Consider the following 52,599-nt stretch of genomic DNA (forward strand, 5'->3'; position numbering starts at 1 on the left):
ATCGACCCGGTTGCGCCGGTTCTCGGCGGACTCATAGGCGGTGGTGCCGCCGAAGGTCCGGATGTCGCCTTCCTCACGGCGGCTGAACGACAGGTCGAAACGCTGGCGGTCGTCTGGGGTGAAGGTCAGCTTGCCGAAATAGAAGTCGCTGCGGAACGGACTCGTGAACGAACCCTCGAGATCGCCGATCCGCCGGCCAGAAGAGGCCTCGACCGCCGCGCGCTGCGCCGGGGTTCCGCCCGCAACCACATTCTGCGCGCGGTCCTGGTCATTGCCTTCATAGGCGGCGAAGAAGAACAGCTGGTCCCTGACGATCGGCCCGCCGAGCGCGGCGCCATATTGCCGCCGCTGGAATGCGGGCTCGGGCTGGTTCCGAAGCTTGTCGAGATAGGATGTCTCGGCGAATTCCCGGCCGGTATATTGGCCGAAGGCCTCGGCCCGGAATTCGTTGCCGCCCGATTTGGTGACCGCGGTGACGATCGCGGCGCCCGCCTCGCCATATTCGGCCTTGTAGTTCTGCGTCAGGACCCGGAATTGCTGCACGGCGATCTGGCCGAAGGGGCTGCCGCGACTGCCCTGCTGCCCGGCGATGCCGCCGTCGCGCAGCTGGTTCTTGAAGCTCATGCCGTCGATCAGGAGATTGACCTGGCTCGCGGTCGAGGCGCCCGAGGTGATGCCCCGGTCGGTGTCGCTGTCGCTGAAGCGCACCCCCGGGGCGAGCGCCGCGAAAGACAGGAAATTGCGGTCGGTCTGCGGCAGGCGCTGGATCTGGTCGGGGCCGACATCGGTCGCGACTTCGCTGGTGCGCATCTCGTCGAGGACGGTCTCGTCCTGCGTCGGGGCGGTCACCTGTGCCGATGCCGATCCCGGCAAGAACACGGCACCGCCCGCGAGCATCGTCGCGGCCGCGAATGAGACTTTCCACGCCATGGCTTTGCGCCCCCTTGTTCCCCACAGCGCCGTAAGCGGCTTCGCGTTGACAAACTGTGCATCGCGATCGCCCGTTCGAAGCATTGGTGCGGAGTGAAATTCCTTGATCGGGATTAACCCGTCGCACCGCAAACTACCATGCCGGATGCGGAACGACTCCATTCTTTCGCGTGCACCCACCATAGACAGCGGCTTTGCAGCCCGCCCCAAAGACCACGGGGCCGGCCACGAAGGAGAGTGGCCGGCCCCGCTTAGAGGCGTTCGCAAAAGGGGCAGATGTGAACGCCTCCCCCACTCGGGGAAGGACGATCAGTCGTCCTTCTGGTCCTGCTGCAGCTCGCGGATCGCGTCGTCGATGCTCCTGAGCGCTTTGGCCTTCTCGTCGGCCGAGAGCGTGGTGTCGGCCTCGACCGCGATACGGGCATGGCGCAGACCCGCCATCGCCGATTGCATCCCCATGTGGCGGGCATGGCCGGCCTGGGCCTCGATGCGGTTGACGCAGATGCGGATCACCTGGCGCTTGCCGGGCTCGGGCGGGGTCTGGACGGTCATCGCGTTGGGGTCGCCATCCTTGCAGTGACCCGACTGGATGTCCGGCACCATCGCCATGATCTCGGCATCGTCGGGAATGTCGATGCGCTCGCCATTGACGATCACCACGCGCTGGCGCTTGTCATGGTCGCCATGATGGCCGCCATGGTCGCCGTCGCCGTCGGTGGTGATGACGCGGACCACGCGGTGCTCGCGCTTCGGCGCATCGGGAGCGGCCGGCGCTTCGGGCGCGGCCGGGGCGCCAGGCACTGGGGTCGGCGTCGCGGCGGGCGCGGGCGGCGCCGGCGGATCGGTCAGGTCGATGCCGGTCGCGGCCTCGACGTTCGACTTGATCCGCTCGGCCGCCTGGCTTCCCGAGGCGGTGAGCCCCAGTGCGACGAGCGACAGCGCGCTTACCCCGATCATCCCGCCTGCCAGGTGGATGGGGGAATTCTTCCGGGTCTTTGAAAGCATTCTGAGCCTCCCTTTCAACTCATTGATTGTGTGCAGGTGACAGGCCGCCGAGACCGCACCCCCATGCGCGGACTTGACGATTGCGCGACCATAAGCATGGCGCAGCGCGGCTTCGCGGCCGGCGAGCACCAGGGCATCGCAGGCCATTTCCTGATCGGCACGAAAGGCGCGGAAAGCCTTCCAGGCGACCGGATTGAACCAATGGATTGCGAGCACGAACAGCGCCACCCAATTGGCGATCAGGTCGCCGCGGACATGGTGGCCCAGCTCATGGGCGAGCGCGAGCGCCCGCTCCTGCTCGTCGTAGCGCTCGGCGAAATCGCGCGGGAAGGCGACATATTTGCGCCAGATCCCGAAGGCGAGCGGCCCGTGCGCGGCGTCGGTCTCGATCACCCGCACCTTGCCCTCGGCGACGGTGCGGTCCACCCGCGCCTTGCGGAGCAGCTTCGCGCAGAAGCGGCTGTGCGAGACGAGATGGAAGCCCAGGAAACCCGCCGCGCCCACCGCCCAGAGCAGGAAGATCGCCATCGGCAGTCCGAAACTGCCCTGCGCCGCCGCCTCGGGCGCCGCACCGAGCGGCTCGACCACATAATAGACGATCACGTCGCTCGCCGCGGTGACGGGCGCCGCCGCCTGCTCGCGCCAGCTTTCGGGTAGCGGCGGCATCAGCAACCGGAACACCGGCAGCAGCCACAGCGCATAGGCGATGCCCGGCCCGAACACCTTGCGCACCGGGCTGCGGAGGCCAAGCACCAGCAGCATCAGCAGCGTGGTCGCGACGAAGGTCTCTACTGCCCAGCCGATCATGATTTGAGATCCTTCAGCAGCGCCTCGATCTCGGCGATGTCCTGGTCGGTGATCTGGTCGCGCTCCGCGAGATGGGCGACCAGCGGGGTCAGACGCCCGCCGAACAGCCGGTCCATCAGCTTGCGCGATTCGCCCGCGACATAATCGGCGCGCGCGACCAGCGGGCGATAGCGGTAGCGCCGCCCCTCTTCCTCATGCGCGATGATGTTCTTGGCGAGCAGCCGCCCGAGCAGGGTCTTGACCGTGTTGGCGCTCCATTCGCGCTCGGCGGGAACGCGCTCGGCGACCTCCTGTGCGGTGAGCGGCGACTTGTCCCACAGCACTTCCATCACGGCATGCTCGGCGTCGCTGATTCTCTCGGTCATGGATCCCTCTTTGACTACGTGTGTAATCGTCACGATTACGTCTGTAGTCAATAGGGCTGAACCGTGGATGAACGAATCTGAACGGGGTAGCCCGAGGCGAAGGGGATGGGTTTCGCCACACACTCCTCCGTTCGCCCTGAGCTTGTCGAAGGGCTGCCCTCCTTCTGCCCCGCGCTAGAGGAGGAAGGCAGTGCTTCGACAGGCTCAGCACGAACGGGGTTAGGGCAGTCGACGTTTCCCGGGCTGCACGCTTCTGCTAGGCTCCCCGCCCGAGGAGAATCACCATCGTCGGAATCATCGCGCATGCCCCGGTAGACGTCGTCGCCGAGGACACGGACGAACTGCTTGCCCGCTTCGACCTGCGCAAACTCGAATGCACCACCATGCCGCTCGACCGCAGTTTCGCGCTGCGCGAGACGCTCGAGTCGGTGCATGCCCCCGCTTTCCTGCCCGGCGGCTGCGGGGCGAACATGGCGGCGGGGCTGCGCACCCTCGGCAGCGCGGTCTCGGTGGTCGCGCCGTTCGGCAACGATAGCTATGCCGATTATGCCCGGCGCGATCTGGAGGCGCGCGGGGTGGCGATCCGCGGGTTTGACTATGGCGGGCCCCATTCGCTGATCTACACCCTGATCACCGCCGACCGCGAGCGCACCTTCGCGGACTATTGCCACGGCGTGCCCTATGATCTGCTCGCGCCCGCGCGGCTGCTCGACGACGAGCATATCGTCGCGATCGACGGCTATCTTCTGCTGCGGCAGGGCGTCGCGGAGGGGATGCGCGCCTGGCTGACCGAGCCGCGGCCCGCGAACCAGCGGCTCGTCTTCTGCCCGGGCGATGTCAGTGTCCTGCTCGACGCCAAGCCCATCGCCGATCTCGCCATCGAACGCTGCGATCATCTCGTGATGAACCGCAACGAGGCGCATACGCTCTTCCCCGGCCTCTCCGATGAGGCGATCGTCGCAGCGCTGCGCGCCCGCGGGATTTCCGGCGCGGTCACCAAGGGCGAGGAAGGCGCATTGCTCTTCAACGCGCACGAGATGATCCATGTGCCCAAGGCCCGGCTCGACCGGCCGATCGTCAACACCAACGGTGCGGGGGACGCTTTCACCGCGGGCTATCTGCGCGGCATCGACATGGATCTGCCGCTCGCCGAAATCGCCCGCATCGCCACCGCCTGCGCGGCGCAGATCCTAGTGATCGAGGGCGCCCGCCCGCCGCTGGCGGTGATGGCCGAGCTGGCGGATTGAGCCCCATTCTGTCGGCATTTTTGACAGCCGCCGGAACAGGTTAAACCCCGTTCACCATCGTCACCCGCACAAAACCGCCACTGGCACACTCTGGCACGCGCACTGCATCATGAAAGGCACCCCGAGCGTTCAACGCTTCATTTCAGGGCGGGTCGACCAGCTTTTACCGGTCGCGTCGACCCGCCCGACCCGGGCTCCCTGCCGACAAACCGCCCCTAACGCGCCAGCGACGTCTCGCTGAGCTTCCACGGGCAGCGATCCGTCAGCCGCCGGTTCCGCCGCACCATCGCGGCGGGGTAGATCTCGTGGAACAGCCGGTCGAAGCTATTTTCCCAGTCGAACCGCTCGGCGTGCGCGCGTGCCCTCGCACCAATGACGGCCGGCCCTTCGCGCCAGACCCGCAGCACGTTCGCCGCCATCGCATCGGCGTCGCCGGCCGGACCCAGATAGCCGAGCCCTGCGGGGACGCGCTCGGGCATCGCCCCGCTCGCCACGCCGACCACGGGCAGCCCCGCCGCCTGCGCCTCGATCACCGAGATGCCGAAGGTCTCGTCGGCCATGCCCGAGACATAGATGTCGCTCGAGGCCAGCGCCCGGGCCAGCCCCGCGCGGTCCTTCTCGAAGCCCGGAAAGGCGACCGGCAGCCCCTGCATCTCCCCGGCGAGCTGCTCGCGCAGCTTGCCGTCGCCGATCATCACCATCGCCGCGCCCAGTTCGGGCGGCAGCTTGCGGAACATCGCTGCGAGCATATCCGCGCGCTTCTCGTTGTCGAGCCGGCCCGCATAGACGAGCAAAGGCCCCTCGCCCGGCAGTCCGAGCGCGGCACGATAGCCGGGATCGCGCCTGTCCGGGGTGAACAGCGCCAGATCGGTCCCGAGCGGCATCACCCGCGTATGGGTGATGCCCAGCCGGGCAAGCTGCGCGCGCTGCGGCTGGCCGAGCGTGTAGACCCAGTCGAACTCGCGATAGAGCTTGCGGGCATAGCCATGGGCAGCGTCGCGCAGCATCCGCGCGGCCCCCTCGCCGAACAACGACCGGCCGACCCGGTGGATATGCGCGTTGGGGAAATCGGTCCGGTATCCCGCGACCAGCGCCGTCTCGGGAAAGGCGCGGCGATGCTTCACCGCCGCCCAGGGCAGCAGCCAGGGACAAAGCGATTCGATCACGTCGGGCCGGTAGCGCGCCAGCACCTCGCTCACCGCGCCCATCCGCAGGATGAAGCGGTAATGCGGGCTGCCCGGCACCCGCGGCGCGCCCACCTCGATCAGCGTATGGCGGCCCTTCTCGGTCACCCGGTCCTCGGCGCCCGGAACGATCTGGATCAGCCGGTGGGGCGTGCGATCGAGCACATAGGCCGCCTTGCGGCGCAGATAGGTGCTGATCCCGCCGCCCGCGGTGGAAGACCAGCTCTGGGTGAGATCGCAGACCAGAAGTTCATGGCCGCCATAGGCACAGGTTCCCGCCGACGCGGCGGAAACATTGGACACAAACATCACGCACTCCGGAAATTGTTATTCCGGTGCGGAACTCCCTTCGTGGGAGGATTGGATGCAATCATGATGCACTCCGGACATCGTTACTCGGCGTTTGAAACGCCCTTGTCCGCGAAAAGCTGCGCCAACTCGCCCGACTCGTACATCTCCATCATGATGTCCGATCCGCCGACAAATTCGCCGCCGACATAGAGCTGGGGGATGGTCGGCCAGTCCGAAAAGGCCTTGATCCCCTGGCGGACGTCCTGGTCCTGGAGCACGTCGACGCTCTCGAATTCGACCCCCAGATGGTTGAGGATCGCCACCGCACGGCTCGAAAAGCCGCATTGCGGGAAGAGCGGGCTGCCCTTCATGAACAGCAGCACGTCGTTCGAATCGACCAGGCCCTGCAGGCGGGCGTTCACATCCTCGGTCACGTCACTCACTCCTCTGCGGGGGCCTCGGTGGTGAGCTGCAGCGCGTGCAGTACCCCACCCATCCGGCCGCCCAATGCGGCATAGACCGCCTGGTGCTGGCGCACCCGCGGCAGCCCCCTGAAGCTGGGGCTCACCACGCGCGCGGCATAATGATCGCCGTCGCCGGCCAGGTCGGTGATCTCGACCCGGGCATCGGGGATGCCGGACTTGATCAGCGCCTCGATCTCGTCGGCGGCCATCGGCATGTTATTGCGATTCCATCAGCTGGCGGCGCGCCTCGACCGTCTTGGCCTCGAGCGCCTGGCGCACCGTGCCCTCGTCGGTCTCGACTCCCGCGGCGAGCAGGTCGCCCAGGAGCTTGCGGATTACGTCGTCATCGCCCGAGTCCTCGAAATCGGCCTGGACGACCGCCTTGGCATAGGCGTCGGTCTCTTCGGGAGTCAGGCCCATCTGCAGCGCGGCCCATTGCCCGAGCAGCCGGTTGCGCCGCGCGGTCACGCGGAACGCCATTTCCTCGTCGCGGACGAACTTCGCCTCGAATGCCTTCTCGCGATCGTCGAAACTGGTCATGCGCTACCCCTGGGCTATCGTTTCGTCCGAGATAGGAAGGGGGAGTGGCTGTGGCAACCTGCCAATCCTCCCCGGAACGGGGAGTTGGCGCGCGCAGCGCGACGGAGGGGGCTTGCCACAAGCGGTACGCTCCCGGACAGCCCCTCCACCACCGCTTCGCGGCGGTACCCCCTCCCCGTGCCGGGGGAGGAATTAGATCCGCACCACCAGCTTCCCGATCGCATCCCTCGCGGCCATCTTGGCGATCGCCTTGCCGCCATCGGCGAAGTCGAACGTCTCGGTCACCCGCGGGGCGATCTTGCCCTCTTCCCACAGCCGGAAGAGATGCTCGACATGGCGCTGGTTCGCGGCCGGATCGCGCATCGCGAAGGCGCCCCAGAAGACGCCGCACACGTCGCAGCTCTTGAGCAGGGTCAGGTTGAGCGGCAGCCTGGGGATGCCCGCCGGGAAGCCCACCACCAGATAGCGCCCCTCCCACGCGATCGATCGCAGCGCCGGCTCGGCATAGTCGCCGCCGACCGGATCGTAGATCACATCCGCGCCTGCGGGGCCGCACGCAGCCTTGAACTGGTCGGCAAGCGCCTTGCTCGCATCCTTGTCGAACGGCGCACGGCCATAGACCAACGTCACGTCCGCGCCCGCCGCCTTGGCCGCCTCGGCCTTGGCCTCGCTCGACACGGCGGCGACCACGCGCGCCCCGAACGCCTTGCCCAGTTCGATCGCCGCCAGCCCTACCCCGCCCGCGGCACCCAGCACCAGCAAGGTCTGCCCCGCCTTCAAATGCCCGCGATCGACCAAGGCATGGATCGTCGTCGCATAGGTCAGCAGCAGCGCCGAACCGTCCTCGAAACTACGCTCTTCGGGCAGGCGGAACAGCCGGTCGGCGCCCACCAGGATCTTCTCGACCAGCCCGCCATAGCCGGTGGTCGCGACCACCCGGTCGCCCGGCGCCCAGCCGGTGACGCCCTCGCCCACCGCCTCGACCACGCCCGCGACTTCGCTGCCCGGCGCAAAGGGGCGCTCGGGGCGAAGCTGATATTTGTCCTCGATGATCAGCACGTCGGGGAAGTTGATCGAACAGGCCTTGACTGCGACCAGCACCTGCCCCCTGCCGGGCACCGGATCGGGCAGCTCCTCCAGACTTAGGGTTTCAGGTCCGCCCGGCGCCTTCGACAGCAAAGCCTTCATGTCCGCTCCCTACCGCGATCCACGGACGATCTTGAGCGACGCCCGATTCATATTTCGAAATCGCGGTATCCCTTGCCAGTGTCAGGCCGACCTCGTCCAGCCCCTGCATCAGGCAATCGCGGCGGAACGAGTCCAACTCGAACGGGAAGCGGTCCTGGAAGGGGGTGGTAACGGTCATCGTCTCGAGATCGACGGTCACCTCGCTGTCCTGCGCGACCTCAACCAGCCGGTCGATCGCCTCCTGCGGCAGCACCACCGGCACGATCCCGTTCTTGAACGCATTGCCCGAGAAGATGTCCGAAAAGCTCGGCGCGATCACCGCCTTCACGCCCATGTCCGCCAGCGCCCAGGCGGCGTGCTCGCGGCTCGACCCGCAGCCGAAATTGTCGCCGGCGATCAGGATCGGCGAACCGGCATAGCGCGGATCGTCGAAGATATTCCCCTCGACCGCGCGCACCGTCTCGAACGCGCCCTTCGCCAGGCCCGTGCGCGTGATCGTCTTGAGCCAATGCGCGGGAATGATGATGTCGGTGTCGATATTCTTCGCGCCCCAGGGATAGGCGCGGCCTTCGACGATGCGGACGGGATCCATCAACGGGTTACTCCGGGAAGCTTGGCGGTCACCTTAGCCACCTCCGTTCGTCCTGAGTAGCCATTGAGTAGCGGCGAAGCCGCGTATCGAAATGGCGTATCGAAGGACAGTTTTGGCGGGTCCAACGGCGCTTCGATACGCGCCTTCGACAAGCTCAGTCGCTACTCAGCACGAACGGGCCTGAAATAGGGGGCGGTCAATCGGTCGCGGCGAGCTTGGACGGCTTGGCCTTGGCGGGGGCGGGCTGGCTGGGCTGGGCTTCGTCGCTGCTGGCGAGATGGGGAACCGTCGCGGCATAGGCAGCGGCGAGGCCGCTCAATACCGTACCCGCAACCAACGCGATCAATGCCCGCTTCATCACGCATCCCCCGATACTCACGCCCGCCGCGTCATTTATCGGGAGTCATCAGCTCCCTGACGTCGGTCAGCCGCCCTGTTACAGCAGCCGCTGCCGCCATGGCCGGCGACACCAGGTGCGTCCGTGCTCCCGGACCCTGTCTTCCTACAAAATTCCGGTTCGAGGTGGAAGCACAACGTTCGCCTGACGGTACTTTATCGGGATTCATTGCCAGGCACATCGAGCAACCGGGCTCACGCCATTGGAATCCCGCCTGAATGAAAATGCGGTCGAGCCCTTCGGCCTCGGCCTGGCGCTTGACCAGTCCCGATCCGGGCACGATCAGCGCCTGGCGGATTCCGTCGGCGACGTGCCGCCCCTCGACCACCGCGGCGGCGGCGCGCAGGTCTTCGATCCGCGAGTTGGTGCACGATCCGATGAAGACATGCTCGATCGCGACATCCCGCATCGCGGTGCCCGGCGTCAGCCCCATATAATCGAGCGACTTCTGCGCCGCGACGCGCTTGGAGGGGTCGGCGAAGCTCTCCGGATCGGGCACGACGCCCGTGATCGGCACGACATCCTCGGGGCTCGTCCCCCAGGTGAGCGAGGGGGCGATATCGCCGGCGTCGAGCGTGACGACCCGATCGTACACGGCGCCGGCATCGGTCGGCAGCGTGCGCCAATAGGCGACCGCGCGCTCCCAATCCTCACCGCTCGGCGCCATCGGGCGGCGCTCGAGATAGTCGAACGTCTTCTCGTCAGGCGCGATCAGGCCGGCACGCGCGCCGCCCTCGATCGACATGTTCGAGACGGTCAGTCGCCCCTCGATCGACATCGCCCGGATCACTTCGCCTGTATATTCGATGACATAGCCGGTGCCGCCCGCCGCGCCGATCTTGCCGATGATCGCGAGGACGACGTCCTTCGGTCCCACGCCGAAGCCCAGCGTTCCGTCGACGCGGACCTCCATCGTCTTCGAGGGGCTCAGCAACAGCGTCTGCGTCGCAAGGACATGCTCGACCTCGCTGGTGCCGATCCCGAACGCCAGCGCCCCCAGCGCGCCATGCGCCGAGGTATGGCTGTCGCCGCAGACGAGCGTGGTGCCGGGGAGCGTGAAGCCCTGCTCCGGCCCCACGACATGGACGATTCCCTGACGCGCATCGAGCGCGTCGATATAGGGCACGCCGAATTCAACCACGTTCGCGCGTAGCGTCGAAAGCTGGTTGGCGCTCTCGGGGTCCGCTATCGGCAGCATCGCACCCAGGGCATCGACGCGCGCGGTGGTCGGCAGGTTGTGGTCGGGCACCGCCAGCGTCAGATCGGGCCGGCGCACCTTGCGCCCCGCGACGCGCAGCCCCTCGAACGCCTGGGGGCTGGTCACCTCATGGACAAGGTGGCGGTCGATATAGATCAGGCAGGTGCCGTCGTCGCGGCGCTCGACGACATGATCGGCCCAGATCTTTTCATACAGGGTCAGCGGCTTTGCCATCAGCGCGCTCTACCCCAATCGCGCGCCGGGGCAAGCCGACGTGCGATTGGGCCGTATCAAGCGCAGCTATTTCTGCTTCGCCGCCTCGCCGCGCAGATAGTCGTGCGTCGCGGCGATCTCCGCATCGGACATGGCGTGCGTTGCTTCCTTGGGCACTTCGGTCATCAGCCCGAGGTCGCCCGGCTTCAGCCCCACGCCGGTGCGCAGCAGCTTGCGGAACGCCTCGGGGCTATAGCCTGCCGCCATCGGCGCGAGCGCCGGCGCGACCTGACCGCTCTCGGTCGTGTTTGGCGTGCCGAGCTTGTGGCATTCGGAGCAGACCGCGTCGAAATAATATTGGCCGATCGCGGTGGGGCGCGTGCGTGGCGCGACGGTGTCGGCCTGGAAGCTCGGCTTGACCCCGCCGGTCAGCAACGCGAACCGGCCGAGCGGGCCGTAGCGCATCGGCTGGGTCACATCGTTCGGTCCGGGCTTGAGCGTACGCAGCCAGGCGATCAGCCTGCCGGCGTCGTCATCGGCGATGAAGCGGTGCGACACGGTGGGCATCACGAACAGGCTGGTGCCGTCGCGCTTCACGCCGTGGCGGATCAGCCGGAGCAGTTCGGCGTCCGAATAGTCGGCGATCCTGCGCGCGATCCCCGGCGGCGCGATCGAGGCGACGAACCAGGGCGGGTTATCCCAGACCCGGCCTTCCGAATTGGGGCCATGGCAGCCGCGGCACCCGAAGATCGTGGCGAGCCGGCCGCCTTCCTCGATCGAGGCGGCGTCCTTGGGGACGGCGATGGAGGTGAGCGCGACGTCATGCTTCGCGCGGATCATCCATTCGGAGGCGCCGTAGAGGACCACGACCCCCAAGACTAAAATCCCCGCGACCGCGAGCGCTATCCGTTTGAACATGGCGCGATTCTCCCCGATTTTTGCGGGCTTATGCCAGACTCGTTACGCGCCCGCCACTTCCTTGGGACTCACATAGCTGGCGTCATGCGCGAACGGCATCGGGGCGCCGGAACGGAGTGCCGCCAGCACCTCGGCGAAGCCCGTCTCGCAGCGAAATCCCATCATCTGCTCGGCGAGCCCCGGATCATAGACCCGCCCGATGCTCTTCGGCAGCTCCCATCCCCGCCGCGCATAGAGCTCCGCGGCATCGGGGAAATGGCGGGCGATCACCGCGCGGGCATCGGCCTTGAGTTCTACGCATTCCTCCGGCGCAAAGGGCGTCGGCGCGGAGAGGATGAAGGTGGCGAAACCGATCTCCGGCGCCCTTTCCAGCGCGGCCAGGTGCGCGCGCGCGGCGTCCTCGACGGTCAGCCGCCGGTTGAGGAACTCATTGGCCTTCATGTTGGTGCCCGAAAGGCTGCGGTGCGTATCGTCCTCCTCGGGAAAGAAGCGCGCGGTCCGCAGCACCATGCACGCCAGCCCCGCATCCTGATGCGCGAGGCTGCAGAGCTTCTCCGCCGCGAGCTTGGTGACGCCATAGATGTTGCGCGGCCGCAGCGGCCCCGATTCCTCGGTCAGCCACACCGCCGCCGCGCCCTTCTCCTCGCGGATCGCCGACGAGATCATCAGCGAGGTGGTCGAGGTGAAGACGAACCGGTCATGCCCCGCGGCCTGCGCCGCCTCGAGCAGATTGAGCGTGCCCGAGACATTGACGTCGATGAACGCCTGGGGCCGATAGCGGACGATATCGGGCTTGTGCAGCGCCCCGCCATGGATCACCGCCTCGATGCCCTTCTCGCCGAACACCCGCTCGATCAGCGCGCGATCCGCGACCGATCCGATCACCTGCGTATCCGCCCCCGGCGCGACGTCGAGCCCCGTCACCTCATGCCCCGCCCCGCGCAGCATCGGCGCGAGAAAGCGGCCCAGCCAGCCCGACGATCCTGTCAGCAACACCCGCATACGTAGTTCGACTCACGTAGTTCGACTCGTCCGTACGATGACTCATCGTAGTTCGACTCAATTGCCCGAAACCGGATGCCGGGGCACATAGCGGCCACGGTCCGAGTTGAACATGCTGAGGCAAGCGGGGCGCGCGCCGAGCATGATGGAGCTGAGGACATTGGAGGCCGGGCCCCGGGTCGAGACCTGGGGCCCGGCCTTCTTGCTATGCGGCGGCCGGGATCGGCGAGGCCAGCGTCTCGGCCGGATCGTGCGCGTCCGCCCAGTCCACCCGGCGCTTGACCCATGGGTTGAGGAACAGCACCGGCAGCTTGAGGAACAGCAGTTCCGAATGGATGAAGGTGTCGATCGCCCGCTCCCACCATCTGGGCTCGCGCTTGCCGTTCGCCCTCAGCCAGCCGTCATAGGGCGCCCAATGGCTGGGCTCGTCCTTGTGAATGACCTGGAAGATCTTCATCATCACCTTGTCGTCGCGCACCAGCGGGTGCTTGAGCAATATCTCGACCTGCTTGAACCCGCGCTGCTCGGTCAGCGAGATCACCCGGCAGAGCTTCTCGAACTGGGCGTCCTCGGCGATCACGCGCTTCGTGTCGAGATTGTCGATGGTGGTGCGAAAGATGATCTCGACGAAGCGGTCGATATGGCCGCAGGTCCGGTCGACGTGCAGCGGCATCACGCCCTTCAGCTCGAACCAGCGCTTGAACATCACATAATGCTTGCGCTCGTCGGCGCGGTGCCGCTCGATATCGGCGATCAGCTGGTGATTGTCCGGTTCGCGCGCACGTACCGCCTCGAGCACCCGGTCGATGCTCGTATAGCCGCGATGCTCGTTATAAATGTAGATCGACGCCAGCAGGTCCAGATAGCGGCGGCGGAAAGCGGCGAACATGCGCGTTGAGTTACCCCTCGGGCGACCCAGCGTCAAACACGCAGATCAGTCATCCGGTGCCGCCGGTGGGGTCAGCCGGCGGCGCGACGGGTGGCTGGGCCGGGCCCGCGGGAGCGGCGCCGCCGCTGCCCGATCCGGGGCCGCGAGTCGGCGCGGCGCCGCCCTTTTGTCCCGCGCCCTTGTCGTCGGATTTTCCCTCGTCCTTGCCCCCCTTCGCTTCCGCATCGCCCTTGCCGCCCCCACCCGGCGGTGAACTGGTCGGCGTGTCCTTGCCCGCCGGTTCCGGGGTCCCGATATTGGTGTCGTTGAGCAGCTGCGGCACCAGCCGCTCGATGAACCCGGCGAGGAAGCCGGTCATGAACACGTTGAAATCGCTATAGGGCGGCCTGTGGTCCCCGGGCGTGAGGGTGTTCACGTCGATGAGCTTGACCGACACGAAGCCGCTCCGCAGCAGCGCATAGAAGACGCCGCCCGCAACCGCGCCGATCAGGATGCGGAGCGTGATATCGACCAGATTCTCGCGCCACTGCAGGTCGATCGCCAGCGTCCGCCCCTTCAGCGCGACCGCCGCCGAGAAAAAGGCGCCGAGCGATCCGCCGGCAATCGCGGTCCAGACCGGCCAGATGCTCGGCGGAAAGGCATGGACGAAGCGGACCACGGGACCGGCGAGCAGGGTCGTCGTCAGGATCATCCCGCCCACCAGCATCAGCGCCCAGCGCACATAGTTGATCCGCGCGATCGCGGTCCGCTCGGCGAGGATATCGTTCTTGACCTGGGCGAGCAGCGTCTGCGCGGTTTCCAGCGCCTTGGCATCGCCATCGTCACAATCGAGCACGGTGATCAGCGCGTCGGCCACCCGTCGGTCATATTCGCACGCGCGCTTGAAGCCGTTGGCGTCCGATTGCGCCGCGCCGCGCCAGCGCAGCACCCAACCGCCATTGACCGGGTCCTCGAGGAACTTCGCCTCGTCCCGCTCGGCCTTGGTCTCCGCCTCGGCCTTGGCCAGCCCCGCCTTGCGCCATCCGTCGATCAGCGCGTTGACCTGCCCCCGCATCGGCGCGAGCGGACTGATCCGCTGCCGCTGCTTCTGCGCCTCGGCGGCATCGTCGGAAAACTGCACGATCAGCCGCTCGCTGGTGCGATAGATCGCATAGACGGGCGGGTTGTACGAATAGACGCTGACGATCCGGTATCCCGCCGAATCGAGCGCGCCGCGCCTGATATCCTCGACCTTCTTCGCCGTCGGTTCGCCGTCCGCCATGTCGCGCTCCGCACTTTGGTGCCGGCACGGGCCGCGCCGGCGTGTTGCGGATGGATAGGCCGGGAACGGCGCGCCGCGCGTGACGGCCGTCACGCCCCTCGGATCAGGCGCTCGCCAGCGCCTCGTATTTCGCCGTGGTCTTGGCCGCGACCTCTTCCTCGGTCACCCCCGGCGCCAGCTCGATCAGCCGGAAGGGCGACTGGTGGTCGGGCCGCTGGAACACGGCGAGATCGGTGATGATCATGTCGACCACATTCTTGCCGGTGAGCGGCAGGGTGCAGGCGGGCACGAACTTGGGGTCGCCGTTCTTCGAATTATGCTCCATCACCACGATGATCTTCTTGACGCCCGCGACCAGATCCATCGCGCCGCCCATGCCCTTGATCATCTTGCCCGGGATCATCCAGTTGGCGATGTCGCCGCCCTCGCTGATCTCCATCGCGCCGAGCACGGTCAGGTCGATATGCCCGCCGCGGATCATCGCGAAGCTCTGCTCCGAACCGAAATAGACCGAACTGGGCAGCTCGCTGATCGTCTGCTTGCCCGCGTTGATCAGGTCCGGATCGATCTCGTCCTCGTACGGGAAGGGCCCGATGCCCAGCATCCCGTTCTCCGACTGGAGCGTCACCTCGACGCCCGGCGGGATATGGTTCGCAACCAGCGTGGGGATGCCGATCCCCAGATTGACATAATAGCCGTCCTCCAGCTCGCGCGCAGCGCGCGCCGCCATTTCGTCGCGGGTCCAGGCCATCAGTTCTGCTCTCCGGTCATTGCGGGGTCGCGGTCGGTACAGGTGCGGGCGACGGCGCTTCGCCCGGATCGGTCCAGCGCTTGTCCTGCGGGAAGACGTCGTCGAGATCGCCGTGGAGCCCGGTGCCGTAGACCGGGTTGGGCAGCATGAACCATCCATTGCCCCACATCGCCGCGATCATCGTCTGGCTCGCCATGTTGCGGCGGATCGGCACGGGCACGCCGCCCGGATTGAACAGGTCGGTGAAGTCGCCCAGCTGATCGCCGACCAGCGCCACGACGCAATATTTGGCGCCGATCTCCCAGCGGCGGGCGTCCTTGCCGCTCGAATTGGGCCCGTCGCCGCGCAGCCAGAGCGTCTCGCCGAGCTTGGGCGTGCCCAGCCCGGCATGTTCGAGCGCCGCGATCGTCTGCGCCGCATTGGCCTCGGACCGGTTCGAGTTGAACACCACCACGATCCCGGCGCGCCGCGCCCCCTCGATCGTCTCGACCGCGCCGGGGACGGGCGCGACCTTCTCGGCGCCAGTGGATTCCCAGCGCTTCCAGCGGCGGTCGTCATAGGGACCGGTGCGCTGCGCGTCGTCGGCCTCATAGCCGAGATTGAGGATCACCGTCTCGTCGATGTCGAAGACCACCGCGAGCGGCTTCTTCCCGCACGGCATGAAGCGCGGCACCTCGAGCGAGCCTTCCTTCGAGAGCACCGCGCCGCGGATCTCGAGCTGTGCCTTGCGGTCCTGCGCGCGCGCCGAGAGGAAGCTCCACAGCTGCTGATAGGCCTGGAGGCTGAGCGCGGCGGCCTCGCCCGAGCCATAGAGATATTGCATGCCTGCGGGCGGGTTGCGCGGCGCTTCCTCGCCGGGCGCGGGGGGCAGCGGAGCGCCCGGGGTCGGCATCGGCCCGTTGACCACGCCGACGATGCGGAACGGCTCGACCCCGGCGACCGGGGTCGGCGTCGCCTGTGGCCCCGGCTGACCGGCCGGACGCTGCCGCTCGGAAGCGCGCTCGTCGCTGCCGCTCAGCCGCTTGCGCGCGACCGCCCCACCCGCCGCGAGCGGCACCGCGACCGCCGCAGCGATGCAGCCCGACAGCATCGGCATCGCGCCCAGCATCATCGCGGCAAGGGCCGCCTTGCGCCGCATCACGCGGTTTCCCGCGCGCGCGTCATGCGGAACTCGATCTTCTTGTCATAGGGGGACCCCACGATCATCCGCTTCACATAGATGCCCGGCAAATGGATCGCGTCGGGATCGAGCGCGCCAACGGGCACCACTTCCTCCACTTCGGCGACACAGATCCGCCCCGCCGTCGCCATGGGCTGGTTGAAATTGCGCGCGGTCTTGCGGAAAATCAGGTTGCCGCTCTCGTCCGCCTTCCAGCCCTTGATGATCGCCAGGTCGGCGCGGATGCCGCGTTCGAGGATATATTCCTCGCCATCGAAGAGCTTCGATTCCTTGCCCTCGGCCACCTGGGTGCCGACGCCGGTCTTGGTATAGAAGCCCGGGATCCCCGCCCCGCCCGCACGGCAGCGCTCGGCGAGCGTGCCCTGGGGGCAGAATTCGACCTCGAGTTCTCCGCTGAGATATTGCCGCTCGAACTCCTTGTTCTCACCGACATAGGACGAGATCATCTTCTTCACCTGCCGCGTGCGCAGCAGCTTGCCGAGCCCCTCGCCGTCGATGCCCGCATTGTTGCTGGCGATGGTCAGGTCCTTGACGCCCGAGGCCTCGATCGCGTCGATCAGCCGCTCGGGGATGCCGCACAGGCCGAAGCCGCCCGCGCACAAGGTCATGCCGTCGAACAGCAGCCCTTCCAGCGCTGCCGCGGCGTTCGGGTACAGCTTTTTCATAGGTCGCCGAGTCTCCTGATTGCCCACGCGATAGTCGGGCGCGCAGGGGGCGGTCAAGCGAACCTGAATGGCGGTTCAACTTTGTGGCAGCTGCCCCGGATGGGGCGAACCTTGGCGGCAAATGGGCCCGCACCTCCGTAGAAACCCTTATTCCCTCATGGTTCCGCCGCATAGCCCGCCGAAACGGTCCCCGGGCCGAAACGCCCGCGTTACGACAACAGCCAAGGAATTGATTCACATGCGCATTCTGACAGCGGCGGCCTTCGCGATGGCGATGGCCGCAACCCCCGCGCTCGCCCAGGAAACCGGCGGCAATGCCGAGAAGACGTTCGAAGGCCCCTATGTTGCGGTGATCGGCGGCATGGAGGAGGCCGGCACCACCAGCGCCGGCATGAAGGCGCGTTCGCGGGCGGGGTGATCGGTTACGGTCACCAGGCCGGCAATCTCGTCTTCGGCCTCGAGGGCGAAGCCGCGGCATCGACCACCGAGCGCTGCGCCGGCAATGTCTGCCATGGCTCGGGCCGCGATCTCTATGCCGGCGGACGTATCGGCTATGTCGTCGGCGGCAACACGATGCTCTACGCCAAGGGCGGCTACACCAACGCGCGTGTTCCCCTGGCGGTCGGCACGGAAACGCTCGACGGCTTCCGCGTCGGCGGCGGCGTCGAGACCAATGTCAGCGGCCGGGCCTTTGTCCGCGCCGAATATCGCTACTCGGAATATGAGGCCAACGCGCACAAGCATCAGGGCACGGTCGGGGTGGGCTTGCGCTTCTGATCGTGGAAGCCGCGCGGCCCCCGGCGCCGCGCGGCAACCCCCGCACCTTCTGGTGATGCATATCGGCAACACGCGCACTGAATCCACCGGTCCGGATCAAATCGTGCATCGGCTGACGGCGTCCCAAAGTAACGGCGTCGCGGACATCGGATCCGCACAACCAGGCCTTTGGCCGGCAACATAAAACGCTGTGGGGAATGAACGATGCGTATTTTGGCACTTACCGCTCTGGCGCTCGCAACGATGGCGACGCCCGCCTTCGCGCAGGAGCAGGGCGACTTCACCGGCGGCCATGTCGAACTGGTCGGGGGCCTCGATCAGGTCAGCGACGGTGACGAGGACGAAAGCGGCGCGATCTACGGCGTTGCCGCGGGCTTTGATTTCGATCTCGGCGGCGTCATCGTGGGCGCCGAGGGTGAGGCCGATCTGACGTCGACCAAGGAGTGCATCGGCACCTCCTGCGCCGAAGGCGGGCGCGACTTCTATGCCGGTGGCCGGATCGGCATGCCGGTCGGCGGCCGCACGCTGCTGTACGTCAAGGGCGGCTACACCAACGCCCGCATCAAGGGCACGGTCGCCGGCACCGTCGTCACCTCCGACGATTTCGACGGCGTCCGCGTCGGCGTCGGCGCGCAAACCGTCGTGGGCGAGCATTTCTACGCCAAGATCGAGTATCGCTACTCGAACTATGAGCAGGGCTTCGATCGCCACCAGGGCGTGGTCGGCGTCGGCTACTGGTTCTAAGTCTGCCCTGACGACAGGACCGCGCGGTGCCCCGGCGCCGCGCGGTTCTTCGTTTCAGCCCAGCATGATGCTCGCGCGGGGTGCCGCCTCGCCATAGGTCTTTTCGGACAGTTTCGCTCCTGCCGCGATCAGCGCCTCGCGGCGCTCGGCCATGGGCGAGCTCACGATCGCGGTCTCGAACCGGATCGTATCGGCAAAGGCTGGCACCGCCTCCACCCGCGCGATCCACGCCGCGGTCCTGGGCCAGCGCGCCGCGTCGATCGTCCAGCCCGCGAGCAGGGCGTTGCGGAAGAAACAGGCATAGCTGATGTCGGCGATGCAGAGATGGCCGAACAGAAAGCCCTCGGCCGGCGCGCGCTCCTCGATCCAGTCCATCGCGGCCGGCAGCTCGACATCGGTAACCTTGGCGATTTCCGCTTCGTCGGGCGCGAGCTTGTAGACCCGCGGCGCCACGATCCGGCGGTAGAAGAGCCGCCAGATGATCAGGTCGCCCAGCCGGCTGTCGGCGAATTCCTCCATCCACCGCGCGCGGGCACGGTCAGCCGGGCTCGCCGGCATCAGCAGCGGCTGCGGATAGGCCTCGTCGAGATATTCGCAGATCACCGTCGAATCGTTGAGCACCAGATCGCCATCGATCAGCACGGGTATGCGCCTGAGCGGGCTCAGCTTCGAGAACTCGTCATTGCCGAAAAAGGGCGTGATCGGATCGACCTCATGGATGAGCCCCTTGATCGCCAGCGCGACCAGGACCTTGCGGACATAGGGCGAGACGTGACTGCCGATGATGAGCATGGTTTCCTCCGTGCCCCGGGGTTAGCCAAGCGCCGATGAGCGGTCTAGAGACACGCGCCATGACTCAGAAACGCACCGGCGGCCGCATCCTCGTCGACAATCTCGTCGCCCAGGGCTGCGACCGTATCTTCCACGTCCCCGGCGAGAGCTTCCTCGCGGTGCTCGACGCGCTCCACGATACGCCGATGATCGATCTCGTCACCTGCCGCCAGGAAGGCGGCGTGGGTTTCATGGCCTGCGCCGACGGCGCGATGACGCAGCGGCCGGGCGTCGCCTTCGTGACGCGCGGGCCCGGCGCGACCAACGCGAGCATCGGCGTCCATGTCGCGATGCAGGATTCGCAGCCGATGATCCTGTTCATCGGCGATGTCGACCGCGGCATGCGCGACCGCGAGGGGTTCCAGGAAGTCGATTTCCCGGCCTTTTTCGGGCCGATCGCAAAGTGGGCAACGCGGATCGAAGATGCGCGGCGGATCCCCGAATATGTCGCGCGGGCGTGGAATGTGGCGATGAGCGGGCGGCCGGGACCGGTGGTGATCGCGCTCCCCGAGGATATGCTGTGCGATGTTGTCGAGGCGGTCGACCGGCCCGAGCTCGCCCCGGCGCTGCAGAGCCCCAATGCCTATGATCTCGACCAGATGTTCGAGATGCTCGCCGCCGCCAAGCGCCCGATCGCGATCGTCGGAGGCGCGGGCTGGGATGCGGAGACGGGGCAGGATTTCGCCCGCTTCGCAGAGCGGATCGGCCTGCCCGTCACGGGCGCCTTCCGGCGGCAGGATGCGATCCTCAACAGCTCGCCGGTCTGGGCCGGCAATCTCGGCTATGGGCCGAACCCCAAGCTCGTTCAGCGGATCAAGGATGCCGATCTGCTCCTCGTGGTCGGGGCGAGGCTCGGCGAGGCGACGACCGATGGCTATACGCTCGTCACGCTCGACCATCCCGGCCAGACGCTGATCCATGTCCACCCGGACCCCAACGAACTCAACCGCGCCTATCGGGTCGATCTGCCGATCTGCGCGCGGCCGTTCGAGTTCGCGGTATCGGCCGCGGCCGAAGAGGAAGTCGACCTCCCGGCGTTCGACGGCGCCGCCGCCCATGCCGAATGGCTCGACTGGTCCACCCCCAAGCCTCGCGACGGCGTCAAGCTCGACCTCGGCCTCTGCGTCGCCGCGATGCGCGAACGCCTTCCCGCCGACAGCATCATCTGCAACGGCGCGGGCAATTTCTCGGGCTGGTGGCACCGCTACTGGCATTATGGCCCCCAGCCGAGCCAGCTCGCCCCCACCGCCGGCGCGATGGGCTATGGCGTCCCCGCCGCGGTCGCCGCGGCGCTGCGCGCGCCCGAGCGGACCGTGGTCGCGCTCGCGGGCGATGGCGATTTCATGATGAACGGGCAGGAACTCGCCACCGCGATCCAGCATGGTGCCGACATCCTCGTCCTCATCATCGACAATTCGGCCTATGGCACGATCCGCATGCACCAGGAGCGCGAATATCCCGCGCGCCTCAGCGGCACGACGCTCCATAACCCCGATTTCGCGGCACTCGGCCGCGCCTATGGCGCCTGGGCGAAAACGGTAGAGACCACCGCCGAGTTCGCCCCCGCGCTCGAACGGGCGATGGCTGAGAAGGGCGTCCGGCTGCTCCACCTCAAGACCGATGTCGAGTTCATCACCGCCGGCACCACCATCTCGGCGATCCGCAACAAATAGGGGACAGTCCCCTATTTGATCGCGCTCCCGAAGGCGATGATATAGCCGTCGGGATCGGTCACCTCGAACTCGCGATTATTGTAGAAGGTATCGCACGGGTCGCTGACCGTCGCCCCGCGCGCCTTCATATCGGCATGGAGCGCATCGGCGTCATCGACCCAGACATGCGCGTCCCAGATCCCCGCCATATAGCCGCGATTGGTGCCGGGGATCGGATTGCTGCCATTGCCCTGCAGCATGAACTGCACGCCCGCCCGCGCAACGAACGCCATCACCGGCGGGTCCTTGAAGGTGCCGACCACCTCGAAGCCCATCTTGTCGCGCCAATAGGCGATGCTCGCCGTGACGTTGCGCACCACCAGCACCGGGGCGACGCTCCAGGTCTCAGACATTGTCCCGTTCTCCCGCCATCCGGACCTTGTGATAGCGTGTCCGCTTGATCATGCCAGTGATCGCCAATCCCCAGCCGATTGCCAGCCCCGCCACGGTGGCAAGTCCCAGCGGGCTGCCGAACAGCGGCAGATCGAGCCGCGCAGTCTGGACGAAGCCGAATGCCGCCAGCGTGACGATAGCCAGCCCGGTCCAGCGCCAGGCACGCGCGACGCGGCTCAGCTCGGCGCGATAGGCGCTGATGCCCTCGGGCGTCTTGAGATCGGGCGCCGCCATGCCCCGCTTGTAAAGCGGCCTTCGCGCACGAAAAAGGGCCGCCCCGCCTTCGCGGAACGGCCCTCCATCGCGGCCCCGCGGGGCTCAGATATCGTCGCCCAGCGCGCCCTTGAGCTTGCCGATCGTCTGTTCGGCCTTGCCTTTGATCTCCTGCGCCACGCCCTCGTCGCGCGTATCGGGATCGTCGCTACGCTGTTTGGCCTTGCCGACCAGTTCGTTGACATTGCCTTTGATCTTGTCCGTCAGTTCACCCATGCTATCCTCCTGGATGCGGAGCAATTTCCGTCTGTGTTTCAAACGGATGGACCGGGGAAGGGGTTCCCGGAAAGGGGCCTTCGCGGGGGAGGAAGCGATGCCGGACCGGATCGCTGAACATTATGAACGCCACGCGCACGCTTTTGACGAGGCGCGTCGGCGGAACTTCGTCGAACAGCATTGGCTCGATCGTTTCCTGCTCGCGGTGCCCAAGGGCGGGCATATCCTCGATCTCGGCTGCGGCGGCGGTGAGCCGATCGACCGCTACCTGATCGATACGGGCCACCAGCTCACCGGGGTCGACGTGTCGGAGCGGATGATCTCGCTCGCGCGCACGCGCTTCGGCCGCCACACCTGGCTGCGCGCGGACATGCGGCGAGCGGCGATGGGTCGGAAATTCCACGGCGTGCTCGCCTGGGACAGCCTGTTCCACCTGGCGCACCAGGATCAGGCCGACATGCTCTACAAGATCGGCGGCTGGCTCGAGCATGGCGGCGCGCTGCTGTTCAACTCGGGCCCCACGCGCGGCGAAGTGGTGGGCGAACAATTCGGCGACCCGCTCTACCATGCCAGCCTCGAACCCTATGAATATCGAGAATTGTTCCGCCTCTTCGGCCTGACCGAGGTGGCGCACGCCCCTGACGATCAGGCGACCGGCGGGCGGACAGTGTGGCTGGCGCGCAAGACGGGTTAGCGCCTTCTCCCCTCGCCCCCTGCAAGGGGTAGAGGGTTGCGCAGACTTAGTCCGCGCTTCTTCAGCGCGGGCTTAGTCGGGGCTGGGTGAGGGGGTGCGCTTGCACTTGCAAGCGCGCGAGGCTTCGCCTCGCTCTACCCCTCTCCAAGCTACGCTATCAATGGGAGGAAGCTAAGGGCGCGGTACCACCCCATCGAGGAACGCCAGCACCGCCGACCACGCATCCTCCGCCCCGCCGGGGTTCTTCTCGCGGATCAGGATCGAGGAACCGTGCACCCCGCCCTTCACCGGCGCGAACTGGCGCTTGTTGGCCGCGGGGACCACATCGATCAGCGCTTTCGCCGCCGCGATCTCGCCCTGGTCCTGCGCCGAGGTGACGAACACCGGCGCCGCCACCCGGGAAGCCGCCGGTCCGACCGCAGGCTTGCCGTCGAAATATTCGCCCGGGGAAAAGGCGAGCAGCGCCTTCACCTCGGGATGCTCGGCCGCGATCAGGAAGACGAGCGAGGCCGAATAGCTGCTGCCCCACAGGATCACCGGCAGCTTTTTCGTGCTCGCCCAGGCGAGCGCCGCCTCCAGATCCTGGCGCGCCTCGAGATACGATCCCTCATGCCCCAGCTTCTTCACCGTCCAGTTGCCGCCGAACAGGCCGCCGCCCGCGCGCGCGTCGATCGTCAGCGTCGCGAAGCCCTCGGCGTTCAGCCGCGGCGCGATGGTGAGATATTCGCCCTGCCCCGACCCCGCCTGGTGGAAGAGCAGGATGATCGCGCGCGGGTTGGCGGGCTGCGACCAGGTGCCGAACACCTCGACGCCGTCCGCCGCCTTGAACTGCACCTGTTCGGTCCGCGTGCTCACATCGGTCTTGGGAGCAACCGGCCGGTTGCACGCCGAAAGCGCCAGCACCGCAAGCAGCAGCGCCGCCCAGCGCATCAGATCAGCCCCGCCAGCGGGCTGGAGGGATCGGCGTAGCGCCTTTTGCCCATCCGCCCGGCGCGATAGGAGAGCCGCCCGGCCTCGACCGCCGCCTTCATCGCCGCCGCCATCATCACCGGGTCCTTTGCCTCGGCGATCGCGGTGTTCATCAGCACGCCGTCGCAGCCAAGCTCCATCGCCACCGCCGCGTCGCTCGCGCTGCCCACCCCCGCATCGACCAGCACCGGCACCTTGGCGCCCTCGACGATCAGCCGGATCGTCACCTGGTTCTGGATGCCCAGCCCCGATCCGATCGGTGCGCCCAGCGGCATGATCGCCACCGCGCCGACATCCTCGAGCCGCTTGGCGGCAATCGGATCATCGACGCAATAGACCATCGGCAGGAACCCCTCCTTGGCCAATATCTCGGTTGCACGCAGCGTCTCGACCATGTCGGGATAGAGCGTCCGCGCCTCGCCCAGCACTTCGAGCTTCACCAGCTCCCAGCCCCCCGCCTCGCGCGCCAGCCTGAGCGTTCGGATCGCCGATTCGGCGTCGAAACAGCCCGCGGTGTTGGGCAGATAGGTGATCTTCTTGGGGTCGATATAGTCGGTGAGCATCGGCGCCTTGGGGTCGCTGACATTCACCCGCCGCACCGCAACGGTGACGATCTCCGCGCCGCTTGCGGCCACCGCCGCTGCGTTCTGCTCGAAATCCTTATACTTGCCGGTGCCGACGATCAGCCGCGACCGGAAGGTCTTGCCCGCGACGGTCCATATGTCCTCGTCCACCGGCCGGGCATGATCCCCGCCGCCCCCCGCGACCGGATGGTCGCCACCACCAACAAAATGGACGATCTCCAGATCGTCGCCATCCTCGACGATCACCTCGCCCAGCGTCGAGCGCGGCACCACTTCGAGGTTGCGCTCGACCGCGAGCTTTTCGGGACTCAGCCCCAGCTCCACGGCAAGCTGCAAGAGATTGAGTCCGGCGGCCACGCGCTTGTGTTCGCCGTTGACGGTGATGGAAACGGTGCCGTCGCTGTGCACGAAAATGTCCGATTTGATCGCTGACGAGCGGTCATATAGGAGGGCCCGCACGCAAGCCGCAACTTAGATCGGTAATTTGGCGCGAAGGGGCAACATGGCCGGCATCGTCTTCGTCTTGAACGGTCCCAACCTCAACCTGCTGGGGACGCGCGAGCCCGAAATCTATGGCACCGACACGCTCGACGACATCGCCGGGCGGATGGAAGACCGCGCGCGCCAGCTCGATCTCACCGTCGATCTGCGCCAGTCGAATCACGAGGGGCATCTGCTCGACTGGATGCACGAGGCGCAGGCGGTGGGCGCAAAAGCGATCATCCTCAATGCCGGGGCGCTCACCCACACCTCCCAGGCGCTGTACGATGCCTCGCAGGCGATCCGCGTGCCCGTGATCGAGGTGCATCTCTCCAATCCCCATGCCCGCGAGTCGTTCCGCCATCACAGCTGGGTCGGGCGCGGCGCAAAGGGAACCATCGCCGGTTTCGGCGCGCTATCGTACATGCTTGCGCTTGAAGCCGCCGCGCTACTCTGACAGAGGGCGCGGTTTCATCGGAAGACGCACACAAATGACCGACAAGAACAATGACGGGGCGATGAAGGTCGATATCGACATCGTGCGCCAGCTCGCCGCAGTGCTCGACGAGACCCAGCTGACCGAGATCGAGGTCGAGGACGGCGCCCGCCGCATCCGCGTCGCGCGCAAGGCCGCGCAGCAGGTGGTGGCGGCCGCGGCCCCCGCGCCCGTGGCGCCCGCTGCTGCTCCCGCCGCTCCGGTTGCGGCCGCTCCCGCCGAGGCCCCTGCCCCCGCGCCCAGCGCCGCCAACGCGGTCAAGTCGCCGATGGTCGGCACCGCCTATCTCTCGCCCAATCCCGAATCGCCGCCCTTCGTCGCGGTCGGGCAGAAGGTGAGCGCGGGCGAAACGCTGCTGATCATCGAGGCGATGAAGACGATGAACCCGATCGCCGCGCCCGCGGGCGGCACCGTCACCGCGGTGCTGGTCGATAATGGCCAACCGGTCGAGTTCGATCAGCCGCTCGTCGTGGTCGAGTAGGTCACACGTGAAGAAAATCGAAAAGCTGCTGATCGCCAATCGCGGCGAGATTGCCCTGCGCATCCACCGCGCCTGCCACGAGATGGGGATCAAGACGGTCGCGGTGCATTCCACCGCCGATTCGGAGGCGATGCATGTCCGCCTCGCCGACGAGGCGATCTGCATCGGGCCGCCGCCCGCCGCGCAAAGCTATCTCAACATCCCCGCGATCATCTCCGCCGCCGAAATCTCGGGCGCCGATGCGATCCATCCGGGCTACGGTTTCCTCTCCGAAAACGCCAAGTTCGCCGAGATCATCGAGGCGCACGGCATCATCTTCGTCGGGCCCAAGCCCGAGCATATCCGGACTATGGGCGACAAGATCGAGGCCAAGCGCACCGCGGGCGCGCTCGGCCTCCCCCTCGTCCCCGGCTCGGACGGCGCGATCAGCGATGTCGGCGAAGCCAAGAAGATCGCCGAAAAGGCCGGCTACCCCGTCATCATCAAGGCCGCCTCGGGCGGCGGCGGGCGCGGGATGAAGGTCGTCACCAACCCCGCCGATCTCGAGACCCAGATGCTGCAGGCGGGCAGCGAGGCCAAGGCGGCGTTCGGCGATGCCACCGTCTATCTCGAAAAATATCTCGGCAATCCGCGCCATATCGAAATCCAGGTGTTCGGCGACGGTGAGGGCAACGCGATCCATCTGGGCGAGCGCGACTGCTCGCTCCAGCGCCGCCACCAGAAGGTGCTCGAAGAGGCCCCCTCCCCGGTCCTCTCGACCGAGGAGCGCAACCGCATCGGCACGATCTGCGCCAAGGCGATGGCCGACATGGCCTATCGCGGCGCAGGCACGATCGAGTTCCTGTGGGAAGCCGGCGAGTTCTACTTCATCGAGATGAACACGCGCCTCCAGGTCGAGCATCCGGTGACCGAGGCGATCACCGGGCTCGACCTCGTCCGCGAACAGATCCGCATCGCGGAAGGCCATGGCCTGACGCTGCGGCAGGAAGACGTCCAGTTCCGCGGCCATGCGATCGAATGCCGCATCAATGCCGAGGACCCGCGCACCTTCGCCCCCTCGCCCGGGCTTGTGAAGCAGTATCACGCCCCCGGGGGCATGAATGTCCGCGTCGATTCCGGCCTCTACGCCGGCTACAAGGTGCCGCCCTATTACGACTCGATGATCGCCAAGCTGATCGTCTACGGCACCACCCGCCAGGGAGCGCTTCGCCGCCTGCGCCGCGCACTCGAGGAGTTCGTGATCGAAGGGATGAAGACCACCATCCCCCTCCACCAGGCGCTGCTCGACGATCCGCAGTTCCAGGAAGGCGACTACACGATCAAATGGCTGGAGGAGTGGCTGGCGAGGCAGGAGCCGTGAAGGCGACGATCTGGCATAACCCGCGCTGTTCCAAGTCGCGCGAGACGCTGGCGATCCTGCAGGGCACGCCCGGCGTCGAGGTCGAGATCATCGACTATCTCAAGCATCCGCCCAGCCGCGCGCGCCTCGCCGATCTCTACGCCCGCGCGGGGATCTCGCCCCGCGACGGACTGCGTTGGGGCGAGGACCCGGCCAAGGCGCTCCCCAGGGACGCCGGCGATGCGATGATCCTCGACGCGATGGTCGCCAACCCGATCCTGATCGAACGCCCGCTGGTGGAGACCGGCAAAGGCGTCCGCCTCAGCCGCCCGCCCGAGAAGGTGCGCGAGATCCTCTAGGCTTCAGGCGAGGCCATCTCGCCGGTGATATCCTGCTTCATGCCATAGAGATGCGTTGCCCGGCCGTTCTTGACCTCGACATCGGCGGTCACGCGCATCCAGCGCATCTCGCCGTCGCGCCGGTGGATTCGCGCCTCGAAGGTGAAGCTGCCGCAAGTGGCGATGGCTTCGGCGCGCAGCCGGTCGAGCAATTCGCGCGATTCCTCGCAATACATGCCGACGATCTCGCGCCGGTCGACTCGCTCGCCTTGCGGAATGCCGAACAGGTCGAACACGCCGGCGGTCCAGCTGAGGCTGTCGTCGGAGAGATCGCAGCGCCAGGCGGCGGCGAGTGCCGGGGGCAGGTCCGCATCCATTGCCGCGCGTTCGGCGAGTCGGCAGCTGACGAGGTGCTGGGGCGGAATATGCAGCGATCCCATGCGATTAATCTAGGCTGCCGGGCTTAACGGCGGGTTATCCGCCCGCCCCGGGGTGACGAACCGCCAAGCCCCCGCTAAGGGCACCGGGCATGACCCAGATCACCTCCCAAGAAATAACGGGCGAGATCGTCGCCGAGCACGGCCTGTCCCCCGAGGAATATGAGCGCGTCCTGCACGCGATGGGGCGCGAGCCGAACCTCACCGAGCTCGGCATCTTCTCGGTCATGTGGTCCGAGCATTGCAGCTACAAATCGAGCCGCATCCATCTGAAAAAGCTCCCGACCACCGGCCCCCAGGTCATCTGCGGACCCGGCGAGAATGCCGGCGTGGTCGATATCGGCCCAGATGAGAACGGGCGTCCCCAGGCCGCGATCTTCAAGATGGAGAGCCACAACCACCCCTCGTACATCGAACCCTATCAGGGCGCGGCGACCGGCGTGGGCGGTATCCTGCGCGACGTCTTCACCATGGGCGCGCGGCCGATCGCGAACATGAACGCGCTGCGCTTCGGGCGCCCCGATCATCCCAAGATGCGGCACCTGATCGCCGGGGTCGTCCACGGCATTGGCGGTTACGGAAATTGTGTTGGGGTGCCGACCGTGGGTGGAGAGACAAATTTCCACCCGGCGTACGATGGCAACATATTGGTCAACGCCATGACCGTTGGTGTGGCCCCCGCCGACAAGATCTTCTACTCCGCCGCTGCCGGAATCGGTAATCCGGTCGTGTACGTAGGGTCGAAGACCGGAAGGGACGGCATCCATGGCGCGACCATGGCCTCGGCCGATTTCGGCGAGGATTCGGACGAAAAACGCCCCACCGTGCAGGTCGGCGATCCCTTCACCGAGAAGCTTTTGATCGAGGCCTGCCTTGAGCTGATGGCCTCCGATGCGATCGTCGCGATCCAGGATATGGGCGCTGCGGGGCTCACCTCCTCCTCGGTCGAGATGGCGTCGAAGGGCGGGGTCGGGATCGAGCTGGTGATGGACGATGTTCCCCAGCGCGAAACCGGCATGACCCCCTATGAGATGATGCTGAGCGAGAGCCAGGAGCGGATGCTCATGGTGCTCAAGCCCGGGCGCGAGGGCGAAGCCGAGGCGATCTTCCGCAAATGGGAGCTGGACTTCGCCGTCATCGGCCATGTCACCGACACGCAGCACATGGTGCTCAAATGGAAGGGAGAGATTGTCGCCGACATCCCCCTCGCCCCGCTGGCGGACGAGGCCCCGCTCTACGACCGGCCGAGCGTCCCCACGCCCAAGCCCGCGCCGCTCGCCGACGAACCCGAATCGGCCGATCTCGCCGCGGACCTGCTCACGCTGATGGCCTCGCCCGACATCGCCAGCCGCCGCTGGATCTGGGAGCAATATGACCACATGGTCGGCGCCGACACCATCCAGCGCCCCGGCGGCGACGCCGCGGTGGTCCGCGTCCATGGCACCCAAAAGGGCCTCGCCATGACCACCGATTGCACCCCGCGCTACTGTTTCGCCGATCCGGTCGAGGGCGGGAAGCAGGCGGTCGCCGAGGCATGGCGCAACCTGACCGCGGTGGGCGCCACTCCGCTCGCCATCACCAATTGCCTCAACTTCGCCAACCCCCAACGCCCCGAGATCATGGGCCAGATCGTCGGCTGCCTCGAGGGCATGGCCGATGCCTGCCGCGCGCTCGACTTCCCGATCGTCTCGGGCAACGTCTCGCTCTACAACGAGTCCAAGGCGACCGGCGGCGGCTCGGCGATCCTCCCCACCCCGGCGATCGGCGGCCTCGGTCTCCTCGCGAACTGGTCCAAGTCCTGCACCATCGCCTTCAAGGGCGCGGGCGATATCGTTCTCGCGATCGGCGAGCGCGGCGGCGATCTCGGCCAGTCGATCTGGCTGCGCGAAGTCCATGGCCGCGAGGAAGGCCCGCCCCCGCATGTCGATCTTGCCGCCGAGCGCCGCACCGGCGACTTCATCCGCGATCAGATCGCCAAGGGCGCCATCACCGCGTGCCACGACGTGTCCGACGGCGGCCTCGCGGTGACGCTCGCCGAAATGGCGCTCGCCTCGGGTCTCGGCGTCCTCGTCAACGAGCCCCAGCCCTTCGGCGTCGCCGGCTCCTTTTTCGGCGAGGACCAGGGCCTGTATGTCGTCACCGTCTGCGATACCTGCCTGGCCGACTTCATGGCCGCCGCCCACGCCGCCGACGTCCCCGCCGATCCGCTCGGCCGGGTGATCAAGGACCGGCTGATCTTCGAGCTCGACGAGGGCGACTGGACGGTGTCGCTGGCCGACCTCCGCGCGGCGCACGAGGGCTTCTTCCTGGCATTGATGGGCGAGGACGCGGCACTGGCCTGATCCAATCCTCCCCCGGAGGGGGAGGTGGCAGGCGCAGCCTGACGGAGGGGTAGTCTCCACGGGCGATACCGCTTGTGGAAACTACCCCTCCACCGCCTTCGGCGGTCCCCTCCCCCTCCGGGGGAGGATTACCAAGGCTTGCAATGTAGGATTTCGCCTGCTTGGCTATTCGTGCCCGGTCACTCCGGGCCGCTCTTTGACATCGCGAAACCCGCTCGCCGTGGCACCGCCATCTCCATCAACTGCACGATTTCCCCTCAGGCAAAGGTCACCAATGGACCGCATGTGCGGGACCTTTTCGCGGGCCCGCCACCCGCCTAGACTGCCCGCAGGAGGACCCCATGCCTACAGGCTATTCCGGCACCCCGCTCGCCAAGAAGCTCGGCCTCGTCCCCGGCCTCCGCGTCTGGTTCCACGCCATGCCCGACAGCGTCCGCGCCGAAATCGACGCCGAGGGACTCAATGTCGCGGAGCAGGCGGCCGCCTCCGCCGGGCTGCAGGGCGCGCATATCTTCGTCACCGAGCGCGCCGAACTCGAACGGCACGTCGCCGCACTCCGAGACCTGATCGATCCGGCGGGATTCATCTGGGTCTCCTGGCCCAAGAAGGCATCCAAGGTCCCGACCGACATCACCGAGGACACGATCCGCGAGGTCGCGCTGCCCACCGGGCTGGTCGATATCAAGGTCTGCGCGGTCGATTCGATCTGGTCGGGGCTGAAACTCGTCATACGTAAAGAGCACCGCTAGGCGAGGCGGGCACCGCAGCGTAAGGCCAATTCCCATGGCGGTATCCGATTCCCTGCCCTGGAAGCCCTATCCCGAGCTTTCCGACGCCGAGCGGATCGCTCGGGCCAACACCTTTCTCGAATCGATGCGCACCCGTCGCAGCTGCCGCCATTTCGCCGACACGCCGGTTCCGCGCGAGGTGATCGAGGCGGCGATCTTCGCGGCGGGCACCGCCCCCAGCGGCGCCAACCGTCAGCCCTGGCATTTCGCGGTCGTGTCCTCGCCCGAAGCCAAGGCCGCGATCCGCGTCGCCGCCGAGGAGGAGGAGCGCAATTTCTATGCGGGCGTTGCCGGCGAGGCCTGGCTCGAGGCGGTGTCGCCGCTCGGCACCGGGCCCGACAAGCCCTTCCTCGAAACCGCCCCCTGGCTGATCGTCGCCTTCGCGCAGCGCAAGGGGGGGTTCGATGCCGCCGCCCGCGTGCAGAATTATCATGTGACCGAGAGCGTCGGCATCGCCTGCGGCCTGCTGCTCGCGTCGCTGCACCAGGCGGGCATTGCGACGCTCACCCACACGCCCCATCCGATGCGCTTCTTCAACCGGCTGTGCCGGCGCCCGGCGGAGGAAAAGCCGCTGATGATCATCGTCGCCGGCCATCCCGCCGCGGATGCCACGGTGCCCGCCTTCGCGCTCAAGAAGAAGCCGCTGGAGCAGATCGCTTCCTGGCTGTAACCTCCATGCAAAATCGGGGGGAGAGCATCATGGCCGAATGGAGCACGGGTCGCCGCATCATGGTGGCAACCGCGATCGCGGGGACGCTCGATATCCTCTTCGCGATCTGCCTGACGCTCTACATGGGCAAGCGCAGCGTTGCCGCGATGCTGACCGGGGTCGCCAGCGGCCCTTTCCCCAATGCCAAGGATTGGGGGGATGCCGCGGCCGGCGCCGGCCTCGCAGTCCATTTCGCGCTGATGGCGATCATGGCAACGGGGTTCGTCCTCGCGGCGAACCGGATGCCCGCCCTCAAGCGCCAGCCCGTCGTCTGGGGCCTGCTCTACGGCGTCGCCACCTATGTGGTGATGAATCTGATCGTGGTGCCCTGGCGCTTCCCTACCGCCTGGCCGCCCTCCCCGCTGGGCATCGGCACCCAGCTTTTCGCGCATCTCATCCTGGTCGGCATTCCCATCGCACTGGTCGCCCGCAAGGGCTGAGGAGGATCGTCATGAGCAGCACGTCGCAAAAGATCGTCACCGCCACGCTGATCGCGGGCACGCTCGATATCGCTATGGCGATCACCGAGACGCTGATGAAGGGCAAGGACCCGCTCGGCATGCTCGCGGGGATCGCCAGCGGGCCCATCCCGGGCGCGGGTACATGGGGCCTGGCCGGGAGCGCGATTGGCCTGCTCGTCCATTTCGCGATCATGGCGGTGATCGCCACGGTGTTCATCCTCGTGCGTGAACGCAGCGCATTGATCCGCAACCACACCTTGCTCGCCGCCGCGCTCTATGGCGTTGGCGTGTGGGCGGTGATGTATGGCGTGGTGCTCCACCAGCGCTTCGGCGTGCCCTTCCCCGCCGCCGACAGCTTCGCGATCGCCAAGCAGCTGTTCGCGCATGTCGTGCTCGTCGGCCTCCCGATCGGGTGGGTGGCGAAGCGCGGATGAGCGAAGCCCCGGCGCGCCTCCAAACGCTGGACACGGTCCGCGGGGTGGCGGTGATGGGCATATTGCTGCTCAACATTGTCGCCTTCGGCCTGCCCGAGGCAGCCTATTTCAACCCGCGCGCCTATGGCGGGGCGGAGGGCTGGGACCTCGCCGCCTATCTCGCCAATTTCGTGCTGTTCGACGGCAAGATGCGCGGGCTCTTCTCCTTCCTGTTCGGCGCGTCGATGCTGCTGGTGATCGAGGGCGCCGAGGCCAAGGGTGAGAGCCCGGCCTCGGTCCATTACCGCCGGATGGGGTGGCTGCTCGTGTTCGGCCTCGCGCATCTCTGGCTGGTCTGGTTCGGCGACATCCTGGGCGGATACGCGCTGATTGGAATGGTCGCCTTCCTGCTGCGCAAGCTGCCGGTGCGGCGGATGGTGATCCTGGGCGCGATGCTCGTGGTGGTGCAGACCGTGCTCTTCACCTTGCTGCCGCTCGGCGTCCACTATCTCCAGTCGATCCCCGAGGGCGCGCCGGGCTATGCCGATGCGGTCAAGCAAATCGACGATTTCAACCGCAATTTCGGCATTCCCAGCGCTGCCGAGAATGCACGCCAGCTCGCGCTCTTCCGCGGCGGCTATGCCGGGATCGTCGCCGACCGCTTCGCACACAACCAGCTGGGGCCGCTGCCGATGGCCCTGCTCTACGGCAGCGAGACGATCGCCTATATGCTGTTCGGCATGGCGGCGCTGCGCAGCGGCATGCTGCGCGGCGAATGGCCGCGAGCGCGGCTGCGGCGCTTCGCCTGGATCGGCTTCGGGATCGGCGTGCCCGCCTATGCCGCGATCGCCGCCTGGCTGATCAACCGGGATTTCGCGCTGCTGCCCGTCATGACGGCCGTGTTCGTGCTCACCACCCCGGTGCGCCCGATCCTGTTCCTCGGCTGGGCCGCCCTGATCCTGCTGCTCGCGCGGCCCGGCGGGCTGCTGACCGAGCGGATCGCCGCGGCGGGCCGGATGGCCTTCACCAACTATCTGACCACCAGCCTGATCTGCACCACGCTTTTCTACGGCTATGGCTTGGGCTGGTTCGGCACGCTGAGCCGCGCCGAACTCTATCTGGTCGTGCTCGCGGTGTGGGCGCTGATCCTGCTCTGGTCCAAGCCCTGGCTGGCCCGCTTCCGCTACGGCCCGTTCGAATGGGCCTGGCGCAGCCTCGCGCGGGGTGAGCCGCAGCCGATGAAGGGCGCCGCCGCTAGCGGCTGAGGCCGAGGTTGCGCGCGTAATCGCCCCGCGGGGTCACGCGAATCTCGGTCCCCGCATAATAGTCGTCGATCTCGGGCAGCGGCCTGCCCTGCGGCCCGCGCAGGCGGGGGCGCCAGCCATCGCCATCGGGGTGCAGCAGCGTGCACATGACATTGCCCGGATCGATATCGTCGAAGCCGAACAACCCATCGATCACGCCGCGATCGGCCGCGGTCGGGTCGATGCCCGCGGGCAGATAGGCAGCCGATGCCCCGCCCTCGCCCGCGCAGACCGCGTTGCCGATCCGCCAGGCGGGGTTGACGGTCACGACGATGACATTGTCGCCGAGCTTCTGGATCAGGACTTCGTGGAACGGGCCCTGCTGCACCGCCTTGGGCCGGCGCGTGGCGACCCGTTCCCAGTCCTCAGGCATCGCATCGGGCCCGCCCCGGCGCCACTGGGTGATCGAAACCCGCCCGGTCTCGTCGCGCCAGACCAGCTGACGCGGCGTCCCGTCGGGCCCCGCAATGGCGAAGGGATCGGCGCCGTCGAGGCACCAATCCGCGTCGCCCTCGCCCGCCATGGCTTCGCTCAGCGCGGGCATCGATTCGGGAACGGGGCAAATGGCGGGCGCGGCGAGCAGCGCGGAGAGGACCGTGGCGAACATCGCCCAAGGCTATGCCGCGCCCCGGCGCTTGTCGAGCGCGGGCCAAGTTGCGAACGACACGCAATAGTCATTGCGAATCACTCGCATTAGCCCCATAGTCTTTTCACGAGAGCGAGGATTCGATGGTCGTCTGCGTGTGTAATGCTATCCGGGAACGCGATGTCCGCGCGGCTGCGCGCGAGGGCGCGACCAGCGCCTGCCAGGCGTACCGGGCGCTCGGGCTCCAGCCCAAATGCGGCCAGTGCGTCCCGTTCGCGCGGGAGATCATCAATTCCGAACGCGCAGCTGCCTGAGCGCGGCTTGCCCGCGCGCCGCGATTGAAGCGCGTTCTCAATTAGAAAAATGGCGGATTTCCGCCAGATTTTCGCTGTCCTGCACCTTCTTTCGCGTCTAGACTCGCGCGCCTAACCGATAGGGGTGAGCACGATGAAGGGTGACGCCAAGGTCCTCGAATATCTCAACGAGGTGCTCCGCAACGAGCTGACCGCGATCAACCAATATTGGCTGCACTACCGCCTGTTCGATCATTGGGGCGTCAAGCGGCTCGCCGATTTCGAGCGCCACGAATCGATCGACGAGATGAAGCATGCCGACATGGTGTCGGAGCGCATCCTGTTTCTGGATGGGTTGCCCAACTTCCAGCTGCTCGGGCGGCTGCGGATCGGTGAGACCGTCGAGGAGGCGCTCAAGGCCGATCTCGCGCTCGAGATCGAGGCGATCGCGGTGCTCAAGGATGCGATCGAGCATAGCGAGCGCGTCCGCGACTATGTCAGCCGCGACCTGTTCCGCCGCATTCTCGACAGCGAGGAAGAGCATGTCGATTCACTGGAGACCCAGTTCGAGATGATCGAACGGATGGGGATCGAGAATTACGTCCAGCTCAACAGCAAGCCCGCGGGCGAGGGCGAGTAGGCAGCAGTTCAGCTCGCGCGGCGGCCGAACGCTGCCGGGCGGCGCGCCACCAGCGGATTGGCTTCGCGTTCGAGCAAGGTGAGCGTCGCCTCGAACAGCGGACGCAGCTCGACGACATGCTCCAGCGCCTTTTCGGGCGTGTTGTGCGTCTCGATGCAGTTGCGGGCGATCTGCTCGATCATCTCGGCAAGCTCGGCGAGCGGATCGGCGCCGAACTGGCGCGATTCGCCCTTGAGCGTGTGCGCGGGGATCACCATCGCGGTGGCGTTTTGCGCGCGCATCGCATCCTCGATCTGGGCGACCGACTTGACGCCGTCCTCGCGGAAATAGCCGAGGATGCGTACGAAATTGGCACCGAGCTCCGCCCGGGCCTGCGAAAACGCACCCCAATTCACCAGCGAACCACCCGCGGCAGACACGTCCATACCCGACTCCGCACTCACTCAGTTGAGAACGTTCTTAATGCCGGTAAGTAAACACCAAGTTGATTTCGCGCTAAGGAACCACGCGGAAGCCGCGAGAATCGCTGGATTCAAATGGGCTTATCTTCGCACCTGCAGCATCGGCGAGCTGAGTCAGTTCGCGCTCGGCCGCGGGATCGTCGGCGAGGATCTCGATCGGCTCGCCCGGATGCTCGCGCAACGCCTTGGCCAGCCGGATCGCCGGCCAGGGGCAGCGCATCCCGCGGGCATCGATGGCGATCATCCGCTCTTGTCGGTATCGAACGGATTCTTGGGCGCGCGCATCGTGAAGCGCACCGGCACTGCGCCGAAATCGAACTCCCGGCGCAGGCTGTTGACCAGATAGCGGCGATAGCTCTCCGGCAGCAGATCGACCCGCGTGCCGAACAGCACGAAGCTGGGCGGGCGCGACTTGATCTGGGTGACATAGCGCGGCTTGATTCGCTTGCCGCCGGGCGCGGGGGGCGGATTGGCTTCGAGCGCCCGCTCGAACCAGCGGTTGAGCTGTCCGGTCGAAACGCGGCGGCACCAGGCCTCTCGCGTTTCGAAGGCGACGCGGATCAGCGTGTCGAGCCCCTTGCCGGTCGCGCCCGAGATGGTGAGCAGGGGCACGCCGCGCGCCTGCGCCAGCCCCTCCTCGAGCGCGCCCTTCACGCCGTTGAACAGGCTCGACTGGTTCTCGGCCACGTCCCATTTGTTGAGCGCGATGACAAGCGCGCGGCCCTCCTGGAGCACCTTGTCGGCGATCTTGATGTCCTGAAGCTCGAGCCCCAGCGTCGAATCGAGCACCAGCACCACCACCTCGGCGAAATCGACCGCGTGAAGCGCATCGGCGACCGAGAGCTTCTCGAGCTTGTCCTGCACGCGCGCCTTCTTGCGCATGCCGGCGGTGTCGATCAGCCGGACTTTACGAAGTTTTCCGGTGGAGTCGGGCCATTCCCAGTCGATCGCGATCGAGTCGCGGGTGATCCCGGCCTCGGGCCCGGTGATCAGCCGGTCCTCGCCGAGCAGCTTGTTGACGAGGGTCGACTTGCCCGCATTGGGCCGCCCGACGATCGCGAGCTTGAGCGGGGCGTCCGGGTTCTCGGGATCCTCGTCCTCGACCTCTTCCTCCTCGTCGCGCTCGATGAACGGGCGCAGCGCCTCGAACAGGTCGACCAGCCCCTCGCCATGCTCCGCCGAGAAGGGGATCGGATCGCCGAAGCCCAACGCCATCGCCTCGATGATTCCGGTCTCGCCCGCCTTGCCCTCGGCCTTGTTCCCCATCAGCACGACGGGCGCGTCGGCGCTGCGCAGCCAGCGGCCGATCTCCTCGTCGAGCGGGGTGATGCCGGCGCGCGCATCGATCACGAACAAGGCGACATCGGCCTCGCGCACCGCCGCCTCGGTCTGCATGCGCATCCTTCCCGGAAGCGTCTTCGGATCCTCATCCTCGAAGCCCGCGGTATCGACGATGCGGAATTCGAGCCCGAGCAGCGTCGCCTCGCCCTCGCGCCGGTCGCGGGTCACGCCGGGGCGGTCATCGACCAGCGCCAGACGCTTGCCGACGAGCCGGTTGAACAATGTCGACTTGCCGACATTGGGCCGGCCGATGATGGCGACGGTGGGTAAGGGCATTCGGGCTACCTAGAGGCAATGGGCCGGAAAAGCGACAGCCGGGGCATTGCGGCCCCGGCTGCCCGGAATTGGCGATGTAAGCTCCTCCCGCGGGGAGGAGCCGGGGTTCAGCGATACGCGGTCAGCCCGCCCTTGTCGTCGAGGACATAGAGCATGTTGTTGGCGACGATCGGCGCGAGCGACAGACTCTGCTTGGTGCGCAGCGTCGCGGTGATCTTGCCGTCGGCGACCGAGGCCGAGACGATGTCGCCCTCGCTGTTGAGCAGCACCAGCCGCCCGCCCGCGAGCACCGGACCGACCCAGGAGATCGGCCCCGCGCGCTTCTTCTCGTTCGTGAAATGCGGCAACTGCGAGATCCAGCGGATCTTGCCGCTGGCGCGCGAAATGCAGAGCAGCCGCGCATCGTCGGTGACGACGAAAATCCACTCGCCCGCGACCCAGGGGGTCGCGATGCCCGCGATATTCTGTTCCCACATACGCGCGCCGGTGGCGAGCTGCATCGCGACCATGCGCCCGCCCTGGCCGACGGCATAGACGATGCCGCCGTCGATCACCGGCTCGGCATCGATATCCGACAGCGACGAGACCGACGTGGTCATCGAGCTGCGCGAGAGGACATCGGCCCACAGGGTCAGGCCGTTCTCGTAGCGATAGGCGTTGAGCTCGCCCGACGAGAAGCCCGCGACCACGGTGCCCTGCGCCGCGGCCGGCGCGGCGACGCCGAACACGCCCTGCGTCTCGAGGCTGGCCGAGGCGGTCCAGCTCACCTTGCCGTCCGCGGCGTTGAGCGCGAACAGCTGGTTGTCCTGGGTGGTCACATAGACCTGGCCATTGGCATCGATCGTCGGCGCGCCGCGCAGCGGGCCCGCCGGATGCACGCGCCACACTTCGGAACCGCTCGCCGCGTCGAGCACGACCAGATCACCGAGACCGTTGGTCGCATAGACGCGGCCCGAATCGGTGCTCACGCCGCCGCCGAAGCGGGCGCCGCGATTTTCCTTGTCCTTCGAGGTCTCGACTGCCCACAGCTTGGCGCCGGTATCGGCGGCGAAGGCGGTGACCGTGCCCTCGACATCCATCACGAAGAGCCGGTTTTCGGCGACCACCGGCGCGGCGGCGAGCCGCTCGCGCTTCGATCCGCCGGCAATCTGCGCGCTCCACGCCTTGGTGAGCGATTCGCCGAGCGTCAGATGGCCCATCGACTTGGAGGCATTGCCCCCCGGCTGGGACCAGGCGTCGTTGGTCGCCGCTTCGGGAACGAGCACCTCGACCGACTGCAGCGCGCGATCGGGAACGATGTCGTTTTCCGAAACCAGGATCGGGATACGCTGACCCACCACCGGGGTGCGGCGGTCCTCACCCTTGAAAATCTTGCAGCCGCCCAGCGACGCGATCGCCGCGGTGGCGATCGCCAACCTCACCCAATTGTTCATTTTGGCTTCTTGTCCTCAGTCAGCTGATCGTTGGCATAGACACCCAGAACACCGGCCTGCTGAACCGCGCGTTGACGAATGCTCTCGGGAACCTGCCCATCGGGGGCCTGGGCGAGCTGGTTGAACAACGCGCCCGCTTCCTTGCGCTTGCCCTGGCGGAGATAGGCGATGGCAACCATCTCGCCCGCGGTGCCGAACCAGGGCGACCCCGCCGCGGCAAAACCGCGCAGGCGGTCGATCACCGCCTGGGGCTGAAGCGTGTCGAATTCGACCGCGGTCTGCTGGACCAGCGCGCGGTCGCGCAGCGGCTGGGGCAGCTTGGCGTCGCCGGCGACCTCCGCGAGCCGCGCGACGGCGCTCTTGCGGTCATTGTTCATCAGCGCGAGATCGGCCTGGGCAAAGCGCGCCATCGCGCGATAGCCGTCGCCCTTGCCGTCGGCGATCTTGATCAGCTCGTCCTTGCTGCCGCTCTTCAGCGCCGCGTCGAACTGCTCGCCGGTCTGGCCCGCGCTCGCTTCGTTCAGATGCTGCCACCACAGGAACGCCGCAAACAGCGCCAGGCCGCCCACCACCGCGCCGATCGCGATCCGCCCATATTTCTGCCAGAGGCCGAACAGCTGATCGCGCCGGAATTCCTCATCGACTTCGCGGACAAAGGCATCTTGCGTCGTATCGGAAGGGGGGAGTGCCAAAACTTGCTCCATGGGTGGTCTGGGCCGCGGACCCTAGCCGCGGTTTCGGGCCTGCGATAGTCGATCAGTCGCGCGCCGGATAGACTTGTTCTGGGCCCGGAAAAGCGCGCGATCTGACCTCGGCGGCATAGGTTTCAACCGCGGCGGAAATGCGGCCAGCCAGATCGTCGAACCGCTTCACGAAACGCGGCGTACGCTCAAACAGGCCGAGCATGTCTTCGGTGACGAGCACCTGCCCGTCGCACTGGTTCGACGCGCCGATGCCGATCACCGGGCACGATACCTCGGCGGTGATGGTGTTGGCGAGCGTTTCGACCACGCCCTCGGCCACGATCGCAAACGCGCCGGCGTCGGCAATGGCGCGCGCATCGGCGATGATCTTGGCGTGCTCGGCATTGGTGCGGCCGCGCGCGCCATAGCCGCCGAGCGTGTTCACCGCCTGGGGCGTGAGCCCGACATGCCCCATCACGGGAATCCCGCGTTCGGACAGGAAGCGGACGGTGGGCGCCATCGCCTCGCCGCCCTCCATCTTCACGCCCGCGGCGCCGGTTTCGGCCATCACACGCGCGGCGGAGGCGAAGGCCGCCTCGAGGCTCGCCTCATAGCTGCCGAAGGGCATGTCGATCAGCACCACCGAATGATAGCTGCCGCGCACCACCGCGGCGCCGTGCGCGATCATCATGTCGAGCGTGACCGGCAGCGTGGAGGGCAGGCCGTAGATCACCTGCCCCAGGCTGTCCCCCACCAGCAAGATGTCGCAATGCGTATCGAGCAGCTGCGCCATGCGCACCGTATAGGCGGTGAGCATCACCAGCGGCTCCTTGCCCTTGCGATTGCGGATCGCGGGGATGGTGAGCCGCTTCATCGGCGCCGGAGTCGGGTTCGCGCGGCTGGTCGCGGTGTCAAGCGTGAGGTGGGACATGGGGACGCCTCTTAAAGCATCCGCCTGCCCAATCAAAACCGTGCGGCCGGCCCGCCCCCGCGCGCGGGCGATAAGGTCCTGCAAGTTCGTCCCATTGGTGACCTTATCCCAGAGAGAAACGCGTTCTTGTTGGAGAAGGGGGGCTGGATGAAACCGATTCGACCGGTCGATTCGCCATGTCAAAGAGCCGCCCTTCCAGCACACTGGAGCAGGCGAAATCCAACATTGCAAGCGCGCGCGGCCCCCCGAGGAATGGCTGGAACGGATGACATGAAGTTATTAACTATTGACTCAATGTTCGATATTCTTTACATGATGTGGCGAATCGAGAACATCGAGGACAGGAAAATGGCATTCAGGGAAAAGATGCTCTGGGCATCCATGGCGGCGACGCTGGGGATCTGGGGCTGGTATTTCATCCGCTTCGCCCGCGCGCTCAAGGCCGGCAATTTCGATCAGGGCGCGGCGACCGGCGACTTCGTCATGACGGTCGCGCTGGTCGTGGGGGTGCACATCGTCGCGGCGATCATCCTCGCGGTCATCACCGGCAAGGAAGCCGGCGCCCCGGCGGACGACCGCGAAAAGGCCTTCGCGCTCTCGGCCTATCGCCCGGCCTATTTCACGCTGAGCAGCGCGGTGGTGACGTTGATGCTCGCCGGCCCCGTGCTGCTGCGCATCGCGAACGAATGGCAGCCCGCCCCGCCCCACGGGCTCGCCCCGGTGCTGCTCGGCAACGCGCTGCTCGCATCCCTGGTGCTGGCCGAGCTGGTGCACAGCGGCTGGCAGATCGCCCGCTTCCGGATGGGAGGATGAACATGGCTTATCGTGAGAAACTCGCCGCCGTGAATTTCACGGCGATGGCATTGGTCTACGCCGTCTATTTCACCATCGTCGCGACCCGCCCGCCCGAAGCGCGGCTGCTCGACATGCTTTGGCTGTTCGGCATGGTCGCGACCGCCCACGCGCTGGTAGCGATCGGCGGCAACCTCGCCGTCCGCATCCAGTCGGGCGGCGGCGCCGCCGACGAGCGCGACCGGGCGATCGAGCGGCGCGGGGCGAGCATCGCCTATGCCGTGCTGCTGGTCGGGATGATCCTGGTCGGGGTGGTGATGCCCTTTACCGAGGCGCCGGGGAAGATCGTCAACACCGCCTTGTTCGCGATCGTGATCGCCGAGCTCACCCATCAGGGCGTGATCCTCTTGAGCTATCGCCGAGGCTGGCATGGCTAAGGGTGCGCTCTCGAACCAGATCCGCATGCTGCGCTTCATGGCGGGCGAGATGACCCAGGCCGAACTGGGCTTGGCGGTAGGCGTAACCCGCCAGACGATCGCGGCGATCGAGCAGGGGAAATATTCCCCCACGCTCGAGGCGGCGTTCCGGATCGCGCGGGTGTTCGACAAGCCGCTGGAGGAGGTGTTCCAGTGGGAGGAAGGCTAGCCTTGGGGCTCGGCCTCGGACCCGGGCTGGGCCTGTCGCTATGCTTCGCGAACGTAGAGGTTCATCGCGATCGAGATGCGCTCGCCTGTCCCGCGATAGGGCCGCACGCCGTGGCGCATCCAGGCGGGAAACAGGATCAGGTCGCCGCGCTTGGGCGCGATGCGGTGCTCGACCTCCTGCGGCATCCCATCCGCGCCGATCGCGCGGAAGCCCGGTAGCGTCATCTGGGGCACGGGGAAGCGCGGGTCCTCGAGATAGAGTTCGCCACCCTGCCCCGCCTCGCCGGCTGCGACATAATAGACCGCCGCCCACAGCACGCCGGGATGCGCATGGCTCATGTTGAGCGCCCCCGGCGGCGAGACATTGGCCCACATCCGCACCGACCACAAAGGCTCGCCCGCGCCGAACACCGACATGCGCTTCGCCATCTTCACCGCGGTATCGGCGAGCTTGGCCGCGGCGGGGCCGCCCCAATCGAGCATGTCGGTCTTCGAATGCCAGCCGCCGACGTTCGACCGCTCGATCCCCGGCTCGGCATCGCGGTGCGCGCGGATCGCCGCCTCCAGCGCCGCGGTCATCGCCTCGGCGCCGGTCAGGCTCCCAAGCAGGATGCAGGTCTCGAACAGCCCATGCTGCTCGGCGCGCACCCGGATCCTGTCAAAATCATCGGCCATGCCGCGCCGTATGACTTGGGCGTGACGGTGATGTTACGAAAGCCAGCCGCGCTTGATCGAGGAATTGGCGAACCACAGCATCACCGCGCCGAGCACCGCGATCGTAATCGGCAGCCCGGTCGCCATCACCAGACCCTGATGCGCGATCAGATCGGTCGTCCCGATCACATAGCCATATTGCAGGATCACCGCGATCAGCGAGGCCAGCGCGAGCGGCTTGGCGAGCTTGTTCCGCATGAGCAGCAGCACGGCCGCCGCGATTCCGGCGAACACCGCCACCCCGAACACCCAATTATACCAGAAGGGCATCAGCTCACCCAGATGGCGCTGATAGGGATCGTCGGGCCCGACGACCGCGTACACATAGAAAGCGTAACCGCCCATCAGCTGCCACAGCAGGAACGCGCCCGAAACGATCCAGAACCAGACGGGCGGCTTGCCCCCGAAAACCGATGCCATGATGCAGTCCTCCCCTGCTTTGGTCAGTGGATACTAACCGAACTTAAAGGGTTAGCCAAGCCTTACCGTCAAAGCAGCGCGCGCGCCCATAGATCGGGCTTGAACCCGACCAGCACCCCGCCCGGATATTCGAGCACCGGCCGTTTGATCACCGAAGTATGTTCGAGCATCAGCGCGACCGCCTTGGCCTGATCGATCCCCTCGCGATCGGCATCGGGAAGCTTGCGAAAGGTGGTGCCGGCGCGATTGAGCAGCACCTCCCAGCCCACCGCCTCGATCCATTTGAGCAGCCGCGCGCGGTCGGCGCCCTCGGCCTTATAGTCGTGGAAGTCGTAGGCGATATGGTTGGCGGCCATCCAGTCGCGCGCCTTCTTGATCGTGTCGCAATTCTTGATCCCGTACATGGCCAGCGTCACACTATTTCCCCCGATTGTCGCCGGCCAAGGGGCGCTTCAGCGCTTTGGGCGGTTGTCGTTTTCGATCTGCATCGCGATCCGGCGCCATTCGGCCCGGGTGTGGCATTCCTGCCTGCCATTGCTCTTGCGCACGAGGCACTCATAGCGTTCGCGGCCCTCCAGATGGGAGCGGTTTACCGCTTCCGTTCGCGCCGACACATAGCCGAGCGCGGGCCGCGAACTGTCTTGCGATTGCGCGAAGGCAGCCGAGCTGACGGTTGCGAGTGAAGCCAAGAATATCAAAGCGCGCATCGCCCTTTCCTTCCAAAGCCTTTGTCCGCACAATAATGGGGGCATGCCCCAAAGTGAATATGACGATCCCGCGGGTCGGCCAGGCCAGGAAGTGATGTAATCGCTGCCGCGCCGCGGTCACACGACCTCCACACCTTTCCAGAATGCGAAGCGCCCGGCGATCTGCTTCGCGGCGGGCTTGGGGTCGGGATAATACCAGGCGGCGTTGGGATTGCGCGCGCCATCGACCACCACGGTCTTGTAGCTCGCGATGCCCTTCCATGGGCAAAGCGTGTGGCTGTCGCTCTCCTCGAAAAACTCTGCGGCAATCGAGTCGGCGGGGAAATAATGATTCCCCTCGACGATCACCGTGTCGTCGCTTTGCGCCAGGATGACGCCGTTCCAGGTCGCGGTTGGCATGAACGCATCCTAATCGAGAAACCGCCCCAGCGTCACCACCTTCTGCCGTTCCAGCCCCAGCGCCTCGTAAAAGGCGACCGCCTCATTCTCCTCGCGCACCATCAGCTGGATCTTGGGGGCGCCGCGCTCGCGCAGCCATGCCTCCGCCCCGGCCATCAGCGCCCGTCCGAGCCCCTTGCGGCGGTGCCCGGGCGCGACCGCGAGATAATAGACCCAGCCGCGATGCCCGTCGAAGCCCGTCATCACGCTCCCGGCCAGCGCCTCGCCCCCAAGGACAGGAACGCGCGCAACCAGCACCGTCGAGGCCCCGCTCGCCAGCGCCAGGGCGAAATCGCGCTGCGGATCGTTCCACGGCCGCGTCAGCCCGCACGCCTCCCACAGCGCGATCACCGCGTCGGCATCGCCCGCGGCCGCCCGGGTTAGCGGAACTGGCAGGTCGATCCCGCCCAGAGATGGGTGATCGTCGCATCGGGCTTAAGCGAGGTGAGCAGCCCGCCCAGATCGCCCGCGCCGAATTCGTCGCCGAGCGACGTGTTCTCCGCCGTCACACCGCCGAACGCGGCGCGCAGTTCCTTGAGCGTCGATCCCACGCCGATCCCGTTCATCGTCGTGTAGCCGCCCTTCTCGCGCCCATCGACGTCCCAGCCGACGAACTTGCCGTCCTGGAATTCGAGATCGAGCCCGCCCTTGAAATCGACGAAATCCATCGGCCCCTGCCCGCATTCCTCGTTACGGCCGGTGCCGGTCGGCTTGCCCAGCCCGGCGCTGACCATCGGCACCACCACGTCGCGGGCCATGCCGAAATTGGCATGGCGCGTGCTGCCGCTGTCGAGCACGATCGTCAGCCCGTCGGACGCGAGCGCCACCGCGGGCGCCGCGGCTTCGGCGGTGTTCGTCACGGCAGCGTTCCCGGCGGGCTCGGCAGCGGGCTCGGGGACGGTGACATTGGTGGAATTATCGACCTCGACCGTGGTGATGTTGACCGCCGGCGGCGGCGCCTCCCCGCATGCCGCGAGCAAGGTCAAAGCGGCGATGCCCGCGCACAGCGAGAATTTGGTCATGGTCCGATCCCCCAGTCACACCCCTTCCCCAGGGCGGCTTCATCCTAACGCCCTTGGGCAAGTCCTTGCAATCGGGACCGCGTGATTCAATGCTGGCGACAGGGTCGGGGCAGGCCGCATGCCCGCCATCATGCCGCAAGGAGACAACATGTCCGCTGATCTGCCCCACAACATGCTGGTCGTCGCGACCGACGGCAGCGTGCTCGCATATAATGAGAATGCCGGGAATTGGGGCAGCCTCGGCTATGTCGGCGGCTGGTCGCTCAAGACGCTGACCTTCGACCCCCAGGGCTATCTGTATCTGGTCGGCACCGACGGCAATGTGAAGTCGATGCGCTCGATGACCGTCGATCAGAGCGCGTGGCACCAGATCAGCTGGACGATCGACTGGCTCGCCTTCAAGCCGGGCGACATGGAACTCTGGTGCGTCGGCACCGAGGGGAATGTCGGCACCCTGCTCCACGACGCCTGGACCGACTATGGCAATTGGGGCGGCTGGACACTCAGGATGATCGCCTTCGATTCAAAGGGCGGCCTGTGGGGCGTCGGCACCGAGGGCAATCTGGGGTATTGGAACGCCGCTACGGGGGCATGGGAGGACCAGACCGCGGCCTATGGCGGCTGGACGCTCAACATGGTCGCCTTCGACGCCAACGACACTTTGTGGTGCGTCGGCACCGGCGGCAATATCGGCAAGGCGGGTGAAAAGGGCTGGGAAGATAGCGGAACGGTGGACGGCAAGGCGGCGAAGTCGATCGCCTTCCAGCTGAACCCGTTTCCATCCTAGGCCCGCCCGAGGGTGCCCTTGCATCGGCTGGCGCGGTAGAGACGATCCATTGCCCAATACGGAGATCAGGAATGACACTGATGCTTGCCGCCGCGCTGATGATGCCGGGCATGATCGCGCCAGCCCATGCCGCGCCGGTCCGGTATGAAATGGCCGATCCGTTCCTTTTCGACGCGGACCCGGGCACACCCTCCGTCATCGACGGCAAGTCGCTGGCGCTCACCTTCACGATGCGCTTCGTGCAGGGCGACGACAGCTATTTTATCGAAGTCAGCACGATGCGGCGCAGCGGCGATCATGCCGATGCCTGGCTGTTGCACGCCTATGTCGAGCCCCAGACGGAACCGGGTGGCATCCACTATGATGCGGTCTGGTACAGCATCCGCTTCGATTGCGTCGCCCGCACCTTCCAGCAGCGCGCGGCGGCGTTGGTCGATGCCGATGGCACCCGGCACCATGCCGCAAATCGGGGGGACGCGCCGGAACCGCTTCGGCTTGGGCATCCCGACTATTATTCCGACCCGGTCTATTACGCCGCGAGTATCGCGTGCGGCGAATGGGATTGGAGAAAAGGCGGCAATCCGTATCCAAGCGCGGCCGCCGCGATCGCGGAAGCGCGCAAACCGCTCCCCGACGGTTTCCTGCCGGCAAGCCTGAGGCCAACGCCGCCGCCGCCACAGCAGTAGGGAAAGCCGCAGGACCGGGGTTCGGGAAGCGGCGCCTTGCTGCTCCGAATGATCAAGCCGCGATCATGCCTCGCATGATCGCGAGTCTCGATCACTCCCACTCGATCGTCCCCGGCGGCTTCGACGTATAATCGTACGTCACCCGGTTCACCCCGCGCACTTCGTTGATGATCCGCGTCGCGCACCGCGCCAGGAACCCGCCGGGGAATTCGAAGGCCACCGCGGTCATCCCGTCGGTCGAGGTCACTGCGCGGAGCGCCAGCACCGAATCATAGGTCCGTCCGTCGCCCATCACCCCGACGCTGCGCACCGGCAGCAGCACGGCGAAGGCCTGCCAGATCGCGTCGTAGAGCCCGGCGTTGCGGATCTCCTCGAGATAGATGGCGTCGGCCTTGCGCAGGATATCGCAGCGCTCCTTGGTCACCTCGCCCGGGATGCGGATCGCCAGCCCCGGCCCGGGGAAAGGATGCCGCCCCACAAACACATCGGGCAGCCCCAGCTCGCGGCCGAGCGCGCGAACCTCGTCCTTGAAGAGCTCCCGCAGCGGCTCGACCAGCTTCATGTTCATCCGCTCGGGCAGCCCGCCGACATTGTGGTGGCTCTTGATCGTCACCGAGGGCCCGCCGGTGAAGCTGACGCTCTCGATCACGTCCGGATAGAGCGTGCCTTGCGCGAGGAAATCCGCCCCGCCGATCTTGCGCGCCTCGTCCTCGAACACGTCGATGAAGGTCTTGCCGATGAACTTGCGCTTGGCCTCGGGATCGGTGACCCCCTCGAGCCCGCCGAGGAACAAGGTCTCGGCCTGCACATGGACCAGCGGGATATTATAGTGCCCGCGGAACAGGCTGACGACCTGGTCGGCCTCGCCCGAGCGCATCAGCCCGTGATCGACGAACACGCAGGTGAGCTGGTGCCCGATCGCCTCATGGATCAGCACCGCCGCGACCGCGCTGTCGACCCCGCCCGAAAGCCCGCAGATCACCTTGCCGTCGCCGACCTGGTCGCGGATCTCCTTGATCTTGGCGGCGCGGAACTCGGCCATCGTCCAGTTGCCGGTGAGCCCGCAGACATGCCGCACGAAATTGGCGAGCAGCTTCGCCCCGTCCGGCGTGTGGACCACCTCCATATGGAATTGGGTGGCGTAATAGCGCCGCGCATCGTCGGCGACGACCGCATAGGGCGAGCCGGGGCTCACCGCGACCGAGCGGAAGCCCGGGGCGAGTTCGGTCACCTTGTCGCCATGACTCATCCAGACCTGGTGGCTCTCGCTTTCGTGCCACACGCCGTCGAACAGCACGCAGCCATCTTCGATCTCGATGAACGCCAGCCCGAACTCGCCCGATTCGCCCAGCTGCACCGTGCCGCCGAGCTGGTGCATCATCACCTGCTGGCCGTAGCAGATGCCGAGGATCGGCAGGCCGGAGTCGAAGATTTCCTGCGGCACCCGCGGGCTGCCTTCCTCGAGCACAGAGGCGGGCGAGCCCGAGAGGATGATCCCCTTGGGTTTCATCCGGGCAAACGCTTCGGCGGCCGCGGTGAAGGGAGCGATCTCGCTATAGACCCCCGCCTCGCGCACCCGCCGCGCGATCAGCTGAGTGACCTGGCTTCCGAAATCGACGATAAGGATGGAATCGGCATGATGGTTCATGCCTGGGCCGCATAGCAGATCATCGCGGCGTGGGAAGGGCGGAGGACGTTGCCCGCGCGCTAATCGAGCACCGCATGGCTGAGCAGGAGGACCTGGCTCATCTCGACCCGTTCGACCATCCCGTCCAAACGCGCGACGACGCGCATTTGGACGTCATCGGCACCAAGTACCGCGAAGCAGCGTCTGTCCCACGCCGCATCGCACGCGTCGACGAACCAGAACGGCGAAGCGGCAAAAGTTGCGACGACCTCGCGGCAATCGCGCTTCTCGGCAAACTCCTCGCAGACCGGCACCACTTTTCCCGCCGCGACAGCCTCGCCGGCGAGGTGAACCGCCCAATAGGCATCGGTCGCCTGCTCGTCCTCCTTGGCGACAAAGCCTCCCGTCTCCGGCCAGCCCACGCCGTGGCACTCGTGATCCCAAGGCGAGCGCCCATCGCTGCTCATATCGCGATACCAGCCCGTGGGCGGCCGAACGAAATAGAAGCTTGCGCTGGTTTCCAGCCCATAGGCGCGGACCGGGGTAGTCGCATCGAAGGGCCCGCTGCCTACTCCAATCGGTGCGAACCGCATGACGACGCTGTCGCTGCGACAGAGCCCCGGAACCGTCGCGGCATAAGGCTTGCCGGTGAGCATCACCCTGGTCAGCGGATTGCGCGGCTCAGGCGCGTCCTTACGCCGCCGCAGATCAACGGGCTCGAACAGGCCTACGAACTGGTCCTGCAATTGCGCCTGTGTCTTGCGTGGATTCTGGTGGCGGAATTGCTCCTTGTTGACCGTGTCGCGCTGCGCCGCCGCGGGCAGCGGGAGGAGGAGCAGGACCAGGACCAATGGCGCGACGCGTTTCATGACGGCTCCTCCCCTTCCCCGCCGCTCAGCGCGGCCTCACCTCCATCCCCGTCCAGCGCGCCGCGAAGGCCCACAGGTCCGATGCCTCCTCGATGATCTTGTCGGTCGGCTTGCCCGAGCCATGGCCCGCGCGAGTCTCGATGCGGACGAGGTGCGGCTTGGGGCCGATATCGGCATATTGGAGCGCCGCGACGTACTTGAAGGTGTGCCCCGGCACGACGCGGTCGTCGGTGTCGGCGGTGGTCGCCAGGATCGCCGGATAGGTCCGGCCGCCGCGGATATTGTGATAGGGCGAATAGGTCCAGAGCACCCGGAAATCGGCCTCCTTCGACGGATAGCCATAATCGTCGACCCAGTAGCGTCCCGCAGTCCAGCGGTCGAAGCGGAGCATGTCCATCACCCCCACCGCGGGCAAGGCGGCCGCGAACAGGTCGGGCCGCTGGTTGACCACCGCGCCGATCAGCAGCCCGCCATTGGAACCGCCCTGGATCGCGAGCTGGCCGGGGGTCGTCACGCCTTCCTTGATCAGGAACTCCGCGGCGCCGATGAAGTCGTCGAACACATTCTGCTTGTTGGCGAGCCGCCCGGCATCGTGCCACGCCTTGCCATATTCGCCGCCGCCGCGGATGTTGGCGAGGACGAACACCCCGCCCTGCTCGAGCCACGCCAGCCGCGAGGCCGAGAAGGCGGGCGTGTAGCTGAGGTTGAACCCGCCATAGCCCCACAGGAGCGTCGGCGCGGGGCCGGTGGTGGTCTTCTTCCGCACGATGAAGACCGGCACCCTGGTCCCGTCCTTCGAGGCGAAGAATTTCTGCTCGACGGCATAATCGGCGGGGTTGAACGCCACCTTGGGCTGCGCCCAGGCGGCCGCCTTGCCGCTCTTCACGTCGTAGCGATAGACGGTCGCGGGCGTGTTGAAGCTGGTGAAGGTGAAGAAGGTCTCGGCATTGCCGATCTCGCCGCCGAACCCGCTCGCGGTGCCGATCCCCGGCAGCGCGACCTTGCCGTCCGGCTTGCCGTCGAGCGTGTAGCGGCGGACCTCGGTCTTGGCGTCGACCAGATAGGAGAGCACCAGCCGCCCGCCGACCAGAGACGCGCTGCTCAGCGTCGCCTCGCTCTCGGGGACCACCTGATGCGGGGTCATGTCCGCCGACGCGATGTCGATCGTCACGATCCGGTCGCGCGGGGCGCCGGCATTGGTCGAGAAATAGAATTTCGACCCGACATTGCCGATCGTCGACCAGTCATTCTCGAGCTTGCCGATGATCGTCCTGGGCGCCCATTTCGGGTCGTGCAGGTCGATGATCGTGACGAGATTCTTGTTGTCGGTGCCCTCGGTCGTGCTGATCACCAGATAGCGGCCATCGTCGGTGATGCCGGCATAATGGCTGAGCTTGGGCGAGGCGGGGGTCTCATAGACCAGCCGGTCCGCGGACGCGGGCGTGCCGAGCTTGTGGAAATAGACCTTGTGGTTTTCGGAGAGCGCCTGGAACTTGGCCTCGGCGGGCGGCTCGGGATAGCGCGAATAGAAGAAGCCCGATCCGTCATGCGCCCAGCTCGCGCCCATCGTATACTTGGCCCAGCTCACCTCGTCGCCGGTCTCCTTGCCGGTGGCGACGTCGATCACCCTGAGCGTGCGCCAGTCGGTCCCGCCGTCCTGCACCGAATAGATGAGATGCTTGCCGTCCTCGCTGGGCAGCCATTCGGCGAGCGCGGTGGCGCCATCCTTGGACCAGCCATTGGGATCGATCAGCACGCGCCCCGGGCCGTTCAGGCTGTCGCGCACGAACAGCACCGCCTGGTTCTGAAGGCCCGAATTATGCTGGTAGAAATAACGCCCGCCCTTGCGGACCGGCACGCCGAACCGCTCATAATCGAACAGCTGCTTGATCCGCCTGTTGAACAGGTCGCGGCCCGGCAGCGTCGCCAGATAGGCGTTGGTGACCTTGTTCTCCGCATCGACCCAGGCGCGAACCTCGGGATCGTTGCGGACGTCATTCTCCAGCCAGCGATAGGGATCGGGCACCTTCACCCCGAACTGCTCCTCGACCACATCGACGCGGCGCGTTTGCGGATAGACGAGGTTCGGCATGCTGGCGTTGGTCTCCGGGGCGGTCTGGGCGGTGGCGGCGGGGATGACGAGAAGGGCGGACAGGAAGAGCATCGGTCGACGCATGGATGGACTCCGGAATGCGTGGGAATGGCGCACCCTAGAACATGATCCGTCCGCTTTGAAACTCCCTGATCGTCATCCCGGCGGAAGCCGGGACCCAGCGTTGCAGGCGATGCCGTTCGTGGCCCTTGGCCCCGGCTTTCGCCGGGGTGACGGGCCAGGGATCAGGCGATGCCGATGCCCGTCACCGGCACCACCCACAGCATCGCCACCAGCGGCGCGGCGGCGAAGGCCAATGCCGCGACCGCGCCGATCCAGGACGTGCCGCGGCGGTGGTAATTCTCGGTCCGCTTGTACAGCGCGGACGAACGGGTCTTCATTTTCTGTCTCCTGGGCCGGCGGAACCTGCCGGCGCCGTTACGTTCGCAAGCGACGTGCCAGACCGCGAAACCCGCGGAAAAGCGTCGATCCTGCTTCAGAAGACAGATAGGGATTGGTGGCGCACACCAAAGTCTAGCGAATCTTGCGGAGCCGAAACAAACGCTATTCAGGCATGTCGCAGCGCCTGCTCCGCCCACTGCACAATCGCCGAGGCCGGCATTGCGCCCGATTGCCGCGCCACCTCGCGGCCGTTCGCGAACAGGATCATCGTCGGGATGCCCTGAATGCCATAGCGGCCGGCGATCTCCGGCTGTGCCTCGGTGTCGAGCTTGGCGAGGCGTACCCGCGGCTCCAGCCGCGCCGCCGCCGCATCGAACTGCGGCGCCATCTGCAGGCACGGCCCGCACCAGCCCGCCCAGAAATCGACCAGCACCGGCAGCGAGGCCTTCATGACATGCCGCTCGAACCCCGTAGCATCGAGCGCCACCGGCTTGCTCGCGAACAGCAGCCGCCCGCACGTCCCGCATTTCGGCCCCTCCACCAGCCGTGCGCGCGGCACCCGGTTGAGCGCCCCGTCATGCGGGCAAGCGACGACCACGGCGTCGATGGATGGGGCCTGGGTCATGCGGGATCAATGCTCTGCGGGCCGACTTGGTTTCGCGAAAGCAAAAGGCGGCCGCACCGGGGTGCGGCCGCCTTGCTTGTCCCTATCGGCAACCGATCAGGCGGCTTCGTCGAACTCGTCGCCCATCACCGGGCCCGAATCCTGGCCCTTGGCCGAGACGTCGCGGTCGACGAACTCGATGATCGCCATCGGCGAGGCGTCCGAGGCGCGCGGCCCGGCCTTGATCACGCGGGTATAGCCGCCGTTGCGGTCGGCGTAGCGG

Annotated in this window: 68 protein-coding genes (2 of these 68 only partly in view); 23 read left to right on the forward strand and 45 right to left on the reverse strand. The window is 66.7% G+C overall.

What is annotated here, in order from left to right:
• The 3 genes from OF829_RS00560 to OF829_RS00570 form a co-directional block, all read right to left on the reverse strand.
• On the reverse strand, positions 1-930 hold the start of the coding sequence (locus OF829_RS00560) for a TonB-dependent receptor plug domain-containing protein (protein WP_264938000.1). 1,689 nt of this gene lie to the left of the window's left edge; 930 of the gene's 2,619 nt are visible here — the first part of the coding sequence; it begins with the start codon at positions 928-930; its stop codon lies beyond the left edge, outside the window.
• Positions 931-1,239: 309 nt separating this feature from the next.
• Positions 1,240-2,742: a M56 family metallopeptidase gene (locus OF829_RS00565; protein WP_264938001.1), complete on the reverse strand. Its 1,503-nt coding sequence runs from the start codon at positions 2,740-2,742 to the stop codon at positions 1,240-1,242.
• Positions 2,739-3,107, reverse strand: coding sequence for a BlaI/MecI/CopY family transcriptional regulator (locus tag OF829_RS00570; RefSeq protein WP_264938002.1), 369 nt, complete (start codon positions 3,105-3,107; stop codon positions 2,739-2,741). The genes OF829_RS00565 and OF829_RS00570 overlap by 4 nt, the downstream gene beginning before the upstream one ends.
• A gap of 383 nt (positions 3,108-3,490) precedes the next feature.
• On the opposite strand from OF829_RS00570, the gene OF829_RS00575 reads away from it, so the two are divergent.
• A complete protein-coding gene (locus OF829_RS00575) occupies positions 3,491-4,354 on the forward strand; it encodes a carbohydrate kinase family protein (protein WP_264938003.1) in 864 nt (287 codons plus the stop codon).
• Positions 4,355-4,569: 215 nt separating this feature from the next.
• Here the strand turns inward: OF829_RS00575 and OF829_RS00580 are convergent, their stop codons facing one another.
• From OF829_RS00580 to OF829_RS00650, 15 genes are all read right to left on the reverse strand, one after another.
• Positions 4,570-5,847, reverse strand: a complete 1,278-nt coding sequence (locus OF829_RS00580; protein ID WP_264938004.1) for a glycosyltransferase — start codon at positions 5,845-5,847, stop codon at positions 4,570-4,572.
• A gap of 83 nt (positions 5,848-5,930) precedes the next feature.
• Positions 5,931-6,263: a Grx4 family monothiol glutaredoxin gene (grxD, locus tag OF829_RS00585; RefSeq protein ID WP_264938005.1), complete on the reverse strand. Its 333-nt coding sequence runs from the start codon at positions 6,261-6,263 to the stop codon at positions 5,931-5,933.
• A 5-nt stretch (positions 6,264-6,268) separates the two neighbouring features.
• On the reverse strand, positions 6,269-6,508 hold the full coding sequence (locus OF829_RS00590) for a BolA family protein (protein ID WP_264938006.1): 240 nt from the start codon (positions 6,506-6,508) through the stop codon (positions 6,269-6,271).
• A gap of 1 nt (position 6,509) precedes the next feature.
• The gene (locus tag OF829_RS00595) at positions 6,510-6,833 is read right to left on the reverse strand and encodes a DUF1476 domain-containing protein (RefSeq protein ID WP_264938007.1); all 324 of its coding nucleotides are present in this window, start codon (positions 6,831-6,833) and stop codon (positions 6,510-6,512) included.
• 192 nt (positions 6,834-7,025) lie between these two features.
• Positions 7,026-8,021, reverse strand: coding sequence for an NADPH:quinone oxidoreductase family protein (locus OF829_RS00600; RefSeq protein WP_264938008.1), 996 nt, complete (start codon positions 8,019-8,021; stop codon positions 7,026-7,028).
• Positions 7,984-8,613: a 3-isopropylmalate dehydratase small subunit gene (leuD, locus tag OF829_RS00605; protein WP_264938780.1), complete on the reverse strand. Its 630-nt coding sequence runs from the start codon at positions 8,611-8,613 to the stop codon at positions 7,984-7,986. Before leuD ends, OF829_RS00600 begins: the two co-directional genes overlap by 38 nt.
• A 196-nt stretch (positions 8,614-8,809) precedes the next feature.
• Positions 8,810-8,971 carry a hypothetical protein gene (locus OF829_RS00610; protein WP_264938009.1) on the reverse strand — a complete coding sequence of 54 codons (162 nt, stop codon included), beginning with the start codon at positions 8,969-8,971 and terminating at the stop codon, positions 8,810-8,812.
• Between the two features lie 31 nt (positions 8,972-9,002).
• The gene (gene leuC / locus OF829_RS00615) at positions 9,003-10,442 is read right to left on the reverse strand and encodes a 3-isopropylmalate dehydratase large subunit (protein ID WP_406701382.1); all 1,440 of its coding nucleotides are present in this window, start codon (positions 10,440-10,442) and stop codon (positions 9,003-9,005) included.
• A 66-nt stretch (positions 10,443-10,508) separates the two neighbouring features.
• On the reverse strand, positions 10,509-11,339 hold the full coding sequence (locus OF829_RS00620) for a cytochrome c (protein ID WP_264938010.1): 831 nt from the start codon (positions 11,337-11,339) through the stop codon (positions 10,509-10,511).
• Positions 11,340-11,381: 42 nt separating this feature from the next.
• Positions 11,382-12,341, reverse strand: coding sequence for an NAD-dependent epimerase/dehydratase family protein (locus OF829_RS00625; protein WP_264938011.1), 960 nt, complete (start codon positions 12,339-12,341; stop codon positions 11,382-11,384).
• Positions 12,342-12,546: 205 nt separating this feature from the next.
• Complete coding sequence (locus tag OF829_RS00630) at positions 12,547-13,230, reverse strand: ferritin-like domain-containing protein (protein ID WP_264938012.1); 684 nt, start codon at positions 13,228-13,230, stop codon at positions 12,547-12,549.
• 49 nt (positions 13,231-13,279) lie between these two features.
• Positions 13,280-14,491 carry a hypothetical protein gene (locus OF829_RS00635; RefSeq protein ID WP_264938013.1) on the reverse strand — a complete coding sequence of 404 codons (1,212 nt, stop codon included), beginning with the start codon at positions 14,489-14,491 and terminating at the stop codon, positions 13,280-13,282.
• Positions 14,492-14,594: 103 nt separating this feature from the next.
• Entirely contained in the window at positions 14,595-15,242 is a 648-nt protein-coding gene (locus OF829_RS00640) for a CoA transferase subunit B (RefSeq protein WP_264938014.1), read from the reverse strand.
• Positions 15,243-15,258: 16 nt separating this feature from the next.
• A complete protein-coding gene (locus OF829_RS00645; RefSeq protein WP_264938015.1) occupies positions 15,259-16,380 on the reverse strand; it encodes a 5'-nucleotidase, lipoprotein e(P4) family in 1,122 nt (373 codons plus the stop codon).
• Positions 16,380-17,087, reverse strand: coding sequence for a CoA transferase subunit A (locus tag OF829_RS00650; RefSeq protein ID WP_264938016.1), 708 nt, complete (start codon positions 17,085-17,087; stop codon positions 16,380-16,382). The genes OF829_RS00645 and OF829_RS00650 overlap by 1 nt, the downstream gene beginning before the upstream one ends.
• A 238-nt stretch (positions 17,088-17,325) precedes the next feature.
• Between OF829_RS00650 and OF829_RS00655 the strand changes: the two genes are divergently transcribed.
• The 3 genes from OF829_RS00655 (at position 17,326) to OF829_RS00665 (ending at position 18,608) form a co-directional block, all read left to right on the forward strand.
• Positions 17,326-17,505, forward strand: a complete 180-nt coding sequence (locus tag OF829_RS00655; protein WP_264938017.1) for a hypothetical protein — start codon at positions 17,326-17,328, stop codon at positions 17,503-17,505.
• Positions 17,502-17,864, forward strand: a complete 363-nt coding sequence (locus tag OF829_RS00660) for an outer membrane protein (RefSeq protein ID WP_264938018.1) — start codon at positions 17,502-17,504, stop codon at positions 17,862-17,864. The genes OF829_RS00655 and OF829_RS00660 overlap by 4 nt, the downstream gene beginning before the upstream one ends.
• 204 nt (positions 17,865-18,068) lie before the next feature.
• Complete coding sequence (locus tag OF829_RS00665; protein ID WP_264938019.1) at positions 18,069-18,608, forward strand: outer membrane protein; 540 nt, start codon at positions 18,069-18,071, stop codon at positions 18,606-18,608.
• A 54-nt stretch (positions 18,609-18,662) separates the two neighbouring features.
• Here the strand turns inward: OF829_RS00665 and OF829_RS00670 are convergent, their stop codons facing one another.
• Complete coding sequence (locus tag OF829_RS00670) at positions 18,663-19,400, reverse strand: glutathione S-transferase family protein (protein ID WP_264938020.1); 738 nt, start codon at positions 19,398-19,400, stop codon at positions 18,663-18,665.
• Between the two features lie 59 nt (positions 19,401-19,459).
• Here OF829_RS00670 and OF829_RS00675 point away from each other — a divergent pair, with 59 nt between their 5' ends.
• Complete coding sequence (locus OF829_RS00675) at positions 19,460-21,112, forward strand: thiamine pyrophosphate-binding protein (protein ID WP_264938021.1); 1,653 nt, start codon at positions 19,460-19,462, stop codon at positions 21,110-21,112.
• Positions 21,113-21,123: 11 nt separating this feature from the next.
• Here the strand turns inward: OF829_RS00675 and OF829_RS00680 are convergent, their stop codons facing one another.
• From OF829_RS00680 to OF829_RS00690, 3 genes are all read right to left on the reverse strand, one after another.
• Positions 21,124-21,504 (reverse strand): VOC family protein, encoded by a 381-nt coding sequence (locus tag OF829_RS00680; RefSeq protein WP_264938022.1) that lies wholly within the window; start codon positions 21,502-21,504, stop codon positions 21,124-21,126.
• Positions 21,497-21,778: a hypothetical protein gene (locus tag OF829_RS00685; protein WP_264938023.1), complete on the reverse strand. Its 282-nt coding sequence runs from the start codon at positions 21,776-21,778 to the stop codon at positions 21,497-21,499. Before OF829_RS00685 ends, OF829_RS00680 begins: the two co-directional genes overlap by 8 nt.
• An 84-nt stretch (positions 21,779-21,862) precedes the next feature.
• Positions 21,863-22,033 carry a CsbD family protein gene (locus OF829_RS00690; RefSeq protein WP_264938024.1) on the reverse strand — a complete coding sequence of 57 codons (171 nt, stop codon included), beginning with the start codon at positions 22,031-22,033 and terminating at the stop codon, positions 21,863-21,865.
• Between the two features lie 97 nt (positions 22,034-22,130).
• Between OF829_RS00690 and OF829_RS00695 the strand changes: the two genes are divergently transcribed.
• Positions 22,131-22,727: a class I SAM-dependent DNA methyltransferase gene (locus tag OF829_RS00695; RefSeq protein WP_264938025.1), complete on the forward strand. Its 597-nt coding sequence runs from the start codon at positions 22,131-22,133 to the stop codon at positions 22,725-22,727.
• A 171-nt stretch (positions 22,728-22,898) separates the two neighbouring features.
• On the opposite strand, the gene OF829_RS00700 is transcribed toward OF829_RS00695, so the two are convergent.
• Both OF829_RS00700 and thiS read right to left on the reverse strand, forming a co-directional pair.
• A complete protein-coding gene (locus tag OF829_RS00700; RefSeq protein ID WP_264938026.1) occupies positions 22,899-23,657 on the reverse strand; it encodes an alpha/beta hydrolase in 759 nt (252 codons plus the stop codon).
• Entirely contained in the window at positions 23,657-24,688 is a 1,032-nt protein-coding gene (gene thiS, locus OF829_RS00705; RefSeq protein ID WP_319951532.1) for a sulfur carrier protein ThiS, read from the reverse strand. Before thiS ends, OF829_RS00700 begins: the two co-directional genes overlap by 1 nt.
• A 94-nt stretch (positions 24,689-24,782) precedes the next feature.
• Here thiS and aroQ point away from each other — a divergent pair, with 94 nt between their 5' ends.
• From aroQ to arsC, 4 genes are read left to right on the forward strand one after another with little or no spacing between them, the layout of a single operon-like run.
• Positions 24,783-25,217 (forward strand): type II 3-dehydroquinate dehydratase, encoded by a 435-nt coding sequence (gene aroQ, locus OF829_RS00715; RefSeq protein ID WP_264938027.1) that lies wholly within the window; start codon positions 24,783-24,785, stop codon positions 25,215-25,217.
• 34 nt (positions 25,218-25,251) lie between these two features.
• A complete protein-coding gene (gene accB / locus OF829_RS00720; protein WP_264938028.1) occupies positions 25,252-25,737 on the forward strand; it encodes an acetyl-CoA carboxylase biotin carboxyl carrier protein in 486 nt (161 codons plus the stop codon).
• Between the two features lie 7 nt (positions 25,738-25,744).
• Positions 25,745-27,097, forward strand: coding sequence for an acetyl-CoA carboxylase biotin carboxylase subunit (gene accC, locus OF829_RS00725; RefSeq protein ID WP_264938029.1), 1,353 nt, complete (start codon positions 25,745-25,747; stop codon positions 27,095-27,097).
• Positions 27,094-27,435 (forward strand): arsenate reductase (glutaredoxin), encoded by a 342-nt coding sequence (gene arsC / locus OF829_RS00730; RefSeq protein WP_264938031.1) that lies wholly within the window; start codon positions 27,094-27,096, stop codon positions 27,433-27,435. The genes accC and arsC overlap by 4 nt, the downstream gene beginning before the upstream one ends.
• On the opposite strand, the gene OF829_RS00735 is transcribed toward arsC, so the two are convergent.
• Positions 27,432-27,854, reverse strand: a complete 423-nt coding sequence (locus OF829_RS00735; RefSeq protein WP_264938032.1) for a PAS domain-containing protein — start codon at positions 27,852-27,854, stop codon at positions 27,432-27,434. The genes arsC and OF829_RS00735 overlap by 4 nt on opposite strands.
• Positions 27,855-27,943: 89 nt before the next feature.
• Between OF829_RS00735 and purL the strand changes: the two genes are divergently transcribed.
• From purL to OF829_RS00765, 6 genes are all read left to right on the forward strand, one after another.
• Positions 27,944-30,193 (forward strand): phosphoribosylformylglycinamidine synthase subunit PurL, encoded by a 2,250-nt coding sequence (purL, locus tag OF829_RS00740; protein ID WP_264938033.1) that lies wholly within the window; start codon positions 27,944-27,946, stop codon positions 30,191-30,193.
• A gap of 341 nt (positions 30,194-30,534) precedes the next feature.
• Entirely contained in the window at positions 30,535-30,942 is a 408-nt protein-coding gene (locus OF829_RS00745; protein WP_264938034.1) for a DUF3052 domain-containing protein, read from the forward strand.
• 34 nt (positions 30,943-30,976) lie between these two features.
• Positions 30,977-31,651 carry a nitroreductase family protein gene (locus OF829_RS00750; protein WP_264938035.1) on the forward strand — a complete coding sequence of 225 codons (675 nt, stop codon included), beginning with the start codon at positions 30,977-30,979 and terminating at the stop codon, positions 31,649-31,651.
• 29 nt (positions 31,652-31,680) lie between these two features.
• The gene (locus OF829_RS00755) at positions 31,681-32,130 is read left to right on the forward strand and encodes a hypothetical protein (protein ID WP_264938036.1); all 450 of its coding nucleotides are present in this window, start codon (positions 31,681-31,683) and stop codon (positions 32,128-32,130) included.
• Positions 32,131-32,141: 11 nt separating this feature from the next.
• Complete coding sequence (locus OF829_RS00760; protein WP_264938038.1) at positions 32,142-32,585, forward strand: DUF2243 domain-containing protein; 444 nt, start codon at positions 32,142-32,144, stop codon at positions 32,583-32,585.
• The gene (locus OF829_RS00765; protein WP_264938039.1) at positions 32,582-33,829 is read left to right on the forward strand and encodes a DUF418 domain-containing protein; all 1,248 of its coding nucleotides are present in this window, start codon (positions 32,582-32,584) and stop codon (positions 33,827-33,829) included. Before OF829_RS00760 ends, OF829_RS00765 begins: the two co-directional genes overlap by 4 nt.
• Here the strand turns inward: OF829_RS00765 and OF829_RS00770 are convergent.
• Complete coding sequence (locus tag OF829_RS00770; RefSeq protein WP_264938040.1) at positions 33,819-34,475, reverse strand: hypothetical protein; 657 nt, start codon at positions 34,473-34,475, stop codon at positions 33,819-33,821. The two genes, OF829_RS00765 and OF829_RS00770, sit on opposite strands and share 11 nt — an antisense overlap.
• A 122-nt stretch (positions 34,476-34,597) precedes the next feature.
• Between OF829_RS00770 and OF829_RS00775 the strand changes: the two genes are divergently transcribed.
• Positions 34,598-34,768 (forward strand): (2Fe-2S)-binding protein, encoded by a 171-nt coding sequence (locus OF829_RS00775; protein ID WP_264938041.1) that lies wholly within the window; start codon positions 34,598-34,600, stop codon positions 34,766-34,768.
• A 133-nt stretch (positions 34,769-34,901) separates the two neighbouring features.
• The gene (bfr, locus tag OF829_RS00780; protein WP_264938042.1) at positions 34,902-35,387 is read left to right on the forward strand and encodes a bacterioferritin; all 486 of its coding nucleotides are present in this window, start codon (positions 34,902-34,904) and stop codon (positions 35,385-35,387) included.
• 8 nt (positions 35,388-35,395) lie between these two features.
• Here bfr and OF829_RS00785 read toward each other — a convergent pair whose 3' ends face one another.
• The 6 genes from OF829_RS00785 to panB form a co-directional block, all read right to left on the reverse strand.
• A complete protein-coding gene (locus tag OF829_RS00785) occupies positions 35,396-35,812 on the reverse strand; it encodes an Hpt domain-containing protein (RefSeq protein WP_264938043.1) in 417 nt (138 codons plus the stop codon).
• 70 nt (positions 35,813-35,882) lie between these two features.
• Positions 35,883-36,092, reverse strand: coding sequence for a sulfurtransferase TusA family protein (locus tag OF829_RS00790; RefSeq protein WP_264938044.1), 210 nt, complete (start codon positions 36,090-36,092; stop codon positions 35,883-35,885).
• Positions 36,089-37,465, reverse strand: coding sequence for a ribosome biogenesis GTPase Der (gene der / locus OF829_RS00795; protein WP_264938045.1), 1,377 nt, complete (start codon positions 37,463-37,465; stop codon positions 36,089-36,091). Before der ends, OF829_RS00790 begins: the two co-directional genes overlap by 4 nt.
• A gap of 107 nt (positions 37,466-37,572) precedes the next feature.
• Positions 37,573-38,898, reverse strand: coding sequence for an outer membrane protein assembly factor BamB family protein (locus tag OF829_RS00800; protein ID WP_264938046.1), 1,326 nt, complete (start codon positions 38,896-38,898; stop codon positions 37,573-37,575).
• Positions 38,895-39,590 (reverse strand): tetratricopeptide repeat protein, encoded by a 696-nt coding sequence (locus OF829_RS00805; protein WP_264938047.1) that lies wholly within the window; start codon positions 39,588-39,590, stop codon positions 38,895-38,897. Before OF829_RS00805 ends, OF829_RS00800 begins: the two co-directional genes overlap by 4 nt.
• A gap of 64 nt (positions 39,591-39,654) precedes the next feature.
• The gene (gene panB / locus OF829_RS00810) at positions 39,655-40,512 is read right to left on the reverse strand and encodes a 3-methyl-2-oxobutanoate hydroxymethyltransferase (RefSeq protein ID WP_264938048.1); all 858 of its coding nucleotides are present in this window, start codon (positions 40,510-40,512) and stop codon (positions 39,655-39,657) included.
• Between the two features lie 348 nt (positions 40,513-40,860).
• Between panB and OF829_RS00815 the strand changes: the two genes are divergently transcribed.
• From OF829_RS00815 to OF829_RS00825, 3 genes are read left to right on the forward strand one after another with little or no spacing between them, the layout of a single operon-like run.
• Positions 40,861-41,325 (forward strand): hypothetical protein, encoded by a 465-nt coding sequence (locus OF829_RS00815; RefSeq protein ID WP_264938049.1) that lies wholly within the window; start codon positions 40,861-40,863, stop codon positions 41,323-41,325.
• 2 nt (positions 41,326-41,327) lie between these two features.
• Entirely contained in the window at positions 41,328-41,741 is a 414-nt protein-coding gene (locus OF829_RS00820; protein WP_264938050.1) for a hypothetical protein, read from the forward strand.
• Entirely contained in the window at positions 41,734-41,949 is a 216-nt protein-coding gene (locus OF829_RS00825) for a helix-turn-helix transcriptional regulator (protein ID WP_264938051.1), read from the forward strand. The genes OF829_RS00820 and OF829_RS00825 overlap by 8 nt, the downstream gene beginning before the upstream one ends.
• Before the next feature lie 38 nt (positions 41,950-41,987).
• On the opposite strand, the gene OF829_RS00830 is transcribed toward OF829_RS00825, so the two are convergent.
• The 7 genes from OF829_RS00830 to OF829_RS00860 all read right to left on the reverse strand — a co-directional run bounded on the left by OF829_RS00830 (position 41,988) and on the right by OF829_RS00860 (position 45,249).
• Complete coding sequence (locus OF829_RS00830; RefSeq protein WP_264938052.1) at positions 41,988-42,623, reverse strand: 2OG-Fe(II) oxygenase family protein; 636 nt, start codon at positions 42,621-42,623, stop codon at positions 41,988-41,990.
• 33 nt (positions 42,624-42,656) lie between these two features.
• Positions 42,657-43,082, reverse strand: coding sequence for a hypothetical protein (locus OF829_RS00835; protein ID WP_264938053.1), 426 nt, complete (start codon positions 43,080-43,082; stop codon positions 42,657-42,659).
• A gap of 68 nt (positions 43,083-43,150) precedes the next feature.
• Positions 43,151-43,498, reverse strand: a complete 348-nt coding sequence (locus tag OF829_RS00840) for an ArsC family reductase (protein WP_264938054.1) — start codon at positions 43,496-43,498, stop codon at positions 43,151-43,153.
• A 36-nt stretch (positions 43,499-43,534) separates the two neighbouring features.
• Positions 43,535-43,789, reverse strand: a complete 255-nt coding sequence (locus OF829_RS00845) for a hypothetical protein (protein ID WP_264938055.1) — start codon at positions 43,787-43,789, stop codon at positions 43,535-43,537.
• 117 nt (positions 43,790-43,906) lie between these two features.
• A complete protein-coding gene (locus OF829_RS00850) occupies positions 43,907-44,188 on the reverse strand; it encodes a DUF427 domain-containing protein (protein ID WP_264938056.1) in 282 nt (93 codons plus the stop codon).
• 9 nt (positions 44,189-44,197) lie between these two features.
• Positions 44,198-44,638 (reverse strand): GNAT family acetyltransferase, encoded by a 441-nt coding sequence (locus OF829_RS00855; RefSeq protein WP_406701396.1) that lies wholly within the window; start codon positions 44,636-44,638, stop codon positions 44,198-44,200.
• Positions 44,608-45,249 (reverse strand): hypothetical protein, encoded by a 642-nt coding sequence (locus OF829_RS00860; RefSeq protein ID WP_264938057.1) that lies wholly within the window; start codon positions 45,247-45,249, stop codon positions 44,608-44,610. The genes OF829_RS00855 and OF829_RS00860 overlap by 31 nt, the downstream gene beginning before the upstream one ends.
• Before the next feature lie 148 nt (positions 45,250-45,397).
• Between OF829_RS00860 and OF829_RS00865 the strand changes: the two genes are divergently transcribed.
• Both OF829_RS00865 and OF829_RS00870 read left to right on the forward strand, forming a co-directional pair.
• Positions 45,398-46,036 (forward strand): hypothetical protein, encoded by a 639-nt coding sequence (locus OF829_RS00865; RefSeq protein WP_264938058.1) that lies wholly within the window; start codon positions 45,398-45,400, stop codon positions 46,034-46,036.
• A 71-nt stretch (positions 46,037-46,107) separates the two neighbouring features.
• Entirely contained in the window at positions 46,108-46,722 is a 615-nt protein-coding gene (locus tag OF829_RS00870; RefSeq protein WP_264938059.1) for a surface-adhesin E family protein, read from the forward strand.
• Between the two features lie 91 nt (positions 46,723-46,813).
• Here OF829_RS00870 and guaA read toward each other — a convergent pair whose 3' ends face one another.
• From guaA to rplQ, 6 genes are all read right to left on the reverse strand, one after another.
• Complete coding sequence (gene guaA, locus OF829_RS00875; RefSeq protein WP_264938060.1) at positions 46,814-48,370, reverse strand: glutamine-hydrolyzing GMP synthase; 1,557 nt, start codon at positions 48,368-48,370, stop codon at positions 46,814-46,816.
• 59 nt (positions 48,371-48,429) lie between these two features.
• On the reverse strand, positions 48,430-49,218 hold the full coding sequence (locus tag OF829_RS00880) for a hypothetical protein (protein ID WP_264938061.1): 789 nt from the start codon (positions 49,216-49,218) through the stop codon (positions 48,430-48,432).
• Between the two features lie 25 nt (positions 49,219-49,243).
• Positions 49,244-51,394: a prolyl oligopeptidase family serine peptidase gene (locus OF829_RS00885; protein WP_264938062.1), complete on the reverse strand. Its 2,151-nt coding sequence runs from the start codon at positions 51,392-51,394 to the stop codon at positions 49,244-49,246.
• A 161-nt stretch (positions 51,395-51,555) separates the two neighbouring features.
• Positions 51,556-51,711 carry a hypothetical protein gene (locus OF829_RS00890; RefSeq protein ID WP_264938063.1) on the reverse strand — a complete coding sequence of 52 codons (156 nt, stop codon included), beginning with the start codon at positions 51,709-51,711 and terminating at the stop codon, positions 51,556-51,558.
• A gap of 167 nt (positions 51,712-51,878) precedes the next feature.
• A complete protein-coding gene (trxC, locus tag OF829_RS00895; protein ID WP_264938064.1) occupies positions 51,879-52,337 on the reverse strand; it encodes a thioredoxin TrxC in 459 nt (152 codons plus the stop codon).
• 96 nt (positions 52,338-52,433) lie between these two features.
• Positions 52,434-52,599, reverse strand: the 3' portion of a protein-coding gene (gene rplQ / locus OF829_RS00900) for a 50S ribosomal protein L17 (RefSeq protein WP_264938065.1). The gene runs 254 nt beyond the window's last position; 166 of the gene's 420 nt are visible here — the last part of the coding sequence; the start codon falls outside the window, past its right edge; its stop codon occupies positions 52,434-52,436.

The organism is Sphingomonas caeni (assembly GCF_026013415.1).
Taxonomy (GTDB): Bacteria; Pseudomonadota; Alphaproteobacteria; order Sphingomonadales; family Sphingomonadaceae; genus Sphingomonas; species Sphingomonas caeni.

What these genes read in the sequence shown, in the direction of transcription:
- OF829_RS00565 (WP_264938001.1), bottom strand. Translation starts at nt 2,742, where the DNA reads ATGATCGGCTGGGCAGTAGAGACCTTCGTCGCGACCACGCTGCTGATG.
- OF829_RS00570 (WP_264938002.1), bottom strand. Translation starts at nt 3,107, where the DNA reads ATGACCGAGAGAATCAGCGACGCCGAGCATGCCGTGATGGAAGTGCTG.
- OF829_RS00575 (WP_264938003.1), top strand. Translation starts at nt 3,491, where the DNA reads ATGCCGCTCGACCGCAGTTTCGCGCTGCGCGAGACGCTCGAGTCGGTG.
- OF829_RS00580 (WP_264938004.1), bottom strand. Translation starts at nt 5,847, where the DNA reads ATGTTTGTGTCCAATGTTTCCGCCGCGTCGGCGGGAACCTGTGCCTAT.
- OF829_RS00590 (WP_264938006.1), bottom strand. Translation starts at nt 6,508, where the DNA reads ATGCCGATGGCCGCCGACGAGATCGAGGCGCTGATCAAGTCCGGCATC.
- OF829_RS00595 (WP_264938007.1), bottom strand. Translation starts at nt 6,833, where the DNA reads ATGACCAGTTTCGACGATCGCGAGAAGGCATTCGAGGCGAAGTTCGTC.
- OF829_RS00600 (WP_264938008.1), bottom strand. Translation starts at nt 8,021, where the DNA reads ATGAAGGCTTTGCTGTCGAAGGCGCCGGGCGGACCTGAAACCCTAAGT.
- leuD (WP_264938780.1), bottom strand. Translation starts at nt 8,613, where the DNA reads ATGGATCCCGTCCGCATCGTCGAAGGCCGCGCCTATCCCTGGGGCGCG.
- OF829_RS00610 (WP_264938009.1), bottom strand. Translation starts at nt 8,971, where the DNA reads ATGAAGCGGGCATTGATCGCGTTGGTTGCGGGTACGGTATTGAGCGGC.
- leuC (WP_406701382.1), bottom strand. Translation starts at nt 10,442, where the DNA reads ATGGCAAAGCCGCTGACCCTGTATGAAAAGATCTGGGCCGATCATGTC.
- OF829_RS00620 (WP_264938010.1), bottom strand. Translation starts at nt 11,339, where the DNA reads ATGTTCAAACGGATAGCGCTCGCGGTCGCGGGGATTTTAGTCTTGGGG.
- OF829_RS00625 (WP_264938011.1), bottom strand. Translation starts at nt 12,341, where the DNA reads ATGCGGGTGTTGCTGACAGGATCGTCGGGCTGGCTGGGCCGCTTTCTC.
- OF829_RS00630 (WP_264938012.1), bottom strand. Translation starts at nt 13,230, where the DNA reads ATGTTCGCCGCTTTCCGCCGCCGCTATCTGGACCTGCTGGCGTCGATC.
- OF829_RS00635 (WP_264938013.1), bottom strand. Translation starts at nt 14,491, where the DNA reads ATGGCGGACGGCGAACCGACGGCGAAGAAGGTCGAGGATATCAGGCGC.
- OF829_RS00640 (WP_264938014.1), bottom strand. Translation starts at nt 15,242, where the DNA reads ATGGCCTGGACCCGCGACGAAATGGCGGCGCGCGCTGCGCGCGAGCTG.
- OF829_RS00645 (WP_264938015.1), bottom strand. Translation starts at nt 16,380, where the DNA reads ATGCGGCGCAAGGCGGCCCTTGCCGCGATGATGCTGGGCGCGATGCCG.
- OF829_RS00650 (WP_264938016.1), bottom strand. Translation starts at nt 17,087, where the DNA reads ATGAAAAAGCTGTACCCGAACGCCGCGGCAGCGCTGGAAGGGCTGCTG.
- OF829_RS00655 (WP_264938017.1), top strand. Translation starts at nt 17,326, where the DNA reads ATGCGCATTCTGACAGCGGCGGCCTTCGCGATGGCGATGGCCGCAACC.
- OF829_RS00665 (WP_264938019.1), top strand. Translation starts at nt 18,069, where the DNA reads ATGCGTATTTTGGCACTTACCGCTCTGGCGCTCGCAACGATGGCGACG.
- OF829_RS00670 (WP_264938020.1), bottom strand. Translation starts at nt 19,400, where the DNA reads ATGCTCATCATCGGCAGTCACGTCTCGCCCTATGTCCGCAAGGTCCTG.
- OF829_RS00675 (WP_264938021.1), top strand. Translation starts at nt 19,460, where the DNA reads ATGACTCAGAAACGCACCGGCGGCCGCATCCTCGTCGACAATCTCGTC.
- OF829_RS00680 (WP_264938022.1), bottom strand. Translation starts at nt 21,504, where the DNA reads ATGTCTGAGACCTGGAGCGTCGCCCCGGTGCTGGTGGTGCGCAACGTC.
- OF829_RS00685 (WP_264938023.1), bottom strand. Translation starts at nt 21,778, where the DNA reads ATGGCGGCGCCCGATCTCAAGACGCCCGAGGGCATCAGCGCCTATCGC.
- OF829_RS00690 (WP_264938024.1), bottom strand. Translation starts at nt 22,033, where the DNA reads ATGGGTGAACTGACGGACAAGATCAAAGGCAATGTCAACGAACTGGTC.
- OF829_RS00695 (WP_264938025.1), top strand. Translation starts at nt 22,131, where the DNA reads ATGCCGGACCGGATCGCTGAACATTATGAACGCCACGCGCACGCTTTT.
- OF829_RS00700 (WP_264938026.1), bottom strand. Translation starts at nt 23,657, where the DNA reads ATGCGCTGGGCGGCGCTGCTGCTTGCGGTGCTGGCGCTTTCGGCGTGC.
- aroQ (WP_264938027.1), top strand. Translation starts at nt 24,783, where the DNA reads ATGGCCGGCATCGTCTTCGTCTTGAACGGTCCCAACCTCAACCTGCTG.
- accB (WP_264938028.1), top strand. Translation starts at nt 25,252, where the DNA reads ATGACCGACAAGAACAATGACGGGGCGATGAAGGTCGATATCGACATC.
- OF829_RS00735 (WP_264938032.1), bottom strand. Translation starts at nt 27,854, where the DNA reads ATGGGATCGCTGCATATTCCGCCCCAGCACCTCGTCAGCTGCCGACTC.
- purL (WP_264938033.1), top strand. Translation starts at nt 27,944, where the DNA reads ATGACCCAGATCACCTCCCAAGAAATAACGGGCGAGATCGTCGCCGAG.
- OF829_RS00745 (WP_264938034.1), top strand. Translation starts at nt 30,535, where the DNA reads ATGCCTACAGGCTATTCCGGCACCCCGCTCGCCAAGAAGCTCGGCCTC.
- OF829_RS00750 (WP_264938035.1), top strand. Translation starts at nt 30,977, where the DNA reads ATGGCGGTATCCGATTCCCTGCCCTGGAAGCCCTATCCCGAGCTTTCC.
- OF829_RS00755 (WP_264938036.1), top strand. Translation starts at nt 31,681, where the DNA reads ATGGCCGAATGGAGCACGGGTCGCCGCATCATGGTGGCAACCGCGATC.
- OF829_RS00760 (WP_264938038.1), top strand. Translation starts at nt 32,142, where the DNA reads ATGAGCAGCACGTCGCAAAAGATCGTCACCGCCACGCTGATCGCGGGC.
- OF829_RS00765 (WP_264938039.1), top strand. Translation starts at nt 32,582, where the DNA reads ATGAGCGAAGCCCCGGCGCGCCTCCAAACGCTGGACACGGTCCGCGGG.
- OF829_RS00770 (WP_264938040.1), bottom strand. Translation starts at nt 34,475, where the DNA reads ATGTTCGCCACGGTCCTCTCCGCGCTGCTCGCCGCGCCCGCCATTTGC.
- OF829_RS00775 (WP_264938041.1), top strand. Translation starts at nt 34,598, where the DNA reads ATGGTCGTCTGCGTGTGTAATGCTATCCGGGAACGCGATGTCCGCGCG.
- bfr (WP_264938042.1), top strand. Translation starts at nt 34,902, where the DNA reads ATGAAGGGTGACGCCAAGGTCCTCGAATATCTCAACGAGGTGCTCCGC.
- OF829_RS00785 (WP_264938043.1), bottom strand. Translation starts at nt 35,812, where the DNA reads ATGGACGTGTCTGCCGCGGGTGGTTCGCTGGTGAATTGGGGTGCGTTT.
- OF829_RS00790 (WP_264938044.1), bottom strand. Translation starts at nt 36,092, where the DNA reads ATGATCGCCATCGATGCCCGCGGGATGCGCTGCCCCTGGCCGGCGATC.
- der (WP_264938045.1), bottom strand. Translation starts at nt 37,465, where the DNA reads ATGCCCTTACCCACCGTCGCCATCATCGGCCGGCCCAATGTCGGCAAG.
- OF829_RS00800 (WP_264938046.1), bottom strand. Translation starts at nt 38,898, where the DNA reads ATGAACAATTGGGTGAGGTTGGCGATCGCCACCGCGGCGATCGCGTCG.
- panB (WP_264938048.1), bottom strand. Translation starts at nt 40,512, where the DNA reads ATGTCCCACCTCACGCTTGACACCGCGACCAGCCGCGCGAACCCGACT.
- OF829_RS00815 (WP_264938049.1), top strand. Translation starts at nt 40,861, where the DNA reads ATGGCATTCAGGGAAAAGATGCTCTGGGCATCCATGGCGGCGACGCTG.
- OF829_RS00820 (WP_264938050.1), top strand. Translation starts at nt 41,328, where the DNA reads ATGGCTTATCGTGAGAAACTCGCCGCCGTGAATTTCACGGCGATGGCA.
- OF829_RS00825 (WP_264938051.1), top strand. Translation starts at nt 41,734, where the DNA reads ATGGCTAAGGGTGCGCTCTCGAACCAGATCCGCATGCTGCGCTTCATG.
- OF829_RS00830 (WP_264938052.1), bottom strand. Translation starts at nt 42,623, where the DNA reads ATGGCCGATGATTTTGACAGGATCCGGGTGCGCGCCGAGCAGCATGGG.
- OF829_RS00835 (WP_264938053.1), bottom strand. Translation starts at nt 43,082, where the DNA reads ATGGCATCGGTTTTCGGGGGCAAGCCGCCCGTCTGGTTCTGGATCGTT.
- OF829_RS00845 (WP_264938055.1), bottom strand. Translation starts at nt 43,789, where the DNA reads ATGCGCGCTTTGATATTCTTGGCTTCACTCGCAACCGTCAGCTCGGCT.
- OF829_RS00850 (WP_264938056.1), bottom strand. Translation starts at nt 44,188, where the DNA reads ATGCCAACCGCGACCTGGAACGGCGTCATCCTGGCGCAAAGCGACGAC.
- OF829_RS00860 (WP_264938057.1), bottom strand. Translation starts at nt 45,249, where the DNA reads ATGACCAAATTCTCGCTGTGCGCGGGCATCGCCGCTTTGACCTTGCTC.
- OF829_RS00865 (WP_264938058.1), top strand. Translation starts at nt 45,398, where the DNA reads ATGTCCGCTGATCTGCCCCACAACATGCTGGTCGTCGCGACCGACGGC.
- OF829_RS00870 (WP_264938059.1), top strand. Translation starts at nt 46,108, where the DNA reads ATGACACTGATGCTTGCCGCCGCGCTGATGATGCCGGGCATGATCGCG.
- guaA (WP_264938060.1), bottom strand. Translation starts at nt 48,370, where the DNA reads ATGAACCATCATGCCGATTCCATCCTTATCGTCGATTTCGGAAGCCAG.
- OF829_RS00880 (WP_264938061.1), bottom strand. Translation starts at nt 49,218, where the DNA reads ATGAAACGCGTCGCGCCATTGGTCCTGGTCCTGCTCCTCCTCCCGCTG.
- OF829_RS00885 (WP_264938062.1), bottom strand. Translation starts at nt 51,394, where the DNA reads ATGCGTCGACCGATGCTCTTCCTGTCCGCCCTTCTCGTCATCCCCGCC.
- OF829_RS00890 (WP_264938063.1), bottom strand. Translation starts at nt 51,711, where the DNA reads ATGAAGACCCGTTCGTCCGCGCTGTACAAGCGGACCGAGAATTACCAC.
- trxC (WP_264938064.1), bottom strand. Translation starts at nt 52,337, where the DNA reads ATGACCCAGGCCCCATCCATCGACGCCGTGGTCGTCGCTTGCCCGCAT.